57 protein-coding genes (1 of these 57 only partly in view) are annotated in these 55,023 nt (G+C 61.4%); 27 read left to right on the top strand and 30 right to left on the bottom strand.

The genetic code is table 11. From position 1 onward, the window contains the following. From EOW68_RS18740 to EOW68_RS12295, 3 genes are all read right to left on the bottom strand, one after another. Positions 1-116: the 5' portion of a hypothetical protein gene (locus EOW68_RS18740; RefSeq protein ID WP_431358905.1), read on the bottom strand. 55 nt of this gene lie to the left of the window's left edge; the window shows 116 of its 171 coding nt (coding positions 1-116); its start codon is at positions 114-116; the stop codon falls past the left edge of the window. After that, positions 113-454, bottom strand: a complete 342-nt coding sequence (locus tag EOW68_RS12300; RefSeq protein ID WP_128225466.1) for a HalOD1 output domain-containing protein — start codon at positions 452-454, stop codon at positions 113-115. The genes EOW68_RS18740 and EOW68_RS12300 overlap by 4 nt, the downstream gene beginning before the upstream one ends. A 68-nt stretch (positions 455-522) precedes the next feature. Beyond that, complete coding sequence (locus EOW68_RS12295) at positions 523-1,164, bottom strand: helix-turn-helix domain-containing protein (RefSeq protein ID WP_128225465.1); 642 nt, start codon at positions 1,162-1,164, stop codon at positions 523-525. 152 nt (positions 1,165-1,316) lie between these two features. On the opposite strand from EOW68_RS12295, the gene EOW68_RS12290 reads away from it, so the two are divergent. Together EOW68_RS12290 and EOW68_RS12285 are read left to right on the top strand one after the other, a co-directional pair. After that, a complete protein-coding gene (locus EOW68_RS12290; protein ID WP_128225464.1) occupies positions 1,317-1,973 on the top strand; it encodes a helix-turn-helix domain-containing protein in 657 nt (218 codons plus the stop codon). A gap of 103 nt (positions 1,974-2,076) precedes the next feature. After that, positions 2,077-2,379 carry a DUF5789 family protein gene (locus EOW68_RS12285; protein ID WP_128225463.1) on the top strand — a complete coding sequence of 101 codons (303 nt, stop codon included), beginning with the start codon at positions 2,077-2,079 and terminating at the stop codon, positions 2,377-2,379. A 280-nt stretch (positions 2,380-2,659) separates the two neighbouring features. Here EOW68_RS12285 and EOW68_RS12280 read toward each other — a convergent pair whose 3' ends face one another. Further along, entirely contained in the window at positions 2,660-2,926 is a 267-nt protein-coding gene (locus tag EOW68_RS12280) for a DUF7967 family protein (RefSeq protein ID WP_128225462.1), read from the bottom strand. Position 2,927: 1 nt separating this feature from the next. Further along, a complete protein-coding gene (gene prf1 / locus EOW68_RS12275) occupies positions 2,928-4,175 on the bottom strand; it encodes a peptide chain release factor aRF-1 (protein WP_128225461.1) in 1,248 nt (415 codons plus the stop codon). 165 nt (positions 4,176-4,340) lie between these two features. Between prf1 and EOW68_RS12270 the strand changes: the two genes are divergently transcribed. Continuing rightward, the gene (locus EOW68_RS12270; RefSeq protein ID WP_128225460.1) at positions 4,341-5,162 is read left to right on the top strand and encodes a MinD/ParA family ATP-binding protein; all 822 of its coding nucleotides are present in this window, start codon (positions 4,341-4,343) and stop codon (positions 5,160-5,162) included. Positions 5,163-5,186: 24 nt separating this feature from the next. Here the strand turns inward: EOW68_RS12270 and argS are convergent, their stop codons facing one another. From argS to EOW68_RS12245, 5 genes are all read right to left on the bottom strand, one after another. Next, positions 5,187-6,953: an arginine--tRNA ligase gene (argS, locus tag EOW68_RS12265; RefSeq protein WP_128225459.1), complete on the bottom strand. Its 1,767-nt coding sequence runs from the start codon at positions 6,951-6,953 to the stop codon at positions 5,187-5,189. A gap of 41 nt (positions 6,954-6,994) precedes the next feature. Beyond that, positions 6,995-7,546 carry an HTH domain-containing protein gene (locus EOW68_RS12260; RefSeq protein ID WP_128225458.1) on the bottom strand — a complete coding sequence of 184 codons (552 nt, stop codon included), beginning with the start codon at positions 7,544-7,546 and terminating at the stop codon, positions 6,995-6,997. A gap of 187 nt (positions 7,547-7,733) precedes the next feature. Further along, positions 7,734-8,156: a hypothetical protein gene (locus EOW68_RS12255; protein ID WP_128225457.1), complete on the bottom strand. Its 423-nt coding sequence runs from the start codon at positions 8,154-8,156 to the stop codon at positions 7,734-7,736. A gap of 107 nt (positions 8,157-8,263) precedes the next feature. Beyond that, on the bottom strand, positions 8,264-8,512 hold the full coding sequence (locus EOW68_RS12250; RefSeq protein ID WP_128225456.1) for a hypothetical protein: 249 nt from the start codon (positions 8,510-8,512) through the stop codon (positions 8,264-8,266). 325 nt (positions 8,513-8,837) lie between these two features. After that, positions 8,838-9,311, bottom strand: a complete 474-nt coding sequence (locus EOW68_RS12245) for an NUDIX hydrolase (protein WP_128225455.1) — start codon at positions 9,309-9,311, stop codon at positions 8,838-8,840. A gap of 31 nt (positions 9,312-9,342) precedes the next feature. On the opposite strand from EOW68_RS12245, the gene EOW68_RS18735 reads away from it, so the two are divergent. Next, positions 9,343-9,507, top strand: a complete 165-nt coding sequence (locus tag EOW68_RS18735) for a hypothetical protein (RefSeq protein WP_431358904.1) — start codon at positions 9,343-9,345, stop codon at positions 9,505-9,507. A gap of 66 nt (positions 9,508-9,573) precedes the next feature. On the opposite strand, the gene EOW68_RS12240 is transcribed toward EOW68_RS18735, so the two are convergent. The 3 genes from EOW68_RS12240 to aceA form a co-directional block, all read right to left on the bottom strand. Then, the gene (locus EOW68_RS12240; protein WP_128225454.1) at positions 9,574-9,996 is read right to left on the bottom strand and encodes a TRAM domain-containing protein; all 423 of its coding nucleotides are present in this window, start codon (positions 9,994-9,996) and stop codon (positions 9,574-9,576) included. Between the two features lie 57 nt (positions 9,997-10,053). Then, entirely contained in the window at positions 10,054-11,511 is a 1,458-nt protein-coding gene (gene proS / locus EOW68_RS12235) for a proline--tRNA ligase (RefSeq protein ID WP_128225453.1), read from the bottom strand. A 102-nt stretch (positions 11,512-11,613) separates the two neighbouring features. Continuing rightward, entirely contained in the window at positions 11,614-12,681 is a 1,068-nt protein-coding gene (gene aceA, locus EOW68_RS12230; RefSeq protein ID WP_128225452.1) for an isocitrate lyase, read from the bottom strand. 362 nt (positions 12,682-13,043) lie between these two features. On the opposite strand from aceA, the gene ilvD reads away from it, so the two are divergent. After that, positions 13,044-14,786 carry a dihydroxy-acid dehydratase gene (gene ilvD, locus EOW68_RS12225; protein ID WP_128225451.1) on the top strand — a complete coding sequence of 581 codons (1,743 nt, stop codon included), beginning with the start codon at positions 13,044-13,046 and terminating at the stop codon, positions 14,784-14,786. Positions 14,787-14,944: 158 nt separating this feature from the next. On the opposite strand, the gene EOW68_RS12220 is transcribed toward ilvD, so the two are convergent. Then, complete coding sequence (locus EOW68_RS12220; protein WP_128225450.1) at positions 14,945-15,775, bottom strand: hypothetical protein; 831 nt, start codon at positions 15,773-15,775, stop codon at positions 14,945-14,947. A gap of 189 nt (positions 15,776-15,964) precedes the next feature. Between EOW68_RS12220 and radA the strand changes: the two genes are divergently transcribed. Continuing rightward, positions 15,965-17,008, top strand: coding sequence for a DNA repair and recombination protein RadA (radA, locus tag EOW68_RS12215; RefSeq protein WP_128225449.1), 1,044 nt, complete (start codon positions 15,965-15,967; stop codon positions 17,006-17,008). Between the two features lie 432 nt (positions 17,009-17,440). Here the strand turns inward: radA and EOW68_RS12210 are convergent, their stop codons facing one another. The 3 genes from EOW68_RS12210 to EOW68_RS12200 all read right to left on the bottom strand — a co-directional run bounded on the left by EOW68_RS12210 (position 17,441) and on the right by EOW68_RS12200 (position 19,405). Continuing rightward, entirely contained in the window at positions 17,441-18,160 is a 720-nt protein-coding gene (locus EOW68_RS12210) for a queuosine precursor transporter (protein ID WP_128225448.1), read from the bottom strand. Beyond that, positions 18,150-18,368, bottom strand: a complete 219-nt coding sequence (locus tag EOW68_RS12205; RefSeq protein WP_128225447.1) for a ribbon-helix-helix domain-containing protein — start codon at positions 18,366-18,368, stop codon at positions 18,150-18,152. Before EOW68_RS12205 ends, EOW68_RS12210 begins: the two co-directional genes overlap by 11 nt. A gap of 116 nt (positions 18,369-18,484) precedes the next feature. Next, the gene (locus EOW68_RS12200) at positions 18,485-19,405 is read right to left on the bottom strand and encodes a CBS domain-containing protein (RefSeq protein WP_128225446.1); all 921 of its coding nucleotides are present in this window, start codon (positions 19,403-19,405) and stop codon (positions 18,485-18,487) included. 303 nt (positions 19,406-19,708) lie between these two features. On the opposite strand from EOW68_RS12200, the gene dapA reads away from it, so the two are divergent. Together dapA and dapB are read left to right on the top strand one after the other, a co-directional pair. Then, positions 19,709-20,617, top strand: coding sequence for a 4-hydroxy-tetrahydrodipicolinate synthase (dapA, locus tag EOW68_RS12195; protein WP_128225445.1), 909 nt, complete (start codon positions 19,709-19,711; stop codon positions 20,615-20,617). Next, positions 20,614-21,369, top strand: coding sequence for a 4-hydroxy-tetrahydrodipicolinate reductase (gene dapB, locus EOW68_RS12190; RefSeq protein WP_128225444.1), 756 nt, complete (start codon positions 20,614-20,616; stop codon positions 21,367-21,369). The genes dapA and dapB overlap by 4 nt, the downstream gene beginning before the upstream one ends. 402 nt (positions 21,370-21,771) lie before the next feature. On the opposite strand, the gene EOW68_RS12185 is transcribed toward dapB, so the two are convergent. Both EOW68_RS12185 and EOW68_RS12180 read right to left on the bottom strand, forming a co-directional pair. Further along, the gene (locus EOW68_RS12185) at positions 21,772-23,688 is read right to left on the bottom strand and encodes a beta-CASP ribonuclease aCPSF1 (protein WP_128225443.1); all 1,917 of its coding nucleotides are present in this window, start codon (positions 23,686-23,688) and stop codon (positions 21,772-21,774) included. A 239-nt stretch (positions 23,689-23,927) separates the two neighbouring features. Next, complete coding sequence (locus EOW68_RS12180; protein WP_128225442.1) at positions 23,928-25,358, bottom strand: hybrid sensor histidine kinase/response regulator; 1,431 nt, start codon at positions 25,356-25,358, stop codon at positions 23,928-23,930. 143 nt (positions 25,359-25,501) lie between these two features. Between EOW68_RS12180 and EOW68_RS12175 the strand changes: the two genes are divergently transcribed. The 3 genes from EOW68_RS12175 to EOW68_RS12165 are packed head-to-tail and all read left to right on the top strand — an operon-like array spanning position 25,502 to position 28,907. Beyond that, entirely contained in the window at positions 25,502-25,984 is a 483-nt protein-coding gene (locus EOW68_RS12175) for a DUF7984 family protein (RefSeq protein WP_128225441.1), read from the top strand. Positions 25,985-26,033: 49 nt separating this feature from the next. Next, positions 26,034-27,824, top strand: a complete 1,791-nt coding sequence (pepF, locus tag EOW68_RS12170; RefSeq protein ID WP_128225440.1) for an oligoendopeptidase F — start codon at positions 26,034-26,036, stop codon at positions 27,822-27,824. Positions 27,825-27,881: 57 nt separating this feature from the next. Continuing rightward, positions 27,882-28,907 (top strand): NADP-dependent oxidoreductase, encoded by a 1,026-nt coding sequence (locus EOW68_RS12165; protein ID WP_128225439.1) that lies wholly within the window; start codon positions 27,882-27,884, stop codon positions 28,905-28,907. A gap of 32 nt (positions 28,908-28,939) precedes the next feature. Here the strand turns inward: EOW68_RS12165 and EOW68_RS12160 are convergent, their stop codons facing one another. Then, the gene (locus EOW68_RS12160; RefSeq protein ID WP_128225438.1) at positions 28,940-29,929 is read right to left on the bottom strand and encodes a ribonucleotide-diphosphate reductase subunit beta; all 990 of its coding nucleotides are present in this window, start codon (positions 29,927-29,929) and stop codon (positions 28,940-28,942) included. Between the two features lie 3 nt (positions 29,930-29,932). Then, the gene (locus EOW68_RS12155) at positions 29,933-32,377 is read right to left on the bottom strand and encodes a ribonucleoside-diphosphate reductase subunit alpha (RefSeq protein ID WP_128225437.1); all 2,445 of its coding nucleotides are present in this window, start codon (positions 32,375-32,377) and stop codon (positions 29,933-29,935) included. A 349-nt stretch (positions 32,378-32,726) separates the two neighbouring features. Between EOW68_RS12155 and EOW68_RS12150 the strand changes: the two genes are divergently transcribed. Next, entirely contained in the window at positions 32,727-33,524 is a 798-nt protein-coding gene (locus EOW68_RS12150; protein ID WP_128225436.1) for a DUF7839 domain-containing protein, read from the top strand. A gap of 13 nt (positions 33,525-33,537) precedes the next feature. Here EOW68_RS12150 and EOW68_RS12145 read toward each other — a convergent pair whose 3' ends face one another. Next, positions 33,538-34,068 carry a GNAT family N-acetyltransferase gene (locus EOW68_RS12145; protein WP_128225435.1) on the bottom strand — a complete coding sequence of 177 codons (531 nt, stop codon included), beginning with the start codon at positions 34,066-34,068 and terminating at the stop codon, positions 33,538-33,540. Positions 34,069-34,112: 44 nt separating this feature from the next. Next, the gene (locus EOW68_RS18730; RefSeq protein WP_431358903.1) at positions 34,113-34,277 is read right to left on the bottom strand and encodes a DUF7331 family protein; all 165 of its coding nucleotides are present in this window, start codon (positions 34,275-34,277) and stop codon (positions 34,113-34,115) included. A 213-nt stretch (positions 34,278-34,490) separates the two neighbouring features. Between EOW68_RS18730 and EOW68_RS12140 the strand changes: the two genes are divergently transcribed. Continuing rightward, positions 34,491-35,489, top strand: coding sequence for an ornithine cyclodeaminase family protein (locus EOW68_RS12140; protein ID WP_128225434.1), 999 nt, complete (start codon positions 34,491-34,493; stop codon positions 35,487-35,489). A gap of 7 nt (positions 35,490-35,496) precedes the next feature. Here the strand turns inward: EOW68_RS12140 and EOW68_RS12135 are convergent, their stop codons facing one another. The 3 genes from EOW68_RS12135 to EOW68_RS12125 are packed head-to-tail and all read right to left on the bottom strand — an operon-like array spanning position 35,497 to position 37,399. Further along, a complete protein-coding gene (locus EOW68_RS12135; protein WP_128225433.1) occupies positions 35,497-35,898 on the bottom strand; it encodes a PIN domain-containing protein in 402 nt (133 codons plus the stop codon). Continuing rightward, positions 35,895-36,140 carry an antitoxin VapB family protein gene (locus EOW68_RS12130; protein WP_128225432.1) on the bottom strand — a complete coding sequence of 82 codons (246 nt, stop codon included), beginning with the start codon at positions 36,138-36,140 and terminating at the stop codon, positions 35,895-35,897. The genes EOW68_RS12135 and EOW68_RS12130 overlap by 4 nt, the downstream gene beginning before the upstream one ends. A gap of 56 nt (positions 36,141-36,196) precedes the next feature. Then, on the bottom strand, positions 36,197-37,399 hold the full coding sequence (locus EOW68_RS12125; RefSeq protein WP_128225431.1) for a presenilin family intramembrane aspartyl protease PSH: 1,203 nt from the start codon (positions 37,397-37,399) through the stop codon (positions 36,197-36,199). A gap of 306 nt (positions 37,400-37,705) precedes the next feature. Here EOW68_RS12125 and EOW68_RS12120 point away from each other — a divergent pair, with 306 nt between their 5' ends. From EOW68_RS12120 to EOW68_RS12105, 4 genes are all read left to right on the top strand, one after another. After that, on the top strand, positions 37,706-37,990 hold the full coding sequence (locus tag EOW68_RS12120) for an AbrB/MazE/SpoVT family DNA-binding domain-containing protein (protein WP_128225430.1): 285 nt from the start codon (positions 37,706-37,708) through the stop codon (positions 37,988-37,990). Continuing rightward, on the top strand, positions 37,983-38,450 hold the full coding sequence (locus EOW68_RS12115; protein ID WP_128225429.1) for a hypothetical protein: 468 nt from the start codon (positions 37,983-37,985) through the stop codon (positions 38,448-38,450). The genes EOW68_RS12120 and EOW68_RS12115 overlap by 8 nt, the downstream gene beginning before the upstream one ends. A gap of 270 nt (positions 38,451-38,720) precedes the next feature. Next, positions 38,721-40,652 (top strand): threonine--tRNA ligase, encoded by a 1,932-nt coding sequence (gene thrS, locus EOW68_RS12110; RefSeq protein WP_128225428.1) that lies wholly within the window; start codon positions 38,721-38,723, stop codon positions 40,650-40,652. 89 nt (positions 40,653-40,741) lie between these two features. Continuing rightward, complete coding sequence (locus tag EOW68_RS12105) at positions 40,742-42,322, top strand: succinic semialdehyde dehydrogenase (protein WP_128225427.1); 1,581 nt, start codon at positions 40,742-40,744, stop codon at positions 42,320-42,322. A 4-nt stretch (positions 42,323-42,326) separates the two neighbouring features. On the opposite strand, the gene EOW68_RS12100 is transcribed toward EOW68_RS12105, so the two are convergent. Beyond that, positions 42,327-43,052 carry a phosphatase PAP2 family protein gene (locus EOW68_RS12100; RefSeq protein WP_128225426.1) on the bottom strand — a complete coding sequence of 242 codons (726 nt, stop codon included), beginning with the start codon at positions 43,050-43,052 and terminating at the stop codon, positions 42,327-42,329. Positions 43,053-43,228: 176 nt separating this feature from the next. On the opposite strand from EOW68_RS12100, the gene EOW68_RS12095 reads away from it, so the two are divergent. Next, entirely contained in the window at positions 43,229-43,801 is a 573-nt protein-coding gene (locus tag EOW68_RS12095; RefSeq protein WP_128225425.1) for a DUF7978 family protein, read from the top strand. Between the two features lie 71 nt (positions 43,802-43,872). Next, positions 43,873-44,052, top strand: a complete 180-nt coding sequence (locus EOW68_RS12090) for a DUF7836 family putative zinc-binding protein (RefSeq protein WP_128225424.1) — start codon at positions 43,873-43,875, stop codon at positions 44,050-44,052. Here EOW68_RS12090 and EOW68_RS12085 read toward each other — a convergent pair. Then, positions 44,049-44,453 (bottom strand): translation initiation factor IF-2 subunit beta, encoded by a 405-nt coding sequence (locus EOW68_RS12085; protein WP_128225423.1) that lies wholly within the window; start codon positions 44,451-44,453, stop codon positions 44,049-44,051. The genes EOW68_RS12090 and EOW68_RS12085 overlap by 4 nt on opposite strands. Positions 44,454-44,614: 161 nt before the next feature. Between EOW68_RS12085 and EOW68_RS12080 the strand changes: the two genes are divergently transcribed. The 4 genes from EOW68_RS12080 (at position 44,615) to EOW68_RS12065 (ending at position 50,233) form a co-directional block, all read left to right on the top strand. Further along, entirely contained in the window at positions 44,615-45,271 is a 657-nt protein-coding gene (locus EOW68_RS12080; RefSeq protein WP_128225422.1) for a DUF7310 family coiled-coil domain-containing protein, read from the top strand. A gap of 39 nt (positions 45,272-45,310) precedes the next feature. Continuing rightward, the gene (locus tag EOW68_RS12075; protein WP_128225421.1) at positions 45,311-47,275 is read left to right on the top strand and encodes an ATPase, T2SS/T4P/T4SS family; all 1,965 of its coding nucleotides are present in this window, start codon (positions 45,311-45,313) and stop codon (positions 47,273-47,275) included. Next, positions 47,272-48,996: a type II secretion system F family protein gene (locus tag EOW68_RS12070; protein WP_128225420.1), complete on the top strand. Its 1,725-nt coding sequence runs from the start codon at positions 47,272-47,274 to the stop codon at positions 48,994-48,996. The genes EOW68_RS12075 and EOW68_RS12070 overlap by 4 nt, the downstream gene beginning before the upstream one ends. Before the next feature lie 97 nt (positions 48,997-49,093). Next, positions 49,094-50,233: a CBS domain-containing protein gene (locus tag EOW68_RS12065; RefSeq protein ID WP_128225419.1), complete on the top strand. Its 1,140-nt coding sequence runs from the start codon at positions 49,094-49,096 to the stop codon at positions 50,231-50,233. Here EOW68_RS12065 and EOW68_RS12060 read toward each other — a convergent pair. Continuing rightward, entirely contained in the window at positions 50,230-50,949 is a 720-nt protein-coding gene (locus tag EOW68_RS12060; protein ID WP_128225418.1) for a fumarylacetoacetate hydrolase family protein, read from the bottom strand. The genes EOW68_RS12065 and EOW68_RS12060 overlap by 4 nt on opposite strands. An 83-nt stretch (positions 50,950-51,032) precedes the next feature. Here EOW68_RS12060 and EOW68_RS12055 point away from each other — a divergent pair, with 83 nt between their 5' ends. The 3 genes from EOW68_RS12055 (at position 51,033) to EOW68_RS12045 (ending at position 53,993) form a co-directional block, all read left to right on the top strand. Further along, positions 51,033-52,358 carry an ATP-binding protein gene (locus EOW68_RS12055; RefSeq protein WP_128225417.1) on the top strand — a complete coding sequence of 442 codons (1,326 nt, stop codon included), beginning with the start codon at positions 51,033-51,035 and terminating at the stop codon, positions 52,356-52,358. Continuing rightward, a complete protein-coding gene (locus tag EOW68_RS12050; protein WP_128225416.1) occupies positions 52,358-53,251 on the top strand; it encodes an MBL fold metallo-hydrolase in 894 nt (297 codons plus the stop codon). The genes EOW68_RS12055 and EOW68_RS12050 overlap by 1 nt, the downstream gene beginning before the upstream one ends. 526 nt (positions 53,252-53,777) lie before the next feature. Continuing rightward, positions 53,778-53,993 carry a YgaP family membrane protein gene (locus EOW68_RS12045; protein ID WP_128225415.1) on the top strand — a complete coding sequence of 72 codons (216 nt, stop codon included), beginning with the start codon at positions 53,778-53,780 and terminating at the stop codon, positions 53,991-53,993. Positions 53,994-54,014: 21 nt separating this feature from the next. Here EOW68_RS12045 and EOW68_RS12040 read toward each other — a convergent pair whose 3' ends face one another. Then, a complete protein-coding gene (locus tag EOW68_RS12040) occupies positions 54,015-54,437 on the bottom strand; it encodes a GIY-YIG nuclease family protein (protein WP_128225414.1) in 423 nt (140 codons plus the stop codon). A gap of 51 nt (positions 54,438-54,488) precedes the next feature. Here EOW68_RS12040 and EOW68_RS12035 point away from each other — a divergent pair, with 51 nt between their 5' ends. Beyond that, positions 54,489-54,860: a universal stress protein gene (locus tag EOW68_RS12035; RefSeq protein ID WP_128225413.1), complete on the top strand. Its 372-nt coding sequence runs from the start codon at positions 54,489-54,491 to the stop codon at positions 54,858-54,860. Positions 54,861-55,023 lie beyond the last annotated feature (163 nt).

Below are 55,023 nucleotides of genomic sequence, written 5' to 3'. Positions count from 1 at the left end.
TTGCGACACTCCCAGCCACCCTGGACGTCGACGCCGTTGGAGTGGGCCTGTCGAATCAGCGCCTGGAGATCCGTATGTAACTCGTCTGCGGAAGTCGGTGCTTCGACGTCGGTCATCGCTCTTGTCCCTCCGGTCGCGGTCTGGGGTCCTGTGGCGATTGAGTAATGGAGAGGAATCCGTCGCTACGGACAGTGACAGTATATGTCTCGACCCGAAACGTAACCGACTGTTCCCCAGTTCTGGTACCACCAACGAGTCGGTCGAGTGCACCTGTATCGACACTCAGCTGGAGTGGCGTCAGTTCGTCGGGCTCGGTCCCCGTCAGCTCTGCCAGTCCCGCGACGACTGCCATGCTGGGCGTGGTTACGTCCTGGTCGAACCGTGCCTGGTACGCCTTCGATTCGATATCGCTGGTCCGCAAATCTAGCTCGGTAGTTGCAAGTGTAGCTGGCATCTATTGTGTGATTTAACTGTCTGATACGGGAGAGTGACGGCACTGATTATACAAGAGGTATTTAAGTTCTACTGGTCGACGAGCGTCGCAGCGATGAGTTTGTTATGGCCGCGTCTGAGTCGGGAGGAGAGTGACTGCTGTGTGATCCCGATCTCGTCGGCGACGTCTGCGAGCGAACACCGGCGTGGTGAATCGAAGTAGCCACACTCGTAGGCCGTGACGAGTGCCTCGCGCTGGGCGTCCGTCAGTTCGTAGCCCTCTCCCTGTACCGGGAGGAGTGCGTGAACGGCCGTGATATCGATCGAGATATCCTTGGCCTGGCAGTTGCTCCGGAAATCGCTGATATCCTCGCGGGTTTCACCCCGTACTTCGAAATGCCACCCCCGGTTCGTCCCCACGCCGGAGAGAATTGCGATGTCTTCCTCGGCGAGGGCGCGCAGGATGCCGAAATACGCCGGGTTCCACTCGGCGCGCATGAGATACTCCGACTCGATGCTGTCGATGAGTTCGAGGTTTACGACACCAACGTGGTCCTGAAATGCAGCCTCGATATCGTCTGCCTCGACCCCACGGACCCAGAAGTACGGGATGACGAACTCGTCCTGTGGAACGAGTCGCTCCAGTTCCACCCGAACCTCCGGAAGGTTCTCGAAGATACTCCCCAGTGGAAACTCCTCGACCGGGCTCGTAAACTCCATCACAGTCGCCATACCAGCTAGTCGGGTCCGAGGACAAAAATCTGGACGGGTCGTCTACCAGGCTCCGCCGACGAATCGACAGCTGACCAGCCCGGCTGCAGCCAAGCATGGTACACCATGCTATCCTATTTTATACGATTGTGCTCAATCTGAAAGCAAGAGCGATGAGCGTCATTGCGGAGTTTCAGGTTGCATCCGGTGAGTTCGAACTGGGGCGGATCCTCCATGTCGAGGGGATGTCCTCGATCGAACTCGAAAGCCTCGTCCCCATCGGTGAGGCGACCGTGCCGCTGTTCTGGATCCACAACGCGACACGGGACACCTTCGTCGAGAGTGTCCAGCAGCATCCGGCGGTCAACAACACCTCGGAGGTCGACGTCTTCGAGGATCGGACGCTGTTCACACTCGACTGGGACGCGAATCGGGACCACGTCTTCCGCGGGATCGAGGAGTACGATGGACAGCTTCTGAGTGCCGTCGGACGACCGGACACCTGGCAGTTCGAACTCCGATTTCCCGACCACGAGTCCCTGAGTGACTTTACCACACACTGTCAGAGTGAGGCGGTCTCGGTGGAGGCGACCCGGGTATATAATCCCACAAAGCCAGATGCAGGACCGTGGTACGGCCTCAGCGACCCCCAGCGAGAAGCGATCAGACTCGCCGTCGAGAGCGGCTACTACGACATCCCCAGAGGCTGTACGACACAGGAGCTGGCGGACAAACTCGGGATTTCCGACCAGGCAGTCACCGAACGACTCCGCCGTGCGATCGTCGCGCTCGTGACACACACACTCGTATCGGCCGAATCGATGGAGTAGCCAGCCCTCGTGTACCATGGAAAACAACCACACGCCTCACCACCGTATAACAACTGTAGCCGGTCCAGACACGCCGCCAGCAGTGTCGAAGGAAACACCAGCCATGAAACTCAACGAACTACAGACGTTCCTCGAAGAAGAGCTCACGTACCCGGTAGATCAGGAGTCGGTCCTCGCAGAGATCGGTTCGACCGAACTCGAAGCCCCGGACGCCGACGAGACCGAGATGGTTTCCGAGATCATCGGCGACGTCGGTCAGGAGACGTACAAGTCGGCCGAGGAACTGTTTTCGACGATCATCGGCAACGTCGGTGACGAGTACATCGGACGCAAGTTCTACGACGACCGCGGTGGTAACAGCCCGAGCGATTCGGAGCCAAAAGACGAAGCCGACATGTCCATCTGACCGAGGCGACACAGAAGACAACCAGATCCGGTATTTTTCGGCCATCGTGAGAGCGAAGTGCCCAGAGCCACAGTGATCCGAAACGAATGGGACAACGAGGAGAGGGTTGTCCCGTCGGCTGGCAGGGCTGACTTCCAGACCGGGGATGACACGGTTACTGACTGGAAGCCATCCGATAGTAGCGGTCGCTGGCTGAAAGATTCGTGGCTTGGCACAACATGTTGTTTAAATCCACCAACAAAAACTATCTCCTGATCGATCAGCAACTGCGCCAGTTCGATCAGACGGTGTCCTCTGGGTCGTGGTTCTCGGCCATCCGGGCGGCTTCCTCGGCGTAGCGCGTCCGTGTCTCTGCGTCGCGTACCTGATCGAGATCGTCCCGCGATTGCTCGCGTGCAGCAGTGATCGTCTTGCCGTACAGCATGTTGTGCGAGAGCTGTTTTTTCAGGGCGAGTGAGCCATCAGGTGTCGCGTAGACGAGTGTCACCAGATCCTCGTCCTGGCCGTAATTGCGTTCGACGAGCCAGACCTGTTCTGTTTCGGCCATCTTAGACACCGGTCGAGTACCGCAGGAGGCCGGCGACGCCACCGAAGGCGGTCAGTAGCTGATCGCCTTTCTCGAAGTCAGTCGAGATAAAGACCGTCTCGGAGCCGCGCTGGTTGGCCAGTTCGATCAGGTGGTCGATCGCGTCTTCGCGTTCACCCGCCTCGACGGTCTCGCCACACCGTGAACAGGTGTGTTCCGGTGTCTCCTCGTTGGGGTCGAGGAACTCGTACTCGTCGTGACCGTTCGGACACTCGTAGGCGACGACGTCCTTCCGGAGATCCTCGCTGATGAGCAACTGATCGACCGCACCCATCATCAGGTTCTCGCGTGTCGGGCCGAACCCGTAGGTCGCGCGTTCGCCGTCGTGGAGTTCCTCGAAGAACTCCTCCATGACCTGCTTGTCCTGGAGGACCTCGTGTTCTGCGAGTACCTCCTCGGCAGCGTCGACGAGGTCGTGCAGCCCGGATTCGTCGGTGTAGGCCACGTCGAACTTCCCGAGGACCATATCGCCGAGTTCGTGGTGCAGGTAGTCACCGTCGAGGAATTCGTCTTTCGTCGGTGAGGGACCGCCGACGAGAATGCCGTTCATGTCGTGGCGTTTCTCGACGAAGAGATCGTTCGCCATCCCGGCGACCTCCTGGTAGAAGTTGTCGATCGCTTCCAGCCGCAGGCGGGCGAATCGCTGGGCGGACTGGCCACCTTTCCGCTGTTTGCCCGGCACCAGCGAACTGGCGGATTTGACGGCCTCGACGCGTTTGCCTTTCAGCCAGCCGACGTTGGCCTCGCGGCGGTCCAGCACGATCAGGCCGAAAAGACCCTTGTCGGTGAGCATATCCGCGAGTGGCTGGGTCAGAAACTCCGAATCGCAGTGATACCGGAAGGACTGGATCGGCTGTGGGGGGCTTTCGAGGACGCGTGTGATCATCTCGGTACGGCCACCGCCGGAATCGATGGCGCCGGAGAAGATGACCATCCCGTTGTCCGGTGGGTAAACCTCGTAGTATTTCAGCCGATCTTTGATACTTTTCAGGGCGTCCTGGACGTTCGTTCGGGTGTCCTTCGATTTGATGTTACTAGCTTCTGAGTGTTCCTGGGTGACGTGTGCGACGACGTCGCTGATCTGCTTGTCGGGTGGAATGTAGATTGTGACCAGTTGCGTCCCGGAACCACGGTAGTCTTCGAGCTCCTCGATCACCTTCTGGAACTCGTATTTTTGTTTGTCCGTCTGCTCGGCCTCGGACTCGCTCATTACCACTAGTTGTCCAGTCGCGGGTAAGTAACTGTTGACCTGATTTTGGCGGGAACTGCCTGGCAGGCCCCTGCTGCCCCGTACAGGAGGGGCGGACCCGTGAAATATCTGAAAAAAGACGGATGGGTTTATATCACCCCGACTATTGATGTTACGTATTCAAACATGGCCGGATACGTCTGCACCATCGCGGGCGGCAAGGGCGGGGTTGGCAAGACGACGACAGCGATCAACATCGCGGCGGTTCTCGAGGAGAACGGCTACGAGACGGTCGTCGTCGACGCAGATCTCGGGATGGCGAATCTCGGTGATATGCTCCAGGTCGAACACGACGTGAGCATTCACGAGATTCTGGCGGGCAGCTCCTCGGTCAGTGAAGCACTCACCGAGGCACAGGGTGGGATGACGGTCATTCCGGGCGAGCAGAGTCTCGAAGCCTTCGCCGAGGCCGACCCGGCAAAACTCCGGAAAGTGATCAAGACACTCAAAAATACCTTCGACGTCGTTCTCGTCGACACGGGCGCGGGACTGAGCCACGAGACCACCGTCCCGCTGGGGCTCGCAGACGGGGTCTTGCTCGTGACGACGCCGGACGACGTCGCGGTCAACGACACGATCAAGACGGCAGACCTCGCCGACCGTGTCGACGGGATGGTCATCGGGACGCTCATCACACGCGTCACCCGGGACACGGACGTCTCGGATATCGCCGAGAAGTTCGAGATGCCACTCCTGGGTGTGATCCCGGTCGATCTCCAGGCGACCGAGGCGGAGCCGATGGTACTCAACAGCCCCGACAGCACCGCGACGGACGCCTACCGAGAGCTGACCAGGGCACTCGAACCGGTCTTTTTCGACGGCGCATCGAGCGAGGAGGTCGACCGCGTCTTCGACGAAGAGTGGTTTATCGACGACGATGACGACGAAGCGGAGACAGAGGAGCCAGAAGACGAAGGAAGCGGTGTCTTCGGTGGCCTGTTCAGCTAGTTCTGCGTCAAACGTTCGCTCGGATTACATCGAGTCCGGCGCTTCGATCCCGAGCACGTCGAGCGCGTTCCCGATCGTCTGTCGTGCTGCGACGACGAGTGCCAGCCGTGCACCCTGTTTGTCTGCCGGCGCGTCGAGCACTGGGCACTCCCGGTAGAATGCGTTGAACGCCTCGGCGAACTCCCGGGTGTAGGTCGCAACGGCGTGGGGATGGAGGTCGTCTGCGGCAGTCTCGATAACGGCCGGGAACCGGGCGATCTGGCGGAGCAGTTCCCGCTCCGACGGCGTGTCGAGTGCCCTGCTGTCGAGTTCGGTCACGGCCTGATCGGCGTTGATCCCCTCGCCGTCGGTCGCCTCCGCGAGAATCCCTGATGCGCGGGCGTGGACGTACTGGACGTAGGGCGCACTCTGGGCCTCGAAATCGAGGGCGCGCTCCCACTCGAAGGTGATCCCCTTCGTCGGCTGTTTCGAGACGATGTCGTACCGCACCGCGCCGATGCCGACCTGGTGGGCGATCCGGTCGATATCGTCCTCGGTGAGATCGTCGTCGCGGATCCGGTCGTCGAGTCGGTCTTCAACCTCCTCGCGAGCGCGTGCGATCGCCTCGTCGAGCAGATCGTCGAGATCGACACCGGTCCCCTCCCGGGTACTCATCCCGCCTTCGGGCAGTGTGACCCAGGAGTAGTGCACGGTCTGGAGGCGGTCCGTGTCGTTGCCGAGAATCTCCAGTGCCGACTTCAGCTGTCGGGCCTGGAGTTCGTGATCCTCGCCGAGGACGGTGACAGCCTCGTCGAAGTTGTCGAATTTCCACTCGTGGTGGGCGAGATCCCGGGTGGTGTACAGCGACGTCCCGTCGCCACGGACGAAGACGAGATTCTTGTCGATGTCGGGCAGATCCAGCTGCCAGGCATCCTCGTCGTAGACCGCGTACTCCGTCTCTTTCAGCCGCTCGATCACGTCGTCGGTCGAGCCGTCGCGCATGAACCGCGTCTCCTTGACGAACTCGTCGAACGTCGCGGGGAGGCGTTTGAGCGTCGCGTACATCCCGTCGAGCACTGTATCGACGACCTCGCTGACCCGTTCGTAGGCCGCTTCGTCGCCGGCTTCCAGCCCCTGCATGATCGACTGGATCTCGGCCTCGGCTGCCTCGATCTCGGCCTCGTCGGCTTCGTCTTCGAGGTAGGTGTTCGCCTTCCGGTAGTACCGGACCATCTCGTACTCGGGCGATTCTCTCTCGGGTTCGGGCAGCTCTGATTCGTCGAAGGTCTCGTACGCCCAGGTGAACGTGGCGATCTGTCGACCGGCGTCGTTGACGTAGTAGTGGCGTTCGACGTCGTAGCCGGCATAGTCGAGCAGGTTCGCGACCGCATCGCCGATGATCGGGTTGCGCGCACGGCCGACGTGGACCGGCCCCGTCGGGTTGGCGCTGGTGTGTTCGACGACGACGCTCGTCTCGCGGTCTGGGAGTGCCCCGTAGTCGTCGTCCTGACCGGTTTCGAGGACGTGTTCGAAGTACTGCTCGCTGGGCCAGAAATTCAGGTAGGGACCCTGCGTGTCGACGCGGTCGATGTACTGGCAGTCCGCTGCGTCGAAGGCGTCTGCGATCTCGGCGGCGACCTTCGGTGGCGGTGCGCCGGCCTCGCCAGCGAGTCGAAAGGCAGCGCTCGAAGCGAGGACGGCATCGATGTCGTCGGGTGGCTGCTCGATGCCGAGATCGTCAGTCGGGTAGCCGAGCCGGTCGAGTGTCGCGGCGAGTGTCTCCTCGACCGCCGCGCGCATCGCGAGGAACATACCTCCGCTATTCCGGCGGGATGTATATGAATAACGTTCCGTTACGCCAGATTTCTGACTGACTCGCCGTCTTCGAGTCGGTCCAGACAGTCGCCGACGCTGTAATGTTCGCCGTCGAGCCAGCAGGGGTAGAGTCCGACGAGGCGGTCGTCTTCCCGGACCGTCAGACAGGCGACTGGAAAGACGATCGTCCGTTCGGGTGTCGAAAATCCGAGCAGCGAATCCTGCTCGCGTTCGTCGAAAAACGGCGTGAGACGCCCACCGGCCTCGCCGATGACCTGCTGGAACTCGTCGAACAGCTCGACAACTTGCCGTTCGCCCGGGTTCTCTGTCGGTTCACTGACCCGTTTGTACCACCGCTCGACCGGTGGAGAGTCCCCGTCCCACACGTCGTCGAGGTCTGCGAACCGGCGCTGAATCCGTCGCTGGCAGCGTTCGAGTGCGCTCGACGAAGCGGGCCGGAGGTAGAGTGTGAACTCCGTGTCGGCGTACTGGTCGCGCTTGGTGGTATCCGCGGGCTGGTTGGCTGTCTCATTCCCTGCAACGGTCTTCGGCTCCTCGGCAACATCCCCATCGTCGGCCTCTTGATTCATCGCGGTCATCCGTAAGTATTACATGAAACGAATGATCAAAAGTGGGGGAGTATTGGTAAGTGTTGCCAGTATCTAGCCTAAAATAAGTACGTGTGTTTTCTTTTTATTGAAATATATGGACATTCGCAGTTATCGGTGGCAACGAAAGTGGAGAGAATTGTCACACGTAAGGAGTCGCCACAGTTCGTCAGTTCTGTGCAGTGGCTGGCACCTCCTGGCGGAGTTGGTTGAGTTCGGTCTGGCTCTCGGCGATAACCAGTGTCGTCTGCCCATCCAGGGCGTGAAACTCGTACAGTTTCGGATCGGCAATCTGCTGGAGAGCGTAGTGGGCGACCGGTAGCGCAAAGCGGTCGGCAGTCGGACCCCACAGCGAGAGTTCCGCGACCGCCTCGTGGCCTTTCAGATCGACGTAGATCTCGGCGAACTTCTCGACACAGTCGATTTCGAGAAACTCTGAAGGGGTGATTACGTCCGGATCGGGGACCGGTTCGATCGCCTCGGTCTCCGCTATTTCTACCTCTTCGTTGTCCTCGGCGTACGGTTCCAGGATCGGAATTACGTCCTCGGTTACTGTCGCATCGAGTCGTACGTGGAGATTGAATTCGGCCATTACATCTCCTACGGGCCGGGAGATTCAACTAATTTTCGAGGTCAGGTTCTCGTACGAGTAGCGTACTGGATAGGACTGATCGAGAATCTGGACATAGAGGAACGACTCTAGACAGCAAGAAAGCCCGGATAGACCAGAATAGTGTCGAAAATGTTGCTATGAACAGCAAGAAAGCCCCGAGGTTGTCGACTCCCGCGGCTCGCTGCGCTCCAGTAGGTGCTTGCGTCGCCGGGAGAGCGTTGCTCTCCCGAGCCCGCGGCAGAGCCGCGGACGCCGGGGTTCGTCGACTGGAGGACGGCTGCGCCGTCCTCCGCATTCGTGGCGGCGGAGCCGCCACCGAGCCTCGCCCCTTTCATAGTGTTTGTTGCGGTAATTTTCGTGACCACGTTACAAATATCGGTGTTTCACGCCATGTAACCGATGTCTTGTTACACGACGGCGGTAAAGACTCGCAACAAACACTATCAGTCCCACCCACTGTGGATTTCCAGGCGGGCGGGGCTGAAAGGGGCCGGTCGCTCGATGAGCGAGACGACGCAAGGACCGCAACGTAGTGAGGACCGCAGCGAGTCGCAGCCATCGAGCGACCGGGGGCTTTCTTGCTGTTCGTAGTGCTGTTCCCGGTTACTCATCTCGGGGCTTTCGTGCTGTTTCGAACCTCGGTCGAAAAGACAAGCACTACTAGCGCATCTCGACAGCCTCGATCGCGCGTTTGCCGGCTTCCTGCACGTCGTCAGCGAGCAGTTCCGCGTTCTCCTCTAACTCCGCCGCGGTGAACCACTCCCAGGCGTCGGCAGGCGCTTCTCCGGGTGCTGGCTCGATATCACGAGTCGTCGCGTGGCCGTAGTAGACGAAATCGATGTGCTGGTGACCGATCTCGCCGTCGCAGACGTTGATATCTTCGAGCAGGAAATGCTGGGGTTTCGGGATCGAGGTAGCAGTGGTCGAATCGAGATCGCCACGAGGTGCGACCAGCTCCACGCCGAGGCCGATCTCCTCGCGTGTTTCCCGCGTTGCGGCCTCGTGTGGGAGTTCGTCACGATCGATGTGCCCGCCCGGCGGGAGCCACATATCGAGTTTCTCGTGTTCGTGCAATACGACAGCACCGTCGTTGACGACGTAGACCGTCGCGACGAAATGGCGAGTCGTCTCCATACCGCCCTGTTGGCCAGCGGTTGCTTGTACATTGTGTCTCGGTGCCAGGCTACTGGAGTTTGTCGAGCGGTGGGCAACGAACCGGGACTGCGCCGCCGTTGCACTCGCCTCTCCACTCGCGAGGGAGGGCGTCCACCAGTACTACGAAGATCGGAGCGACGAAAAGTGGGGCGACGTCATCGAAAACGAGCTGTGAGAGCAGATAAACCGCTCGCACTCCGGGCGTCGGCTGGACCGCAAAAGTCGAGCGTCGGTGGCCCAGCTACGTCGGTGGCTCGTCGACGAGTCGAGCGAAGGCGACGTTCTCTTTGACCTGTTCGATCTCGATGGTCGGCTCGTCGCCGGGCGTCGCGCCGGGGACGATCACGACGTAGCCGCGTTCGACTTTGGCGATGCCATCCCCCTGATCGCCGACAGATTCGATCGAGACGGTCCGAACCTCCCCCTCGTCGACCGGCGGTTCGGGTAACCCCTGGTCCGTGTACGACTCCTCCGATTGCGCGGAGGATTGCTCGGTGTCCGGGGAGTTGCCGCCGTGTGGGAGCACAGCGATCCGGTAGGTGCCGCCGGGTGTGGCCACGTCGTGTTCGACCTCTGATTCCGGTACTTCGATATAATATCGGTCATCGTCCTCTTCGACAGTAGCAGTGAACAGACTCTGCAAAGAGTCGGGAATCTCGACCATATAGCGTGTGCAATCAGGAGGGGTACGAATATATAATCCCGGGGTCAGCGCTCTCGGTCAGTACGTCTTCGCGAAGTAGGCCGTCTCCTCGGCGTTCTCACCACAGATAGCACACTCGTCGTGGACCGGCACCTCGTCGCGATCCAGCGGTACCATCGCGATCTCGGCGGCGATGGCCTCCTTGATCGGTTCCTCGCACTCCTCGTCACCGCACCAGCCACACTTGACGTAGCCGCCGTGCTGGCCGAGCGTCCCGAGAATCTCCTCGCGGCTCTCGGCCTCGCGGGTCGCCCCATCGAGGGTCTCCTCGGCACTCGCGTACAGCTTCGCGAAGACGGTGTCGAGATGGTCCTCGACGGTCGATGCGATTCCTTCGCCGTCGATGGTCTCGGATTCGCCGTCGGGTCGGTGGACGAGCGTCGCCGACGCCTCCTCGACCTCGTTGGGACCGATCTCGATCCGCAGCGGGACACCCTTGAGTTCCCACTCGTTGTACTTGAAGCCGGGATTGCGGTTCTCCCGGTCGTCGAGGTGGACGCGAACGCCCGCCTCGTCGAGGGCCTCGGTGATTTCCTCGGCGTAGGATACCACTTCCTCCTGGGTGTCCTCCTGCCAGATCGGGACGACGACGACCTGTTCCGGGGCGAGCGTCGGCGGCAGGACCAGCCCCTGGTCGTCGCTGTGGGTCATGATCAGCGCGCCGATCGCTCGCCACGATAGCCCCCAGGAGGTGGTGTGTGCCGTCTGCTCCGCTTCGTTCTCGTCGGCGTAGGTGATGTCGAACGCCTCCGCGAAGGAGGTGCCGAGATAGTGCGACGTCCCACCCTGGACACTCTTGCCGTCGGGCATCAGTGCCTCGACGGTCGTCGTCGTGTGCGCGCCGGGGAACTTGTCGTGTTCGGGCTTGCGACCGACCAGCGGCGGGATTGCGAGCACGTCCTCGTAGACACGCTTGTACTGATCGAGTCGCGTCATGGTCTCGTCCCAGGCCTCGTCCTGGTCCGCGTGGGCCGTGTGGCCTTCCTGCCAGAGGAACTCCTTGGTTCGGAAGAACGGTTTCGTCTCCGTCGCCTCCCACCGAACGACCGAACACCACTGGTTCAAGCGCAGCGGAAGATCCCGGTGCGAGCGGATCCACTGGGCCATGAAGGGGGCGATGATCGACTCGCTGGTCGGCCGGACCGCGAGTCGCTCTTCGAGTTCGTCGTAGCCGCCGTGGGTCACCCACGCAACTTCGGGGTCGAACCCCTCGACGATATCTTTCTCGCGTTCGAGATAGCTCTCGGGGATAAAGAGTGGGAAGTAGCTGTTCTGGACGCCCGTCTGCTTGAACCAGCCGTCGAGATAGGACTGGATGCGCTCCCAGATAGCGTACCCGCGCGGGCGCGTGACGATGAACCCACCCATCGGCGCGTAGTCGGCGAGTTTCGCCTTCTGAACCACTTCCGCGTACCACTCCCCGGTACTGTGTTCTTTGGACTCGGTGATGCCGAGTTCCTGGTCGTCGTCGCTCATACGCGTACTGTCTGCCGGGGAGTAATAAACGTGCTCTGGTTGTGGTTCACAGTCACGTGGATAAAAACAGACGTCAAAAGAACGGAGCCGAGAGAACCGTCGTTAGTCGTCGTCGCTGGTGATGACTGCGTCCTCTTCCTCGTCGCTGAAGCCGGCCGACTCCTCCTGGCGTGATTTGGCCTCGGGGTCGTACTGGGCTTCGATGTTCTGGAACCGCGGCACGAAGGAGAGTTCGTGGTGGCTCTCCGTCGGGTGTCCCAGGTAGCGGTCTTCCAGATCGAACTGGGCCTCCTCGGCGTTGTTCGCGATGTTCTGCATATCCTCGTAGACGGCGTGTGCGCCACTGTGCAGCGCGTACAGCGTGATGAACTGGTATTTGTAGCCCAGGTCGCCCAGTTCCTGGAAGGTCAGTGGGTCGTCCTCCTCGCTCCAGGCGAAGGAACTGGAGTAGTTGAACGCCAGTTTCACGTCGGGGTGCGTTTCGTGGAGTGTCTCGGCGTAGTTGACAGCGTCCTCGCGGGACGGGTCCGGCATCTCCGGCCAGACCAGATCCACACCGCAGTCGGCGTAGAGCCGGCCGCGTTCGAGATGTTCCTCCCAGTCACCGTTCGCAGAGCCGTAGGCGTCGGTCCGGGCGATGATTACCGTGTCCTCGTCCTGTTTGGCATCGACCGCAGCGGAGAAGCGAGCTTCGGCGTCCTCGCGTGAGATAATCTGTTTGCCGGCGATGTGGCCACAGCGTTTCGGCGTCGTCTGGTCCTCGATGTGGACCGCAGCGACACCTGCTTTCTCGTACTCCCGGACTGCACGCCGGACGTTGTGGATGCCACCGTAGCCGGTGTCACAGTCGGCGATCACGGGCAGTTCCGTGGCTTCGACGATGCGTTTGGCGTTCTCGACCATCTCGCGCATGTCGACCATCTCCAGATCCGGGAAGCCGAACTGGCCCAGCACCGTGGAGTAGCCCGACATGTACGCCGCGTCGAGACCGGCCATCTCGGCCAGTCGTGCGTCCAGCGCGTGGTAGATGCCAGGGGCGAATACATAATCCTGGTTGTTCAGCATATCGCGGAGTTCCCGGGCAGACTCGTTGTCGACATCCCGGATATACGGCTCTGTGCTTTTGACTCGTGAGGCAACTTCGTCGGTTCCGTCGTCGTCCTGTGTCATAGTTGGTAGTCTGGAGTCACGCTCGGGGCGCGAATCTCCTGGCAACTACGAGGAGAATGCCGGGGTAAAAAAATGTTATGAAAGATCATGATAATCTAACACTGAAATATCCATATTTCCTTAATGACCCGGGTACTGTTAAATTGAGAGAGGTTCACAACCCCGACACGTGTTGTCATGACACTCGTTTACTCGGGTGAAAAATAATATTTCTGTCATTAACTCTGGTGCCCTCGTATCCAGGTTTCGAAACAGTTGCAGCCAGTGACAACCAATTCGTTTACGTTGTTTTCGGCCTGGCAGAAATACCACTGCGAGCGGTCGAAGCAATTTCTTAAGTTCACCGGGGACAACCTCGAAACATGAGCAAGCAGGAACACGCCGACGAGGAGGAGCGGTTTCAGTACGAGAAGGATCCGGACCTTCCGAGCAACGAGGTGACGCAGGGAGCAGATCGTGCCCCGCACCGGGCGATGTTTCGCGCGATGGGGTACGACGACGAGGATCTCTCTTCGCCGATGGTCGGCATCGCCAATCCGGCCGCGGACATCACACCGTGTAACGTCCACCTCGACGACGTGGCCCAGTCGGCCTACGACGCCATCGACGAGACAGCGGGGATGCCCATCGAGTTCGGGACGATCACAATCTCCGACGCGATCTCGATGGGGACGGAAGGGATGCGCGCGTCGCTAATCTCCCGGGAGATCATCGCCGACTCCGTCGAACTGGTCGCCTTCGGCGAGCGCATGGACGGCCTCGTGACGATCGGTGGCTGTGACAAGAACATGCCGGGGATGATGATGGCCTCGATCCGGACGGATCTGCCGAGTGTCTTCCTCTACGGGGGGTCGATCATGCCCGGCGAACACGACGGCCGCGAGATCACGATCCAGAACGTCTTCGAGGGTGTCGGCGCAGTCGCCCAGGGTGAGATGAGCGAGGACGAACTCGAAGAGATCGAACACCAGGCCTGTCCCGGTGCGGGCTCCTGCGGCGGGATGTTCACCGCCAACACGATGGCCTCGATCAGCGAGGCGCTCGGCTTCGCCCCACTTGGCAGTGCCTCCCCGCCAGCAGAGGACGAGTCGCGCTACGAGGAAGCCGAACGTGCGGGCGAACTCGTCATCGACGCGATCGAAAACGGCCGGAAACCATCTGATTTCCTCACGCTGGAATCCTTCGAGAACGCGATCGCGCTACAGGTTTCCATCGGTGGCTCGACCAACGCCGTGCTCCACCTGCTCGCACTCGCCGCGGAGGCGGGCATCGATCTGGATATCGAGACGTTCAACGAGATCAGCGCGCGCACGCCGAAGATCGCGGATCTCCAGCCCGGCGGCCAGCGCGTGATGAACGATCTCCACGAGGTCGGCGGCGTGCCAGTAATCCTCAAGGCGCTGCTCGACGCGGATCTCCTCCACGGCGACGCGCTCACCGTCACGGGCAACACGATCGCCGAGGAGATCGAGCGGATCGATCCACCAACGATCGAAGAACTCGACGAGGACTACCTCTACACAGTCGACGACCCGATCCACGAGCGCGGTGCGATCCGTATCCTGACGGGGAATCTCGCCCCCGACGGCGCAGTGATCAAGATCACCGGCGAGGATCACCTCCACCACGAGGGCCCGGTTCGGATCTTCGAACGCGAGGAAGATGCGATGGAGTACGTCCAGGACGGGAACGTCGAGAGCGGCGACGTGATCGGGATCAGGAACGAGGGGCCACAGGGCGGGCCCGGTATGCGTGAGATGCTCGGTGTCACCTCCGCCGTCGCCGGGCAGGGCCACGCCGAGGACGTTGCTCTCTTTACGGACGGTCGCTTTTCGGGTGCGACGCGTGGGTTCTCCATCGGCCACGTCGCACCGGAGGCGTACGTGGGCGGCCCCATCGCTGCACTCGAAGACGGCGACACGATCACGATCGATATCGACAACCACGAGCTGTCGGTCGATCTCACCGACGAGGAGATCGACGAGCGACTCGAAGAGTACGATCCGGAGCCAGCCTACGCCAACGGCGTGCTGGCGAAGTACGTCCGGGACTTCGGCTCGGCAGCGAACGGCGCTGTCACGAATCCCGGCGTGAAGTGGGATTAGAAGAGAGCATCCGCGCCGTAGGCGCGGTTCCCTGAACGCGAACAAAGTGAGTGTTCAGCTTTTTCATCGACGTTTTTCGAGGAGCGGTCGCCGCAGGCGACCCGACGCTGAAAAAGGTCGGCTGTCACGAACCCTGGCGTGAAGTGAGACTAGCCACCTTAGAGCACCCCACCACCTCGAAGCAAGAGAACCGAGGACACCGCGAGCAGTGAAACCGACAGCGCACCGTACTTTATCATCTGGCCCCGGAGATCGGCACCGAGTCCATCGAATCCCGTATCCGAGATAGCAAGCGGCGTCTCCTCGGTACCGCGGATCACGGGTTCGCCCTGATCTATCTGGACCTCCCCGCGGACGGCGAGTGTATCCCCCTCGGAGATCGCCTTCGATTCGAAGTAGTGCCTGCTCGGATCCGCGTCCGCGACATCCTCGTCGACGAGTCCGTCTGTCTCGTCGAACGTCCGTTCCGAGACGTGGTCAGTCAGGTGGATGGACGGCGACGCCCAGGTGCGATTGGACAGCGGAGTCGACGTCTGGACCCCCTCCAGCGACAGCTCCGAGAGCGCAGCACTGTCGTGGGTCTCGGCGAGCCAGCCCGGGTCGACGGTGATCTGCTGACGTCCATCGTCGATCCGGAATGTTCCCGACTCGATACCGGAGGCGAACGTCTGCATCTTCCGTTCCAGGCTGCGATTTTCGAAATCGATCGTGTAATCGTTGCCACTCTCCGGATACTTCCCGCGCCAGACGAGCGCGGCGAGCGGTGTGTCGACAGTGGTGAGGTCCATCCCGGCGGTGTCGACTGGCTCGTCGACGATGACCTCCCCCTCTACCGCTGCCGTTTCGCCGTCGACCATCCCCGTAGAGCTGTACGAATCAGTGCCCGAGAGTGACCGAGAGAGCAGCCCGGCAGACAGAGCGCGGTACCCGTACCACAGTGCAACGACGAGAACGACGCTGCCGAGAAAGATCTCCGTCGGTTCGACCATACCGCTCCTACCACCTGTGGATCTATAACCGGCGATGGACTGTCTCCAGTTCAGAGAACTACCGTGACTTCGCATCCTCAGTGATGAACCTCCGGGCCGTGGTCAACAACGGACCCGTGCTGTCCCTCAGTTTTACTTTCACTGCACTGTTAACGGGGGTTTATGTACCATCGGGCATAATCGCCGTCTATGGCATCACCAGATCTCGAAAACCTCTCCGGCGTCGGGCCGGCGACAGCAGAGAAGCTCAAAGAGAACGGATTCGACGATTTCCAGGGGATTGCAGTGGCGAGCCCGGGCGAACTCTCGAACACGGCGGATATCGGCGAGTCGAGTGCTGCGGATATTATTCAGGCTGCGCGTGAGGCCGCAGATATCGGTGGTTTCGAAAGCGGCGCGACAGTACTGGAGCGACGCGAAAAGATCGGCAAACTCACCTGGGGCGTCGACGAGGTCGACGAACTGCTCGGCGGCGGTGTCGAGACCCAGTCGATCACTGAAGTGTACGGCGAGTTCGGCGCTGGCAAATCCCAGGTCACCCACCAGCTCGCGGTCAACGTCCAGCTGCCGGCCGAACACGGCGGACTGGAAGGCAGCGCGATCTTCGTCGACTCCGAGGACACGTTCCGTCCGGAGCGAATCGACGACATGGTTCGTGGCCTGCCCGACGAGAAAATCGAGGCGACGATGGAGTTCCACGACATCGTCGAGGAGGGCGAGGCCGACGCGAGCGACGAGGAACTGCTCACCCAGCTGACGGAGTCGGTACTCGACAAGATCCACGTTGCGAAGGCGTTCAACTCAAACCACCAGATCCTGCTGGCCGAGAAGGCCCAGGAGATCGCAAGCGAGAGCCAGGACGAGGAGTTCCCCGTCCGACTGCTCTGTGTCGACTCGCTGACCGCTCACTTCCGTGCGGAGTACGTCGGTCGTGGCAAGCTCGCGGAGCGACAGCAGAAACTCAACAAACACCTCCACGATCTGATGCGCGTCGGCGACCTGAACAACACCGCCGTCCTCGTCACCAACCAGGTCGCGTCGAACCCCGACTCCTTCTTCGGCGATCCGACCCAGCCGATCGGTGGGAACATCCTCGGCCACACCTCCACGTTCCGGATGTATCTCCGCAAGTCGAAAAACGACAAGCGGATCGTCCGCCTGGTCGACGCGCCGAACCTCGCCGACGGCGAGGCCGTAATGCGTGTCACGGGCGACGGACTCGTTCCTGAGTAACGACTAGGAGAGTCTTCTTTTTGAAGATCTCAAAAGCCGCCGTATACAGCAAGAAAGCCCCGGTCAGCTAAGCTCCCGCGACTCGCTGTCTCAGAAAATCGAAGATTTTCAGGATGACGAAAGACGCACTGCGTCTTTCGAACCACGCGCGTTCCCGCTGGTCGCGTGCTTGCGTCGTCGGGGTTCGCTTAGCTGACCGCCCCTTTCAGTCCCGCCCGATGTGACTTTCCAGACTGGGCGGGACTGATAGTGATTATTGCGGTAATTTTCAGCACGGCAGCGAAACCGAGGCTGTTTCGGCCCTCCTAGACCAGTTCTATCTGAACTTGGCGGTACAGACTCGCAATAATCACTATGAAAGGGGCCGGGGGCTTTCTTGCTGTTCAAAATCGAACTAATTCGAGCTCAATGAAACACGAGAATGAAAAGCACTCAATCAGCAGCAGGGTCCGGCGTCGCAAGCAGTCCACGGGACCGAACGAAGCCGACGACGAGGTAGACGAAGGGCGTGTCGAGTCCGACGATCAGGAGTTTGAACACGTACTGGCCGACGATCAGCGCGAGGACGTCGTTCAGCGCGAGTCCCTGGAAGATGAAGAAAGCGATCGTGATGAAAATCACCGTATCGATGAGCTGGCTAGAGGCCGTCGAGGCAACGTTTCGCAGCCAGAGCGAATCACCGTCAGTCGCCTCGCGAATCCGGTGGAAGACGAACACGTCCCAGTTCTGGCTGACGATGTAGGCGAACAGACTCCCGACGACGATACCGGTACTGGCTCCGAGCGTTTCCGCGAACGGTTCCTGTGCGACCGGGGAGAACTCGTACGTCGGCGCGGCGATCGACAGCCAGACCAGCCCGAGCAGGACGAAGTTCATCGCGAAGGCGACGTTGACGAGATACTGCGCGGCACGCTTGCCGTATAGCTCCGCATAACAGTCCGAAGCGAAGAAGGTCAGCGCGTACGCGAAGACTGCGGCGGGGACCGTGATGAGATTCCCCGTCAGCGGCAGGCTGAATGGAATATCGATAGCGATAACTTTCGAAGCGGTGACCTGGGCCGTGATCAGCGCGGTCACGAACAGCGCAACCAGGGAGAGTTGTGGGAGCGCGAGTACCGACTGACCGTGGGCCGGTCGGGAGTCAGTTGCCATCGTCTTCCTCCGTGGTCCCGGCATCGACCGCCTGGCCGTGCTGGTCGAGTCGGCCCTGGCGGGCGTCGATCTCGTCTAACAGATCCAGCGTCTTCCGGATCGACGCGCGGACGGCCTCGCTTCGGTTGACGAACTTTCCGCCGTCGCCGACGTGTTCGTCGAGATCATCGAGCAGTTCCTGTGGGACTTCGACGCTTATCTTTGGCATTGTGTAATCACCGTCGGCACACCTCGGGTCGCGAGTATGCACCCAGGATTCGTATACGAATACTCGAATGATCGCACAGTAAAATCCTATCGAATCGGGCCGGAGAGTGCCGACGGTCAGGCGACAGCTTCGGCCTCGGTTCGATCCGTTTCGATCGCCTCGTCGATGAGAACAGTCGCCTCTCCTTCGACGACGAGTTCGTCCCCGGCGTGGACGTCCGTCGTGAGTTCGTACTTGTCCTCGCCGAAGGTGCCGACGATCTCGCAGGTTGCGGTGACCCGGTCGCCGATATCGACCGGGGCGTGGAAGGACAGATCCTGCGAGAGGTAGATCGTCAGCCCCGGGAGGCGTGCCAGCGCGGCGCTGATGATGCCGCTGACGAGCGTCCCGTGGGCGATCCGCCGTCCGAAACGCGTCTGCTCGGCGTAGCCCTCGTCCAGGTGGAGTCGGTTCGTATCGCCGCTGGCGGCTGCGAACGCCCGGACGTCCTGTTCGCTGATCGACTTCGTGAACTCGACGCGGTCGCCGACGTTCAGGTGGTCGTCGGCGAGACCGACAGACTCGAACTCCCAGTCGGATTGCTCGTAAACCGTATCGGACTGGACCCTGGACGAGCGTGTCACTTCCTTGGACTCGTCGAGTTCCTGCCGGTGGAACACCTGCGGGACGTACCGGAGGATGTCGTCGGAACTGACGAGTCCGACAGGTTCGTCGTCTTCGACGACAACCAGCCGGGCGATATCGTGCTCGCGCATGCGTTCCACAGCCTCGGTGACGGACGCGTCGGGGGTGGTCGTCACGACTGGCGACGACATCAAGCTGTGGAGCAGGCGTTCACCCGGATCACTCACCTCGCCGAGCATCTGGATCATATCGTCGCCTGTCACGATACCGACGACAGCGCCATCGTCGACGACGACGAGCGAACCGATGTCGTTCTCGTAACAACGTGTGGCAGCCTCGCTGAGAGTGGTATCTCTGCTCGCAGTGACGACTGGCCGACTCATGAGTTCGTGGATGCGAATCGGGACTGGCATCGGACGATAGTTGTGCTTCAGTGACAATAGACCTGTGGCAGGAGGCCGGTCAGCTCGGGAGCCAGCCCGAAGACAAAAAGGCTAAGTTCCCGCTGCCAGGAGATATAGATATGCGACACACCAGTATCCAGGCCGGGACCGTACGGGCGGCTGGTGTGTTCTTTTCTAAGAAGCGCACGCGATGAGCAGACTCGCGGCGGAGGTGGCGTCTCCGTCCCGGGTCATCGCAGGCAGGCGTGAACCGACGAGTTCAGGACCGGAGACGACAGACAGCGAACGATCACCGACACGACCACACAACACATGACAGATTCAGACACCTTCGCCGGCGTCTATCCGGCGATGTGCACACCGTTTCACGAGGACGACAGTATCGACTTCCAGACACTCCGCGAGGACGCCCAGCGACTCGAATCGGCTGGCGTCGACGGACTGGTGCCGATGGGTTCGACCGGCGAATCCGCGACAGTCAGCCACGACGAACACATCGAGGTTATCGAGGCCGTCGTCGACGCAGTCGACGTTCCGGTCATCGGCGGCAGCGGCTCGAACAACACCGACGAGGCGCTGGATCTTTCCCAGCGTGCAGCCGACGCGGGCGCTGACGCACTCCTTCTCATCTCGCCGTACTACAACAAACCCGAACAGCGCGGCCTGATCACCCACTACGAGACGATCGCCGACGCGGTCGATATTCCACAGATCGTCTACAACGTCCCCTCGCGGACTGGCAAAAATATCGAAGCCGATACTGTCGCCGAGCTGGCGGCTCACGAGAATATTCAGGGGTTCAAAGCCGCCAGCGGTGACCTCAACCAGGTCAGCGAGATCGTCGAGAAAACCCGCGACGAGGAGTTCGACGTGCTCTCGGGCAACGACGGCGAGACGCTCCCGATCCTCTCGGTCGGCGGGACGGGCTGTATCAGCGTCGCCGCGAACGTCGAACCCCGACGGATGAGCGACATGGTATGGGATGCCCTCGAAGGCGAATACGAGGCTGCCCGCGAACGGCACCACGAACTCGGGCCACTGTTCCGTGCGCTGTTCTGGGAGACCAACCCGATCCCGGTCAAAGCCGCGATGGAGATCCGCGGCTACGGCCCGGGAAGACTGCGCTCGCCGCTGTCGGAGATCACCCTGGCAAACCGCGAGCGACTCGAAGCACTGCTGGCGGAGTACGACGAGCCAGTCGAGTTTGAGGATGACCGATGACACACGTAGGAATTAATGGCATCGCCGGCCGGATGGGTCAGACAATCTTCGAAACCGCCCAGGAGCGCGACGATGTAACCGTCACTTTCGGGCTCGACGTCGACGACGCTGACCGCTCGGTTCCGGTCTACAGTCCGGACGAGACCGAGACAGCGCTGGCCGAGCACGATCCAGCAGTGGTGATCGACTTCACCGTGCCCGAAGCGACGACCACGCTCGCGCAGGCATGTGCAGACGCGGGCGTCGGACTGGTCGTCGGGACGACAGGCTTCGAGGAGGATGGTTTTGCAGTGCTGTCGGAGACCAGCGCGGAGGTGCCGCTACTGAAGGCAACGAACTTCTCGCGGGGCATTCAGGCGCTGCTGCGGTCGCTCGGCCCGGCACTCGAAGCGCTCTCGACGTACGACGTCGAGGTGATGGAGACCCATCACAACGCCAAGCGGGATGCACCTAGCGGAACAGCCAAAACGATTCTGGAGGAGATCGGCGAGTACCGCGATTTCGAGACAGTTCCGGGGCGAGAGGGAATCCAGCCTCGCACCGAGGACGAGGTCGGGATGCTCGTCCGCCGCGCTGGTGATATCCGCGGCGAGCACGAGATTACGATCGCGGGGAACGACGAAGTGTTGACGCTCCAGCACCGAGCAGAGGATCGGGCTGTCTTCGCTGCCGGGGCACTCGATGCGGCGGTGTGGCTGGCTGGGCGCGGGGCTGGCCGCTACGAGTTCGGCGACGTGATCGACGATTCCTAGATAGATCTCGAGTTTTTGCTGTTTTTTATCGCAGGAGCGTTAGCCGCGAGTAGGACGCGGAGTGTCGCCGTAATTGTGAACAGCAAGAAAGCCCCCACTCGTTCGACCATCCGGGGCTCGCTGCGCTCCTCGCTACGCTGCGGTGCTTACGTCGCCCGGGATGGATCGAACGAGTGGCCCCTTTCAGTCCCACCCGCGTAGACTGGCTGGCCGTGGAATAGGGTGGGACTGAAAGGGGCGGTCAGCTAAGCGAACCCCGACGACGTAAGCACTGGAACGAACGGAGTGAGTGAAGCGCGCAGCGAGTCGCGGGAGCTTAGCTGATCGGGGCTTTCTTGCTGTTCATGACTATACTGCCAGAACAGATATCGAAAATAAACCTAAAGAATCGACTCGAACCAACTAGATAAACCGGAACGTCTCCAGATTCTTCGGCGCGAAGGTCCGCATGTTGTAGTCGTGGTACAGCGCGGAGGAGAGATCCTGCGTCGAGGATTCGTCACCGTGGACACAGAGCACCTTCTCCGGCCGCGGATTCATCGTCTTGACGAAGTTTTCCAGCCCCTGCCTGTCGGCGTGACCGGAGAAGCCATCGACCACCTCGACGCCCATCTTCAGCGTGAGCGTATCCCGTCCGCGACCGTTGCCGACCGGGATCTCCTCCCAGCCATTCTGGATCCGGCGGCCGAGCGTCCCCTGTGCCTGGTAGCCGACGAAGACCAGATTCGAGTTCGGATCGGCACCGAGGTGTTCGAGCCAGGAGAGGATCGGCCCGCCTTCCATCATCCCCGACGTCGAGAGGATGATCGACGGACCCTCGTCGGCGACGTCCTGGCGTTCCTCCTCACCGGCGTCGATGTGGTTGAACTGCTCGGCGAGGAACGGGTTCGAGTCGTCGTGGAAGATCCGCTCGCGCAGATCGTCACGCAGATACTCGGGATAGGTCGTGTGGATCGCCGTCGCCTCCCAGATCATCCCGTCGAGGTGAACCGGCACTTCGGGGATCTTCCCCTCGCGCATCGCCTCCTCCAGAACGAGCATGATCTCCTGGGATCGACCGACTGCGAAGGCGGGGATCAACACCTTCCCGTCCTGTTCGATGGTGTCTTTGATCGTCTGGATGAGCTTTCGCTCGGAGTCTTCCTGGTCCGTCTGGTAGTCGTTGCGGCCGCCGTAGGTCGATTCGAGCACCAGCGTCTCGACGCGTGGGAACTCGTTGACCGCACCGTTGAACAGTCGCGTATCGTCGTAGTGAATATCGCCAGAGAATGCGACGTTGTAGAGCCCGTCACCGATGTGGAAGTGGGCAATCGAGGAGCCGAGAATGTGGCCGGCGTTGTGTAAGGTGAGCTTGATATCCGGCGAGATGTCGGTCACGTCGCCGTACTCCAGCGGAATCGTGTGTTTGACCGCCTCACGAACCATCTCCGACTCGTACGGCGGCGTGCGACCCTCCTTTGCGGCGACGTCCAGATAATCCAGCGTCAGCAATCCCATCAGATCGCGTGTCGGTTCCGTCGTGTAGATCGGTCCGTCGTAGCCGTATTTGAACAGCAGCGGGATCAGCGCGGAGTGATCGAGGTGAGCGTGGGTCAACACGACCGCATCGATCGAACTCGCCCCTGCACCGAGCGCTTCGGGGACCTGGAGGTAGGGAACCTCGTCGGGAGAACCGGGTTTGTCGCCACAGTCGACGAGGATACGGGTTTCCGGCGTCGAAATAATGAAGGCCGCACGGCCGACCTCGCGACAGCAACCGAGCGTCGTGATCCGGACCCACTCGTCGTCGGACATCTCCTCGCGGTGGATCTGCCTGCCGATCCGTTCGAGGATATCCCGGCGCTCGTTGCGCTCCTGTTTGAGGAAGTTCCGGACGTTCTTTACCGTCGACGATTCGATCGGTGGCGTCCGGACGACCTCCGGTGTCCAGCCGACCTCCTGGGTGATCTCCCGGAGCGTCGCACCGTGGCGACCGATGACCATCCCCGGCTTCTCGGCCTCGATGACGACCTCGCCGGTGTCGATATGGAAATCAAGATCCGTTACGCCCGCTTCCTCGGGAACGACGTCCATAACCTGCTGGCGGGCGTCGTCGGGTTTCGAGAGAACCGCAGGATCGGGGCGAACCGTGATCCGTTTGCGGAGTTTCGAGGCCAGCTGTCTGACCAGATCACCGTCACGGGCGAACCGTTTCGGATCGCGCGTGTAGATGACCAGCTCCGGACCCTCGTAGGTTACCTCGGTAATTGTTACGTCGCTCGGTACTTCCCGTTCTATCGTCGCTTCTATTTCCTCGAGTTGTTTGTCTACAGTGCTCATATATCAGAACCGTCTGCCGGGCCGGCGACTGGGAACGCCACTCGTGTGGACTGTTCGCTGCCGATAGCCGGACTAGACATTGTCGAACTGGTAGGTATTGCTGCAGGGTATCCGGACGTGCGTCCGGAGAACCATTCCGTGCGTGGACTTTGTCGGTGCTAATTATAAAAATCTTCGCAAAATTGCACGTTCCACCGCTCTGGCGGCCCTGGAGTCACTAATCCGACGGGGCGCTGCAGTCACCAGCGCGAGTCCGATTCGGCGAGCTGTAACTCGACGACGAAGGCCGCACCACCGAGATGGCTATCTTCGACCCAGACGTCGCCGCCGTACTGGCTGACGATCGTATGGACGAGATACAGCCCGATTCCCGAGCCGGAGCTGTCGGCCCCCTGTTCGCCCTTGCCGAAGATTTCCGCACGCTGATTCTCCGGTATTCCCGGTCCGTTGTCGGCGATGACGACACGTACGCTCTCCTCGTCGATGTCGACCGAGATGCGGACCTCGGGCTGGTCGCTGTCGTTGTGCTGGACGGCGTTGTTCAGCAGATTCCGGAACACCGAGGAGAGCATCTCGTTTGCTCGAACCTGCACGTCCGGAATCTCGTGGTTGAGCGCGAACGTCGCCTCGCCGTAGGACTGTTTGCGCTTGTCCAGTTCGTCCGTCAGCAGCCGCCGGAGCGACACTGGCTCCGTCGAGACACCCGCCTCCCCGCTGACGATCCTGACGAACTCCTGTGCAGTTTCGGTGAGTTCGTTGATGTGTTCACTCGCATCGTGGATCTTGGCGACGTACTCCTGGCCAGTGTCGTCGACGTGGTCGCCGAGCATCTCCGACCACATGTAGACGAGGTTGATGTCGTTGCGGATGTCGTGGCGGACGAACCGGTTGATCAGTTCGAGCTGTTCGGTGGTCTCTTCGAGTTGTCGTTCGCGCTCGACGCGGTCGGTGACGTCGCGGGCGATCACCTGGTAGGTGCCGCCGTCGTCGCGGCTATCGGCCGGCACGACGATCGTATCGTAGTGGCTGCCGTCGTGGTCGCTCTGGAACTGCACGCGCTCACCCGTGGCGAGGGCCTCGCTACCAGCGGTTCGCCACTGGCTTGCGATTTCGGCCGGGAGTACGTCCGCGACAGTCTGTCCGATCATCTCACTCGGGGAGAGCCCGAACGTCGCCGCGACCGTCTCGTTTGCCGCGAGGATCGTCCCCTCGTGGTCGACCTGTGCGATGTTTTCGGGCATGCTGTCGATGACGGTCTCGTACTCCTGGCGTGTCTTGCGGTGTGAGACGACGTTCTCGATCCGGTTCGCGACCACCGTGAAACCGTCTTGCTGTGAGACGTCGCCTTTCCGAATGTAGTCGTCGACACCCATCGTGATCGCCTCGGTGACGATCTCGTCGTCGGTCCGACTCGTCAGTAGGATGAACGGGAGCTCACTTCCGGAGTCGGACAGCTGCTGGTAGAGATCCAGCCCATCCATCTCGGGCATGTCGTAGTCGCTGACGATACAGTCGAACGACCCCGTTTCGAGCGTTGCGAGTGCCTCGTCTGCGCTGGTTGCTTTGACTGTCTGGATACCGTGTTCGGTTTCGAGTTGATCGGCAGTCAGTGATGCAAAGAAATCGCTATCGTCGACAACGAGTGTTCTGATCGTTTCGATGTACTCCATATCTATCACCTGCCCCAACTGCGACGCCGTTGTGACTCACTGTAGTGGACTGGACGATATTAATCCCATCCCAAAAACTGATCGGATCGTTGACCTGTCCGACGACCCAAAGCGATAGGATGGTCCCAGCCCGGGTATCCAGCATGAAGCTCACATACGAGCAGGTGGTCGCCGAACACGAGTGGATCCGCGGGCGGGACGATCGGATCGTCGGGCTCGTCAACGACGTCCGGGACGATCTCGGCGACCTGTTCGAGACCGACGTCGATCACGTCACCGGCGACCAGTACCGCGACGCAGTCGATACGGTGTTTGCAGACGGGGATCTGGCGATCAACGTCGCGGCGATCACCGCACTCCTGCGCGACCTCGACGTCGAGGGCGATTATCCCGGCTTCGTCGTGGACGAACTGCTCGGCCGGGAACTCGCGGGAATGATCGCCGGCGGACAGCCCCTGCGGCTGCTCGGCGAGGCGACCTTCCACTACGCGGACGTGCACGTCCACGAGGGCACCGGCGCGGGCACCGACGATCTGGACGCCGCACTCGCAGCCGGCTTCCAGACGCGACTCCCCGGCTGGGACTGGACGGCGTCCCCGAGCCCATTCACCATTGATACCGAGTGACACGCCCACAGGAGCCAGCTTTACGTTCGAACGACTCCTACGAGGGACAATGAGTTCTGTACCCGAGCGAAGCGATCTCGAAAAGCGGTACAAGTGGGATCTCCAGTCACTGTTCCAGACGGACGAGGAGTGGCAGACAGCCTACGAGGACGTCGAAGCTGCACTCGACGATCTCCGCGAGTACGAGGGGAAGACGACCGAGGACGCCGAGACACTGCTCTCGCTTCTCGAACGGTACGAGGAGGTGATGCGTGAGGTGGCGAACGTCTCCGCGTACGCACGGATGCGCCGCGACGAGGACACACGAGACGGCGAGCGCCAGGCGATGGCGACGCGCGCACAGTCGCTCTCATCGGAGGCCAGCAGCGCGACGAGTTTCATCGAACCCGAACTGCAGGAACTCGACGGCGAGGATATCGAGGGGCTGATGAACACCGAACCGGAACTGCGGGCGTACAACCACTTCTTCGACGATATTCTCCGGATGAAGCCACACACCCGGTCGGCGGAGATCGAGAACCTGCTCGCCGAACTCGGCGAGATCACTGGCGCGGCGGGCGAGGTCTACAACATGCTCGCCAACGCCGACATGGAGTTCCCCGCCGTCGAGAAACCCGACGGCGAGGCCACGGAGATCACGCTCAACAACTTCACCACGCTCCAGGAGCACCCGAACCGGGAGTTCAGACAGGAGGTCTACGAGAAGTTCTACGACGAGTGGGAGACGGTGCGCAACAGCGTCGGGACAGCGTATCGCAACAGCGTCAAAAAGGACGAGAAACTCGCCAGAGCTCGGAACTACGAGACCGCCCGTAAAGCTGCCCTCGACGGCCCGAACATCCCGACGGAGGTGTACGACAATCTCGTGGGGACGGTCAGGGGCAACCTCGACAAACTCCACCGCCACGCCGATCTGAAACGCAAAGCGGCCGGTGGCGACGAACTCCAGATGTGGGATCTGTACATCCCCCTCGTCGAGGGCGAGAGTCCCGAAGTGACCTACGAAGACGCTTGCGAGTACGTGACCGACGCCGTCGCACCGCTTGGAGAGGAGTACCAGTCCAGACTCGCGGAGGGGCTGGACTCGCGGTGGGTCGACGTCTACGAGACCCCCGGCAAGCAGTCCGGTGCCTACAGTGGCGGCACCTACGACTCACAGCCGTACATCCTGATGAACTACCAGGACGACGTCTCCTCGATGTACACGCTGGCTCACGAACTCGGCCACTCGATGCACTCCGAACTGGCCAGCGAGAGCCAGCCCTACGTCTACGCCGACTACACGATCTTCATCGCAGAGATCGCCTCGACGGTCAACGAGACGCTGCTGACACACCACCTGCTCGATACCGTCGAGGACGAACGCCTGCGCCGGCACATCCTCAACCAGTATCTCGAACGGTTCCGGTCGACGCTGTACCGCCAGACGATGTTCGCCGAGTTCGAACAGCGCACCCACGAACTCTCCGAGGCCGGTGAGCCGCTGACCGCGGACCGCCTCGACGACCTCTACAGCGAACTCAAAGGCGAGTACTACGAACCGGGCGTCATCGACGACCGGATCGCCCGCGAGTGGATGCGCATCCCACACTTCTACCGGGCCTTCTACGTCTTCCAGTATTCGACCGGGATCAGCGCAGCCGTCGCACTCGTCGAAGCGATCCGTGAGGAAGGCGAACCCGCAGCAGAACGGTACCGGGAGTTCCTCCGGAGTGGCTCACACGGCTACCCGCTGGAGCTCCTCGACGAGGCTGGCGTCGACATGACCGAAAGCGAACCGATCGAGCAGGCCCTGGACGTCTACGGCCAGTATCTCGACGAGTACGAGAACCTGAGCTGATCGACGACAATCCGGACCCTTTCCCGGGAGGCGGCCGACCGAACAAACGAGAGACGAATGACAGAGACAAACAGAGTGTTCACGCTCGCACAGCGCCCGACTGGCAAACCCGACGACGAGACGTTCGAACTGATCGAAGAAACAACACCGACACCAGGAGACGGAGAAGTACTCCTCCGCACACTGTATCTCTCGGTCGACCCCTACATGCGCGGTCGGATGTCCGCCGCGGAATCGTATGCCGAGCCGTGGGCGGTCGGCGAGCCGCTGCGGGGCGGTGTCGTCGCCGAGGTCGTCGAATCGAACAGCGACGAACTGGCTGCCGGGGACATCGTCACCGGCGAACTCCAGTGGGCCGAGTACGCGGTCGCAGATCCTGCTGAACTCCGGCAGATCGATCCGAAGCAGGCACCGATCTCGACGGCACTCGGCGTCCTCGGCATGACGGGGATCACGGCCTACTTCGGAACCCGGGAGGTCGCCGAACCCGAGGAAGGTGAGACGTTCGTCGTGACGGGTGCAGGCGGGGCCGTCGGCTCGGTCGCCGGGCAGATCGCAAAGATCGACGGTGCCCGCGTCGTCGGCTTCGCGGGCTCCGACGAGAAAGTCGAGTTCATCGAGGACGAACTCGGCTTCGATGTGGGTATCAACTACAAGGAGACAGACGACTACGAGGCCGCGCTGGCGGAGGCAGCACCCGACGGCGTCGATGCCTACTTCGACAACGTCGGCGGGCCGATCACCGACGCCGTCTTTACGCAGTTGAACGTCCACGCCCGGGTCGCCGTCTGTGGGCAGATTTCGCTGTACAACGCCACCGAACAGCCGGTGGGGCCGCGCAAGCTGCCGACGCTGATCACCAAACGGGCACGCGTCGAGGGGTTTCTCGTCAGCGATTTCCAGCCACGGTGGGGGGAAGCGATCGAACAGCTCGCCGGCTGGCTCGACGACGGCTCGCTCCAGTACCGCGAAACCGTCACCGAGGGACTCGAAAACGCACCCGATGCCTTTCTCGGCCTGTTCGAGGGTGCGAATCTCGGCAAACAGCTCGTGAAAGTCGGGGAGCCCGAACGTCGCGAGTAGCGGCGTGTGCGAGGCGGGTCACCAGGGTTCGGTCACCACTCCAGTGAGCCGCCACTCTGGTACTCGGTGACCTGCGTCTCGAAGAAGTTCTTCTCCTTGTTGAGATCTGTCTGTTCGCTCAGCCACGGGAACGGGTTCTCGGAGCCGAACTGTTCGGGGACGCCGAGCTGCCCGAGCCGGCGGTCGGCGATGTATTCGACGTACTGGGCGAACTGCTCGGCGCTCATCCCGAGGACGTCGTCGGGACAGGCCTCGCGGGCGTAGATCTGTTCGAGTTCGACGGCCTCCGTGATCAACTCGACGACCTCGCTCTCGAACGCGTCCGTCCAGACGCCGGGTGTCTCCGTCCGGATCTGATCGATGAGGTCGACCCCGAACCCGACGTGCAGGGATTCGTCGCGCATGATGTACTCGAACTGCTGGCCAGTACCGACCATCTTGTTCTGGCGTTTCAGGCCGAGCATCATCGCGAAGCCAGCGTAGAAGAAGATCCCCTCCATGACGATATAGAAACCGACGAGGTCACGGAGGAGCTCCCGAACGTCGGCCGTCGACTCGATCGTGAACCCGTCGTCGTCGAGCACCTGTGTGAGCTCCACGACGAACTCGTCTTTCTGTTCGATCGCAGGCACCCGGTCGTACATGCCGTACATATACTCCGGGTCGAATCCGAGCGAGTCACAGCAGTAGATGAACGTGTCCGTGTGGATCGCCTCCTCGTAGGCCTGTCGGAGGAGATACTGGCGACACTCGGGGGCGGTGACGTACTCGTACAGCGCGAGAACGATGTTGTTCGCGGTCAGTGACTCCGCCGTCGAGAAGAAGCCGAGATTCCACTCGACGAGCTGTCGCTCGGAGTCGGTGAGGGCATCGCCCTCCCACTGGGAGACGTCGTCCTGCATCGGGATCTCTTCGGGCACCCAGTTGTTGTTGACACCCGCCTCGTAGTACTCGCGGGCCCAGTCGTACTCGATCGGGAGAATCTTGTTCGGATCGTGTTGATTGGTGTTGAGGATTGGCATGGGTTACTGACAGGTGTCACAGGTCGGATCTTCGACGGTCGCGAGGTCACCGTCGGTCGTGTCGGTGTCGCTAGCTGGCTCACTGCCGCGCTCGCTGCCGTCGCCCGGTTCGTCGCGGTGCTGTGTCTTCCCGTACTCGTCCATCTCCAGTGTGGATTTCTCGATCTGTGAGGCACCCAGTGTTCGGAGGTAGTAGGTCGTCTTCAGGCCGAGTTCCCAGGCCGTCGTGTAGACGTCGTCGAGCAGGGAGCCGTCGGTCGACGGGAAGAAGACGTTGTGCGAGACCGACTGGTCGATCCACGTCTGGCGGGCGGCGGTGAGTCGCAGCTGGTGGCGCGGATCGATCTCGAAGGCACTCCGGTACAGTTCCTGGAGATCGTCCGGAATCCGGTCGATCTCCTGGATCGAGCCGTCGTGGTACTTGATCTGGTCGACCATCTCCTCGTCCCAGAGCCCGCGGTCGTCGAGCGCGGCGACGAGGTGGTCGTTGACGATCGTGAAATCACCGCTCATGTTCGATTTCACGTAGAGGTTCGAGTACACCGGCTCGATCGACGGTGTCGTCCCGTTGATCGTCGAGATAGTCGCCGTCGGGGCGATCGCCATCGTGTTCGAGTTGCGCATCCCGTGGTCGCTGATCCGCTCGCGGAGTCGATCCCAGTCGAGCTGTTCGGACCGGTCGGTCGGGATCTCCCGACCACGCTCCTCGGCGAGCAGATCGACAGTATCCTGTGGGAGCAGGCCACGATCCCACTTCGATCCCTCGTAGGAGGGGTAGGCTCCACGTTCGGCCGCGAGCGAACAGGAGCCAGCAATTGCGTGGTAGGAGACGAACTCCTGCCAGCGGTTGGCCGTCTCGATGGCTTCCGCCGAGCCCATCGGAACACCGACCTGCATGAGTGCCTCGTGAAAGCCCATCGTTCCGAGTCCGACCGGTCGGTGTCGCATATTGCTGTGTTCGGCCTCCTCGGTCGGATAGAAGCAGAGATCGACCACGTTGTCGAGCATCCGCATCGCGGTCTCGATCGTCTCCGCCAGATACGCCCGGTCGAGTTCGCCGTCCCGGACGTGGGTTGCGAGGTTGACGCTGCCGAGATTGCAGACGGCGTGTTCCTCCCCGCTCGTGTTCAGCGTGATCTCCGTACAGAGATTCGAGGAGTTGACGACACCGGCGTGGTCCTGTGGGCTGCGGATGTTGCAGGGGTCTTTGAACGTCACCCACGGGTGACCGGTCTCGAACAGGCGGGTGAGCAGTTGCCGCCAGAGATCGGCCGCGTCGACGGTCTCGTACTGCCGGAGCTCACCGTCTGCGGCCGCCTGTTCGTACTCCTCGTATCGCGTCTCGAACTCCTCGCCGTAACAGCTGTGCAGTTCTGGCACCTCGTCGGGCGAAAACAGCGTCCACTGTTCGTCGGCCGCGACGCGTTTCATGAACAGGTCGGGGATCCACGCCGCAGTGTTCATATCCGGCGTCCGGCGGCGTTCGTCGCCCGTATTGCGTTTGAGATCCAGGAAGGCGGGGAAATCCAGATGCCAGCATTCGAGGTAGGCACAGGCAGCACCGCGCCGTTTCCCGGAGCGGTTGATCGCCGCCGTCACGTCGTTGCTGATCCGGAGGAAGGGGACGATTCCGGTCGACTCCACACCTGTCGACTCGATGAGTGCGCCTGCTGCTCGGAGGTTGGTCCAGTCGTTGCCGAGCCCACCGCTGTACTTCGAGAGCTGGGCGTGGTGTTTGTACGCGTCGAAGATAGCCGCCAGATCGTCCTGCACGCTGGTGAGATAACACGAGGAGAGCTGTGGGTGCGTCGTCCCGCTGTGAAACAGCGTCGGTGTCGACGGCGTGAACTCCAGTTTCGAGAGGACGCCGTAGAACTCGATGGCGCGTCGCTGTGGGGACTCCGCTTCGAGTGCGAGCCCCATCGCCACGCGCATCCAGAACGCCTGTGGCAGTTCCAGGGGCTCGTCGTCGTTCGTGTGGACGAAATACCGCTGTGTGAGCGTCTCCATCGCCATGTACTCGAAGTGGCTGTCGCGTTCGAGTGTCAGCGCGTCTGCGAGCCCGGAGAGGTCGTATGTCGACACCAACTGGTCGTCGAACAGTCCGGCCTCGACCCCGTGCTCGATGTTCGCGGCGAACGTCGCCCGATAGCGGTCCGCACGTTCCTCGCCGGTGAGATCCTCGCCGACGACCGCCCGGTAGTACTGCTGGTGGAACACCTCGGCTGCCAGCCGTTTGTACGCGGGATTTCGCTCGATGCGTGCGGTCACAACCTGGAGTATCCCGTCGTAGATCTCGTCCAGGCTGGCGTCGGCATAGAGCGCCCGGCTTGCTTCGGTCTGTAACTGCTCGACTGTCGCGGTGTCGATCGGTTCCTCGATGCCGTCCGTGGCACGGTCCAGTACGGTCCGAATCTGCTCGTCGAGTTGTGTCGTCGTCTGACTCATGTGTTCTCTCTCGGCCACCGAGTCCCCGACTGGCCGGCGTTGTCACTACCTGGCTACTGCGATCGGTTTCGGCCGGGAGACTCGTCTGACCGCAGTTCTGTGGTCTTGCTCGGTCGGTAAAAGTTTTTCCAATATAGTTGTACTAATACAACTTAGGCTTCAAAGCGGCAGCCACAGCTGCGGTCGATATCGGTATCCCGGCAGCCGACACAATCGAAGTAGGAAAGTTATAAATCACAGTTGTATTAGCCCAAGTAGAATTATATTCAATTCCGACAGTCGCCGGCTGTCGGCAATCCAGCGCGAAATAGAGCAAACTTACTTTAGTTTTCAGCACTGACTTCGGACAATGGCGGACAGCGAGGAGTTCGGCGTACTCCAGAGCAAGCGAACGGCGACCACATATCAGATTCTCGTCGAGATCGCGAAACGACAGCCGGCGGTCAACCAGCAGGAGATCGCCGACGCGGTCGGGATCACAGCCCAGGCTGTCAGTGACTATCTGCAGGATCTCGTCGAGCAAGCGTACGTCAACAAGCACGGGCGGGGCCGGTACGAGGTCACGAAGGAGGGCGTCGACTGGCTGATCTCACAGACCGACGACCTCCGGCATTTCGTCGATCACGTCTCCGAGGACGTGATCGGCGAGGTCGAGACCGAGACAGCGATCGCGACGACGGAGATTCAGGAAGGCGAGACCGTCTCGATGACCATGCAGGAGGGGGTCCTGCGAGCGATGGCCGGGGACACCGGTGGTGCAACGGCGGTTGCGGTCACCGACGCGGAACCCGGACAGGACGTAGGTATCACGAACTTCGAGGGTGTCGTCGACTACGAACTGGGGACTGTCGCGATCGTCTCGGTCCCACAGGTGGACAACGGGGGGAGCCGGTCGGTCGACCCCGACCGTGTCGTCGAGATTGCCACCGACAACGACCTGGTGGCGGTCGCCGGCGCGGAGGCGCTGGCCCTGGCCGACACTGCGGGGTTCGATCCGGACATCCGGTTCGGGAGCGCTGCCGCAGTTCAGGAGGCCGCGACGAAGGGCCTCGACATCCTGTTGCTCGCGTCGGCCGACGTGCTGTCGAGACACACCGACAAACTCAGAGAACAGAACGTGAGCTACGAAGTCGTCGAGATATCCTGACGCCGCTGGAAGATCAGTCCCCGGACGGCTCCGGTACGACTGCAGGCGACTCCCCGTCGGCGTGGCGTCGACAGACCGCTTCGTGAGGTGCCGGAAGCTCGCGGTCTTCGAAGACAGTAAACCCCTCCCTGTAGCGATCCGTCTCTCGGTCGTCGGGCCGGTATCGCATGAGCACCTCTGCAATCCCGGTTTCCTCACCTGTAAAGACGAACCCCGCGCGGTAACAGGCCTCGTAGGCGATCGGATTGTTCGCGGCGATCAGTACCTCGTCGTAGCTCGCCGTGAGCCTCACCGCAGTAAACCGGAGCAATCGTGGCCCGATCCCCTCACCGCGTCGGTCCTCGCGGACGGTGACATATCGGAGTCGGACAGCGCTCGAATCGGAGTGATCCTCGCTGAAAGAGATCGCACCGACAACCGAGTCATCCTCGCGAGCCACAGCCTTCGGGCCCGACATGACGAACTTGCCAGCGTATGCGAACTGCTCGTGGTCGAGTGAGAGTGCTGGCCCGGCGGAACCGTCGCCGAGCAGTTCGAAGTTCATACCGAAAAATTCGGCCGTATCCTAACCAATCTAACGACACCCAGTCACTGCATCTCGTCAGCAGCGACAGCTACTGTCGACTGGAGCCAGGCCTGGTGGTTCTCCCGATCGTAGATGACAAACTCTTCGTCACCAATGTTGAGTTCTGCGTACCGGTCTCGCTCGTCGACAGCGTCTGATTCAGTATTGTTGGGTGCGTTCTTGCTCATATCTGACTGGACGGGTCGTTTCCTCCCTCCATCTCACGGTAGCACAGATCAGTATTAAAGCCCTTCTTCCCGGTTATCACAACTAAAAATAACCTCAATAGACAGGAGATAGAGTAGTTCTGTCATTTTCATCGATGAGATCGATCGGGAGAATCCGGGCACGGGGCTGTGGTGACCAGTACGGCTTTGGGGGAGCCAGTGTAAACCAGTCACATGGCAGCTGTTCGATTTCTCACGAGCGACGATATCGCGGAGCTCGCAAGTCCAGCCGAGTACGTCAGCGCAGTTCGAAACGGCTATCGGGAGCGCGGGAACGGTGCGCCCGCGGAGCCGCGTACGCGACTCGACAGCGCCGACCCACCGGGGTTTCTGACCGGTTACTTCGCTATCCTTCCGGAGATGGGAGCGATGGGCGGGTACACGTACGCGGCGGGCTTTGGCCACCGGGACGCACAGTTCGTCCTCCCGCTGTTCGACGCCGAGAGCGGAGAACTGCTCGCCATCCTCGACGGCGCGAGCATGAACCCCTCGAAGACGGGCGCGACCGGCGGCGTCGGTGTCGACGAACTCGCGCGGTCGGACGCAACCGAGGTTGGACTGGTCGGGAGCGGCACACAGGCACGCGGGCAACTGCTCGCGACAGCGACAGTCCGCAATCTCGACCACGTGGCAGTGTACTCACCCACAGAATCCAATCGGGAGGAGTTCGCAGTCCGGATGGATAGCCACCTAGACGTGAACGTCGACGCGGTCGACTCCAGTGAGGCCGCCGTTTCGGGTGCAGATATCGTCATCACGGCGACGACAGCGAGCGAACCGGTGTTCGACAGCGAACACCTCGATCCGGGAACACATATCACGGCGATGGGCCAGTACCACCCCGAGAAGCACGAAATCGACGCGGAGACGGTCGCGCGTGCGAAGTACGTCCCCGATTTACGCGCCCGGATCGAATCCGATGCCGGTGCCTACCGCAACGCACTCGAAACGGGGGCCATCGAGGAGGGCCACGTCCACGGCGAACTCGGCGAGGTCGTCGCTAACGAGGTCCCCGGTCGGGAGACAGACGAGGAGATCACGCTGTTCGACAGCGGCGGGACTGCGATCGAGACGGTAGCCGCGGCGAAGTTGCTCTACGACCGGGCCGTCGACCAGAATCTCGGGAAAATGATCGAGTTCTCACCGGCGAGCGAGGCATTTCCCGGGCGATAATCGACGATCACGACCAGTCGACAACCCGCAGACCATCGACACTGCGGAAATCCTCTAAATCAGCAGTTACGACTGGTTCATTGTAGACGAGCCCTGTCGCAGCGACTGTGGCATCTGCAACCCCGAGGTTCGGTTTCGTGTCACTGACGAGGTGTTGACCCTGTAACGTACCTGCTCTCCGAGCAATATTGTCGTCGACGTCGACAACAGGCAGATTTCCGACCAGTTGCTCGTATTTTTCCACGTTCCGATTCGGCCTGTCGCCAGCCCCAACAGAAACGTATAATTCAGACAATACAACGGCGGGGAGTCGTTGCGGGACTCCGGCGAGTTCGTATTCTCTTGCGAGTTTCGCGGCGTCCGTATTATTCTCAGCAAGTGCGATAAGATAGGAAGTATCGAGAATCATTCAGCATCGAGATCCAATTCATCAGCCAACGTCTTGGTCTCTCTGTGGTCGATATCCTCCAGCTCGGCAAGCATCTCTCGGTGTGTGTTTGCTTCTTCCGAATCCATCCATCCGCCCCACTCTGCCAGTGACCAGTCCGAAGTCAACCGGTCGATAACATCACTAAACGACTCGTCATCGCGCTTCTTATCTTTGAGTTTCGCGTATACGTCCTCGTCAAGACGAACCTGTTTCGTCCCCATATGTAAACGTCGTTGACAGAGAACAAAGAGTTTGTCGCTGGTATCGAAAAGCAGTATCAAAGAAAGCTGCTCAATCCGAGCGCCTCCATCAGTGAGAGTCCACTGACGAGTGCGCCGATGAGGTAGCCGGCGATCGTACCGCCGTTGAGCAGTGGGAGTCCGGCGTGGGCCCGACCCTGGTGGACCAGCCAGAGCAAGACGACCAGTCCGGCCATCGTCCCGACCATCGCGGTCAGAGCCGGCAGTGTCGCCGAGACGCCGAGCACCGAGAGTGTCGGTCCGGACTCGACGAAGAAGGCGGCACTCGTGACCAGGACTGTCGGAATGACAGCATCCCCGAGTCCGATATAGAGTGCGTCGCGCTCGCCGTCGATGTCCTGGAGTGTCTCGTGGACGTCGTCGTCGAGTTCCTCGACCTCGTCTTCGTCGAGTTCGATCCCTTCGAGCCACTCCCGATCGAGATTCCGGACCCCATCGGGACCGAGTTCGTTCAGCGTCGACGCATCGAGTTTAGCGTCCGGGTCGGCGAGTTCGTCGGGGTTCGGGTAATCGTCGCTCGGTGTCGCCTCGTCACTGTCGTCGCTGGCTACCGCCTCACCCTCGTCGGCGGGATCCTCGTCTGGAACCGTGTCTGGTTTGTCACTTTCGAGGAAGCTGTAGGAAAGCGAGAGCGGGACGACGAAGAGGACGGGGACGCGCATATCCATCACGCCGGAGGCGAGCGTGAGCATGTGCTCGGTGCCGTAGACGCTGATTGCGTCGTAGACTGCGAGGACGGAGAGCAACACGAGTGCGGGGAGAATACCGAAGTTGATCCCGAACAGTGCCGACGCACCGATCCCCATGAGAACACCCGCCGCATCGATCACGTACCACTCCGGATAGACGAACAGGGCCACACCGAGGGCGAGTGCGCCGGCCCACGCGAGGACGTTGATCGACGAACCCGCTATCGAGACCGAGACGAGGGCGGGGACGAGGGCCTGGAAGACGAAAAGCGCGATGTAGGCCCCGGCGAAGATAATGATCAGCCGCAGGATTTCGTCACCGCCGTATTTGAGTGCGACCAGCATGAGCCCCGTCGCGACCAGGATAGCAGCGAGATAGACGATACTCAGGCTGGGATCGCTCGTGTTCTCGACTTCCTGTAACCCCTCCTGTTCGAAGGGGCCGACAAGTGCGAGTGCACCCAGTTGGATGAACAGAAAGATGAGGACGATGGCGCCACTCGCCAGCAGTTCCCGACGGCGATGATCCATACGGGGAGATTGGCTGTCCCGGGTTTCAGGATTTCGGAACTAGGAGTACGGTGTGTCTGGTGTTTTGTAGCTGTTGGTGGAACTGGTGTGCTGTGGACTGTGAACAGCAAGAAAGCCCCGGCTGGCTCGCAGAGTGAGACGACGTAAGCACGCGACCGTAGGGAGCGCGCACAGCGAGTCGCAGCCTGCGAGCGGACGGGGGCTTTCTTGCTGTTTAAAATATTGGCTCTATTGAAAGTAGGAGACAGCCTGGGGATCCAGCGATTCCGACCGAACAATTATATTTTTCCCACTCTAAGTGGGAACATGGTCAAGGTAGATTCAAAAGGACGCATCGTCCTCCCACAGGAGCTTCGAGAGCGACTCGGGATTACTCCCGGGACAGAAGTAGAGATTCGCGAAGAAGACGGGAAAGCAGTCGTGGAACCTGAAGACGATCCTGAAGAGATCATCGCACGCATGGAGCAACTCGTTACGGAGACAGCCGCCAGACGCGAGGAGACGACTCCGCGACGTGACAGAGTTGAGCCGATCGCCCAGAAGCACAGAGATGCTGTCCGGAGGGGGGCGGAGAGAACCAGCAATGAGTGAGGCCAGTGAGCCGTATCTGTTCGATGTCGGAGTGATCGCTCTCGCACACACGAACGCACCAGTTCGTGATGCCGCCCTCTCGTACGTCCGAGAGGCCATCGCTGGCGAGATTGATGCCATTGTCCCATATCCTGCGCTGTTTGGGGCGCACACCATCCTGACAACGTACTACGGACGCTCGAACGCAGATGCGTCCCGGCTTCTGCACAATTTCATGGATGCGAAGCGAATCCACTGGTACGACGGAATGTCTGAAGATGTCGTGGCTGACGGGTTTTCGAGAGCGAGCGACGCAAATGTAGGTGGCTGGGATGGGTACTACGCCCAAGTAGCGATCGAGGAAGGGGCGAACACTGTCTTGACGATCGATGACGGCTTCGAGCGATTCGATGCGTTCCATACCGAGGTCATTCTCTCACCCGAGGAATTCGACCAATTGAATCGGTTTCTTGAAGCTTGATTTATCAGCCCAAATTCGTCAATCCCACCGCTGTGCACCATTTTCAATAGAGCAAAAATATTCCCAGTCGTTCCACCAACGACTCCACCAGAACAACAGACTAACGAGAAGACCCCGCCCACACATAGGAGCGCAATCTTTTTGCTTGCCGCTAGGGTATCTCCGGATACGATGGTAGGTGTCCGTTTTACAGGCCGGTCGACATGACAGACACCTACCGGCTATGATCGCGGCTGTCGCGGGCAGCCGTCTTTTATCGCCCATTTACCCATGTCACAACATATCACGGCCGTCCTGCCGGACGGCTCGGAGCTCGAAGTGGAGCATCGTGCAACGGTCGAAGACGTCGCATACGAGATCGGCCCCGGACTCGGTAGCGATACCGTTGCCGGGGTCGTCGACGGCGAACTCGTCGACAAAGCAACGGAGCTGACCGATGACTGCGAAATCGAGATCGTCACCGAGGACAGCGACGAGTACCTGCAGGTCTTGCGCCACACAGCTGCGCACGTCTTCGCCCAGGCGCTCCAGCGACTCTACCCCGAAGCCAAACTCGCCATCGGCCCGCCGACGGACGACGGCTTCTACTACGACATCACCGGGCCCGATATCGACGAGGACGATCTCGAAGAGATCGAAGCGGAGATGGTCGATATCGTCGAATCCGACTACGAACTCGACCGGGTCGTTCGCTCGCGGGAGGAGGCGTTCGAGATCTACGAAGAGAACCCCTACAAACAGGATATTCTCGACACCGAGGCTGCCGACGAGGAAGAAGTCTCTTTCTACGTCCAGGACGACTGGCAAGATCTCTGTGAAGGGCCACACGTCGAATCAACTGGCAAGATCGGCGCGGTCGATCTGCTAGAGATCTCTGCCTCCTACTGGCGGGGCGACGAGGACAACGACACCCTCACCCGCGTCTACGGCACCGCCTTCGAGAGCGAGGCCGATCTAGAGGCCTTTCTCGAACGCCGCGAGGAGGCGAAAGAACGCGACCACCGCAAGATCGGTCAGGAGATGGATCTCTTCTCGGTGCCCGCCCACTCGCCTGGCTGTGCACACTTCCACCCGCCGGGGATGACCATCCGTCGCGAACTCGAAGATTTCATCCGGTCGAAAAACGACGATCTCGGCTACGACGAGGTGTTCACGCCCGAACTCAACAAGGCCGAACTCTGGAAACCAACGGGTCACTACGACGCGTTCAAAGAAGAAGGAGAGATGTTCGCCTGGGAACAGGACGACACCGAGTACGGCCTGAAGCCGATGAACTGCGCGAACCACGCCCACATCTACAGCGAGGGTCAGTACTCCTACCGTGACCTCCCCGTTCGGTTCTCGGAGTTCGGGACCATCTACCGCAACGAGCAGTCCGGTGAACTCTCGGGCCTTCTCCGCGTGCGCGGGCTCACGCAGGACGATGGCCACGCCTTCATCCGCCGGGACCAGATCGAGGAGGAGATCACCAGCGCCCTCGAAGTGATCGAGGAGATCTACGATCTGTTCGGTCTGGAAGTGCTGTACAAACTGGAGACGAAAGGCGACGACGCGATGGGCTCGGACGAGATCTGGGAAGAAGCGACCGACTCGCTCCGGGATGCGATGGACTCACTCGGCCTGGAGTACGAGATCGAATCCGGCGAGGCTGCCTTCTACGGCCCGAAGATCGGCCTCGACGCTCGGGACGCATTAGGCCGCGAGTGGACGATCGGAACGGTACAGCTGGATTTCAACATCCCCGAGAAGCTCGGCCTCACCTACGTCGGCGAGGACAACGAGGATCACCGGCCGGTGATGGTCCACCGCGCCCTGCTCGGCAGTTTCGAGCGCTTTATGGGTGTGATCATCGAGCACTTCAACGGCAACTTCCCGACGTGGCTCGCACCCGAGCAGGTCCGGATCCTCCCAGTGTCGGACGACAACATCCCCTACGCGAAACAGCTCCAGCACCGGTATCTCGACGACTTCCGCGTCGAGATAGAGGATCGGTCGTGGACGGTCGGCAAGAAGATCCAGCAGGCCCACGACGACCGTGTTCCCTACATGCTGATCATCGGTGACGACGAGGAAGAAAGCGAGACAGTCTCGGTGCGGGATCGGTTCGAGAACCAGGAGAAAGACATCCCCGTCGAGGAGTTCCGCGCCCACCTCGAAGACGAAGTCGAAGACAAACGCGTCGAACCCGACTTTCTGGAGTGAACACAACCGGGAACAAATCACCACCGACTGCGCTCTCATCACGTGAGTACTGCCCCGGTTGTTTTCTTGGTCTGGGTCCAAGATAGGGTATGACTCAGACCAGCGGCGCATACGAGCAGAGTCGGCTGACACCCGATCGCCTGGCGAGACTCGCCACGCGTGTCGAGACGGGCGGTGATCGCCCGTCGATCCCGGTTCAGACCCCAATAACGGACACGGAGATCGGAACGATACCTGCCTGTTCGGACGACGATATCGTCGCTGCGGTCGACCGTGCCCGTCAGGCACAGTCGGCGTGGGCGGAGACACCGGTCGAGTCCAGAGCCGAGATCATCGAACGGTTCGGCGACCTCGTCGACGAGCACCGCGACAATCTGCTCGATATCGTCCAGCTCGAAACTGGAAAGGTCCGCCAGCATGCCCTCGAAGAGGTAGTCGATATCCCGGCGACCTGTTCGTACTACGCCTCGAACGGGCCTGCAGAACTCACCGACAGCGGCCGAGCCGCACCGATCCCACTGCTCACCTCGGCGTCTGTCACCTACGATCCCGTCGGTGTCGTCGGCGTGATCTCGCCGTGGAACTATCCACTGACGCTCTCGCTGACCGATGCGATCCCGGCGTTGCTCGCCGGTAACGCCGTCGTCTGCAAACCCGACGAACGGACACCGTTTATCGCGCTGGCACTCGGCGAACTGCTGGAGGAAGCCGGGCTGCCCGACGGACTCTTCCAGATTGTCACTGGCGAGGGAGCAGCCGTCGGCCCGGCTCTCATCGACAACGTCGACTATCTTGTCTTCACCGGCGGGACAGAAACGGGCCGAACCGTCGCCGAACGGGCGGGTCGAAACCTGATCGGCTGTTCGCTCGAACTCGGCGGCAAGAATCCGATGGTCGTCCTCGACGATGCCGACGTCGAGACGGCTGCCCGCGGTGCTGTCACGGGTGCCTTCACGAACGCCGGACAGCTCTGTCTCGCACCCGAACGAATCTACGTCGACGAAGACCGGTACGACGCCTTTCTCGACGCCGTCGTCAGCGCGACAGAGAATCTCACCCTCGGCCACAGCTTCGACTACGGCCCCGACATTGGCTCACTGATCAGCGGCGATCATCTCGACTCCGTCCGGGAACACGTCGACAGCGCAGTCGAGGGTGGTGCAACAGTAGCCACGGGCGGCCGTGCCCGACCGGATGTCGGCCCCAACTTCTACGAGCCGACGATTCTGACCGATGTCAGCCCGGACTCGCGGATCATCTGCGAGGAGACCTTCGGTCCGGTCGTCTCCGTTGTACCGGTGTCGGATGCCGAGGAAGCGATCGAGCGAGCAAACGACACGGAGTACGGGCTCAACGGGAGCGTCTGGACGAGCGATCGGGACCGCGGTCGGGCCATCGCCCGCGAGATCGACTGCGGCACCGTCTGTGTCAACGATCCCTACGCAGTCGGCTGGGCTGCCATCGACGCACCGATGGGCGGGATGGGTGACTCCGGACTGGGTCGCCGGCACGGTCCGGAGGGAATTCACCGCTTCGTCGAATCAAAAACGATCGCGACCTCGCGAATCGGTCCGCTCGATACACCGCCGAGTGTCCCTCACAGTGTGACTGCGCGGGCGCTTACCGGGCTTGCAGCCGTTCAGCGACGCCTCAGTCGGTTGATTCGGTGACGGGTCAGCCGGTCGGCTGGATCTCCCACGGCGAAACCGAGCGCAGCAGGTGCCAGCCGACGAACACTGCGACTGTGCCACCGAGCAGCAGTACCGACTCCCCGGTTGCCCTGCTGGTGAGGAGATAGAAGATGATGAACGGGAATGCGACCGCGTACGCGATCTGAACGCGGTACGCTGGGGCCAGCTTTCGGGGGAGAACGAGGACGGCTGCGACGAACGCCGACCCGAGCGCGACACCCGCGACGACATCGGCCAGATAGTGGACAGCGAGGACGACCCGCGTCGTGGCGACCAGTGCGACCACGCCCACGGCGACGGCAAACCGCTTGCGGCGTGTGCCGATCGTGAGGATACTCGCCAGACCGAGGTAGACGACGGTTGCACCCGTCGCGTGCCCGCTCGGAAAGCCGTAGCTACTGGCTGTCGCGGTCAGCTCCAGGAGACCCTCCACGACAGGATGGAGGCCAGCGGTGTCGAGTGGCGACAGCTCCGGTCGCGGGGCGGCAAAGAGGTGTTTCAGTCCGCGGTAGCAGCCGATCGCGCCGGCGGAGACGCCGAGCAGGGCGACGATATCCTGTCTGTTCGTTTCGCCACGAACGAAGAGGGCGACGATGAGGACGAGCAGGAACCAGGCGTCGCCGAGCTGGGTCAGCAGGCCGGCGATCGCGACCGCCCACGCCGGGAGCAGCTCCTGGAGGAGTTCGACCTCACCGATCGCTCGGGACATCCCGCCACCCCCGTCGTGGACGCGCCATGGCTGTCCGTAGCTGATCGGTGTACAAAAGTGGCGAGGTACAGATCCAGCCGAGAGTCCCTAAAGTTGTTACCTGATACGTACGAATACACGAAGAATGGGTAGCCTACAAGGAAGGCACTTGCGCGCCAGGCCCCGAGGTGCATCGTATGTCGACAAATTCGAGTGAGGACAGGATGCTGTCGTTTGCCGTCGGTGCGGTCGGCGGTGCTGTCGCGTGGCTGCTGGGGTACGCGCTGACCTATCTACTCGCCGCACCGGAGATCGAGGAGTCGCCGATTCAGGAGATTATCGAAGTGGTTCAGGGCGAGCCGGCGACCTACGAACTCGTCGGCTGGACGTTTTACAACGCCCACTTCGTCGATACCGTCTTCCAGGGGATTCCCGTCTTCGGTGATGTCACCCGGAACTTCATCGGTGGGGATGGCTTCTCGGAGTTGCTGTATCTCATCCCAGTCGGGTTGCTGGTCACGACTGGCCTCGCAATCGGACGTGCACAGGATGCACGCGAACTCTCGGAGGGAGTAGTTGCGGGGATGACGATCGTTCCGGGCTATCTGTTGCTCTCGGCTATCGGTGTCGTGTTATTCGAGATCGGGATGGAAGGCGTAAGCGGCGCACCTGCTCTCCTGCCAGCGATCGTACTTGCAGGGATCGTCTACCCGGTTGTCTTCGGCGGGATCGGTGGCGTGCTGGCAGCAGTGACGACCGGCGGATCGTGAACTGATCTCGATCGAAGCCCCGCGATAGCAGAAACCTTTTTTGACCCTGGGTACGTGTGAGAAAGACACACATGGAAGAAGCGAATGTTCGACTGGTCTGTCCGGAGTGTAGCAAAAGCTGGCAGACACATCCAAACGAGTTACCGGGAAGTACGGAGAACTTTCACTGTCCAAACTGCCGGGCGACCCGTCGGACATCGGAGTTTATGCGGACAGAACACGACCTGCGCACGCTCAAGCAGCTACGTTAATTCGAGGTCGGCGAGCGGGCACCGCAAGCGGTACAGTGGAGTACCTCCGCACCCTGTTCGCGTTCGATTTCTGTGTCGGGGAGTCCACACTCGGAGCAGATAACGTAGAGATCGGTGTACGTATCGATCGCTTCCTGCATCCGGCGTGTGTCGAACTCGCCGGTGAATCGGGCACGCTGGCTCTCGTCGATGTGGGCACTCGTTCCGAGTTCGTCCTGCAAGAATTTCAGGAGATGATCCGGCTCGCGGCCGAGATCGCTGCAGATCGTCTGGAAGTTTTCGAAGACCGTCGCGTGGCCCTCCTGGCGGACTTCCGGGTCCGAAACCTCGAACCGCGTCGATTCGGCGTTGATATCGGGTGTCTCTTCCATACCCCGATCGAGCATATCATCGTAGTCCATACCCGCTGTTACCTGCGAGTACGTTAAAATGCCGCGTTCGACGGCTAGCATTTAATCGAGTTGCAAATAGAGATGTTGCTGTTCGTAGAGCCAAATCAAACCTCAGTTGTAACCACCACTGCTCCCGAGGGTTCAAATACGAACACGGGACCATCGCGCGTATGGACGACGCGTTACGGGAACGAGTCGACGCACTCGAACGGGCAGTGACCGACGGCGACTGTGACCTCACGGCACTCACAGACGAAGCAGAGGCGGTAGAACGGCTCGAAACAGTCGAAATGCAACTCGACGAACTCGAAGACAGAGTTGCAGAACTCGAAGCCGCCACACAGGCACTCCGTGGCTACGCCGGCAACATCCGGTCTGTCAACCGTGATGTCGAACAGCGTGCCGACGCAGCACTGGCGAAAGCCAGAGAAGTAGAAGACGCCCTCGACGATAGCGGGGATCCTCACGGCGGGGCAGAACCACCGTCTCAAACAGCCACAGCAGAAACGGCCGGACCGACAGCGACCACATCGGCAGATTGCGGGACTCATCGAACACCACCCAGCCAGCAAACCGACGGCAGACAGCGGTGTGCGGCCTGTGGGCAACTCCACGACGAACCGGATCAGTTCACCGCCAGTGGAACCGACACACCGGCTGGCCACCAGCGGCAGTCGAACGGGCAGTCGATCGATACTGGGACCGATCGAGCAGATTCAGATTCCCACGCAGAGGCTCGGTCAGCAGCCACCGATGCGACCGAAAACGAACTCCCCGAAACGGCCGAGGAAACCGGCACTCTCCAGCGTGTCCGGGAGATGCTCTGAGGTGAACGTTTAAGTAGGAGAGTGGGACCAGCACGGAGCATGACCCTGCGCACTCGCCTGCCGGCCACGCTGCAGTCGATCCTCGGTGACGACAACCCCGACGGCACTGACTGTGGCTGTGAGCCGGCATTCGACGACGAGACACTCACCGTGGACGCCAGCGACTGCCCCCACGACGGCCGGCTCGAAGACAGCTCCGCCTGTCGAAAGACGATCATCTCCACACTCACACAACGAGACGTCGACGCGGTTCACACCGAGACAGCAGGACTCGTCCGGGCCTACGAGGACGACGCCGCAGCACTGCTGGTCGCAGCCGGCCGTTTCGTCGAGGAGGTGCGGTTTCGTGACGAGCGTCTCGCAGCCCGCACACTCGAAGATCCACTCGCAGCCTGCCGGGAGGCGACCGGTCGCGCCGATGCCGTCGCCGACATCGCCGCGACGACTGGGCTCGCAGAGCTGGCCGCTCGCGCTGACGGGTACGAGACCGCACTCGCACCCGCTGTCGGTCCGACGGTGAGCCGCTGGCGGGTCGATCTGACGCCACCGGCGGACGGACACCTACGCGACGTTCGGGAACTCGACACCGGCGCGACTGTTCGGGAGTACGAGCCAACGACAGGCGTAACTCGCTACTATCTCTCCCCAGCCGAACAGGAGTTCTCGTCGACAGCACTCGACGCACTCGCCAGTGCGTACGCTCGCCTCGCGAGTGGCGAATTCGACGGCGGTGACCGTGCACCGGCCCGTGCCGTCAGAGCAGTCGCCAGCGAGCGAGACCCGGATCTCCCCGTCGAGCAGATCGCCGACGTGTTGCGGAAACACGCCCGCGGCTTCGGCCTGCTGGAGGACCTGTTCGCCGATCCGACAGTCTCCGACGTGTTCGTCACCGCACCCGCAGCGACGAACCAGCTCCGGCTCACCGCCAATGGCGAGAGCTACCGCACGAACGTTCGGCTGACGGGAGCCGGCACTGCCGCGCTGGCCTCGCGCTTTCGCCGCGAGAGCGGGCGAGCGTTCTCGCGGGCAGATCCGACACTCGACGCCACGGCGGAGATCGCCGACCGGCGGATCCGCGTCGCCGGTGTCACCGAGCCACCGAGTTCCGGGACGGCCTTTGCCTTCCGGGCACAGGATCGGGAGGTGTGGACGCTGCCCGCGCTGGTCGGCAACGGGACGATGACCGCCGAGGCCGGGGCAGTGCTCTCACTTGCAGTCGAACGCGGCCGGTCGATCCTGCTCGCTGGCCCCCGCGGTGCCGGGAAGACGACACTGCTCGGTGCCCTGCTCTGGGAACTCCCACCTGCAGTCAGGACGGTCGTTATCGAGGATACACCCGAACTCCCGGTCGAACCGCTGCAGGAACACCACCGCGACGTACAGCAGTTACTCACGAGTACGGACGACAGCGAGTTGACGCCCGCGGAGGCACTCCGAACAGCACTTCGACTCGGCGACGGCGCCATCGCTGTCGGGGAGGTCCGTGGGGAGGAAGCGGCCGTCCTCTACGAGGCGATGCGTGTCGGTGCGAACAGCGAGGCAGTGCTTGGAACGATCCACGGTGACGGCGGATCGGCAGTCCACGAGCGTGTCGTCGAGGATCTGGGCGTCTCACCCTCCTCGTTCGGTGTCACAGATCTGATCGTCACAGGCGAGATTACGGCGGCTGGACAGCGCCGTATTCGGACGATCGAGGAGGTCGTCGGTGGTGCGCAGCCAGCATTCGAGGTGCTGTTCGAACGGACCGAAGACGGCCTCGAAGCGACCGGCAAGATCGATAGAGGAAACAGCCGTCTCGTCGCTTCGCTCGCGACGCCCGAGCAGTCCTACACAGACGTCCGGAAGCAACTGGCGGCCAGAAAACGGCTACTGGACGGGCTGGCTGCACACGGGAGGACAGGGCCCGATGCGGTCACCGTCGCACGGGAGACACAATCTGCAGCAAACGGTGGTAAACAAACAGCGGAGCAAGCGCCGGGGACAGTACCCGGAACAGAGCAATGACCGCTGGGACGTGGTACCAGCCGCTCCTGCAGGGGCTGGAATCGCTCGCGAGGTTGTATCCGGAGGATGTCGACCCGGGCGAAGACCTTCGACTCGCCCTCGACTTTCTCGACTGGCCGATCACTGCGGCTGACGTCGTTCGTGCAGGATACGTCCTCGGCGCCATCGTCGGAATGCTCTGTGTAGCACCAGCAGTTCTCGTACCCTCGAAGTTCCGGGTTGTCGTGTTTCTCGCGGCAGTCTCGCTCGGATTGCTCACGACACACACCGTCCACACTGGACCGAAGCTGTGGGCAACCGCCCGGCGAACGCGGGCGCTCGGTGCCACGCCGGATCTCGTCGCCCGGACAGTGTTGAGTATGCGCCTCTCACCGACACCCGAACGCGCAGCGGTCTTCACCGCACGCACAGGCGAGGGGCGACTTGCGAACAGTCTCGAAAAACACGTCCGCCAGACCAGACACACGGCCCGCTCGGGGCTCGCTGCCTTCGGCGACGCGTGGGCAGATCTGTTCCCGGCGCTCCGACGCTCGGTCGCGCTCGTGACCGCAGCCGGGAACGCAGCCGAACACGACCGCGGACGGTTGCTCGACCAGGCGCTGACGGTCGTCATGGACGGAACCCGCGACCAGATGCAGTCCTTCGGTGCGCAGGTCCGCACACCGGCAACTGCGCTGTATGCCTTCGGCGTACTGCTCCCGACAGCGCTGGTCGCCTTGCTCCCTGCCGCCGGCGCGGCCGGGGTCGGCGTCACACCGCTTTCGGTCGTCGTCCTCTACAACGTCGTCCTGCCCGGCATCCTCGTCGGGGCGGGGATATGGCTGCTCGCCCGTCGTCCGGTCGCCTTTCCGCCGCCGGACGTGACCACCGAACAGACGGGTGTCACGGACTGGCGACGGCTCGCGCTGGCTGTCGGTGCGTTCGGCACAGTCGCGGGGTGGCTCATCGGCACCAGCATCCTCCCCTCCTGGGGCCCGCCGATCCTCGCCGTCGGGCTCGGAGCTGGGCTGTGGCTCTGGCTGCGGTATCGCCCGATCGTCAGCGTCTACGGCCGGATCAGGGATGTCGAGGAGTCGCTGCCGGATGCGTTGAGTCTCGTCGGCCGCCGGGTCGCGAACGGCCGCGCTGTCGAGACGGCGATCGATCAGGCCGCAGACGAACTCGACGGCGAGGCTGGCGAGATGCTCGCCGACGGCGCGACCCGGCAGCGACAGCTCCAGATCGGCGTCCACGAGGCCTTTCTCGGCCGGCACGGCGCACTCGAACAGCTACCGAGTCCCCGGGTGCGCGGCAGTATCGCACTGCTCGCACTCGCCGCACGGGAAGGACGGCCGGCCGGTAGCGCCCTGCTCTCACTGGCCGAGCACGTCGAGGATCTCCAGACGATCGAACAGGAGGCCCGTCACAGCCTCGCACACGTCTGTCGAACACTCCAGTCGACCGGGATGGTGTTCGCGCCGATGGTCGCCGGCTCGACGGTTGCCCTCGCAGAGGGGATCGGCGGCCAGACACTGCTCGGCGGGAGTGGGCAGTCGCTCGTCTGGCTGGGCGGGCCGGTCGGCGTCTACGTCCTGTTTCTCGCGGCCTTTCTGACGGCGCTGGCAACAGGATTGACCAGGGGGCTAGATCAGTCGCTCGTGGGGTATCGTGCTGGGCGTGCACTCGTGTGTGCCGGAATTACATACACGGTCTCGTATCTGCTCGTCGGAATCCTCATCTGAGGCGTCGCGAAGAGAGCACGATCGAATGTTCTCACACGATGAGAGCCGAAACCAACTTTGATTATGCCACGCATCGAAGCGGGAAGTGGGAATTACGATGGATATTGCTGACATAGCCACCACAGATTACGCCGAGATAGACGCCGACGAACGGCTCGGAAAGGTACGGTCGGTTTTCGAGCACGACAGGCCCAAAGGAATCGTCGTCACGGAAGACGGCGAGTACACCGGGATCATAAACGAGAAGCAGTTGCTGCAGTCCCACATCCAGGATGACACGAAAGTTCGCGGGATGGTTCGCTCCGCACCCAAGGTGGACCGAACTGACGGCGTCCGGGAGGTGGCACGGATGCTCGTCGAAAGCGGAGCCAAAATCGCGCCCGTCTACGAGGGTGAAAACCTCTGGGGCGCCATCACCGAAGAAGCGATCCTCGAAGCAGTGCTGGAGAATCTCGATACACTCTCTGTTGGCGACATATACACCGAAGACGTCGTCACAGTTACCGACGACACGCCGGTCGGTCGCTGTATCAATCTCCTCCGGGAGCACGGTGTCTCCCGGCTGCCGATCCTCGACGACGGCGATCTCACGGGAATGGTGACGACCCACGATATCGCCGACTTCGCCGTCCGCGATATGGAACGACAGCAGAAAGGCGACCGCTCCGGCGACATCGACCGCGTTCTCGATATCCCGGCCTACGATATCATGTCGAGTCCGGTCGCGACCACGACGACGGAGGAAAGCGTCAAAACAGCCGTCGAACGGATGCTCGACAACGACTACGCCGGACTCGTCGTGACGCCGACCGACAACGACTCGAAAGTCGCCGGGATCATCACGAAAACGGACGTCCTCCGGGCGCTGACCTACACCGAAGAGGATCACATGGACGTGCAGATCACGAACATCAAGCTGCTGGATACACTCTCCCGGGAGGAGATCCGCGAGCGTATCCAGAGCACGGCCGACAAGTACCAGAAGATGCAGGTCCAGCACGCCCACGTCCGCTTTCACAAACACAAGGAGACGCTCCGCGGGACGCCGCTGATCCAGTGCCAGATCCGACTGCGGACCAACAAGGGACAGGTCGCAGGCAGCGGCGAGGGGTACGGCGCTGACAACAGCTTCGGCGTTGCACTCGACAAACTCGAACGCCGCGTGCTCGAACTGAAAGGTGTGCGTGCTGACGAGGAGTACCGCGGCCAGTTGCTCCGGAAACTCGGCGACCTCTAGGACCGGACCGTATTTTCGAGCCGACCGATCCCCTCGTAGTAGATCTCGATCTTGTCACCCGGTTCGACGAGTCCGGGGTTCGCCGGACTACCGAAAGAGATCACGTCACCAGCTTTGAACGTGTACCGTTTCGAGAGGTAGCTGATCGTCTCGTAGGGATCGAAGATCATCAGCTCTGTCGACGCCTCCTGTCGTTTCTCGCCAGCGATGTGCGTCTCCATCTCGATCGACCGCGGGTCGAGTTCCGTCTCGATCACCGGGCCCAGAGGTGCGGAGCCGTCGAAGGCCTTGCGTGCGGTCCGGACGGGCTGATCCAGCGCATCGAGATCGTTGAGGATCGTCCAGCCGCGGAGCACGTTTTCGATGTCCTCCTCGCCATCGAGATCAGTACACTCCTCGTCTATGACAGCCGCGAGTTCACCAGCGTAGGTCAGTTCGTCCGTCCACTCGGGGTACTCGATGGGCTGGTCGGGCGGGTGGAGTGAGACGGCCGGCTTGATGAACCAGTCGGGGTTGTCGGGAACGTCGTAGTCCATCTGGTCGAGCGTCTCCACGAAGTTTCGCCCGACGCAGTAGAACGTGCCCGGCTCGCAGGGTGGGAGAAGTTCGGCCTCGTCTCCGAGTTCGTACTGCTCGCCCTCGTCTGTCGTTACTGTACCATCCTCGTACGTGCCTCGAACAGTTCCGTCGTCAGTCTCGATCCGTGCGAGTTTCATCGGCTGTCTTTCGGCCGCAGGTACTTACAACGTTACGGACGGTTCGAGTCACTTATCCGGTTCGCGGTGTAACCTTTGTGAGAATGAAAGATCCGGAGCTTGCTGTCGTTGAATTCGTTCTGACGACTTCTGTGTACAACGAAGCCGAGAAGTTCGATGCCGACGATCTGCCGGCAGCGTACCGTGGCCCGTTCTGGAGTGATGGACAGATCGAACGCCCGCTCTCACCGACAGTCGGCGGCGCGCGGGAGGCGACTGGCGTCGAGCGACCCTGGGAACTGGTCGCCGAGTTGATGTTTACCGACCACGACGAGTTCTCGGGGACGCTCTCCTTTACCGACCGCGAGATGGCCGAACAGTGGTATCTCGACCGTGCCGACGACGAACAGCTCGAGTACAACCCCGTGCTCACCGACTACTTCGCCGACGAACGCGAGGTCGACTACGAACTCGCCCGTGAACGGAACACGCCCGCCCGGGCGGATCGGGAGTTCATCGACTCCCTGCTCGAAGAGTACTTCGACGAGGACGAAGAAGAGGAGATGCTCGACCTCGTCGACGTCCGCGCACCCGAGGAGATCGAACAGAAACTCGACGACATCGTCCTCACGGGCGAACAGGAAGGCGAGATCCAGAAGATCGTCAAGGCGATCGAACACCGCGAGTATCTCGCCAGCATCGGTCTGCGCGAGATCGGGAAACTGCTGTTCGTCGGCCCACCGGGAACGGGGAAAACCTCCGTCGCACGGGCGCTCGCGAGCAAACTCGGCCTCCCCTTCGTCGAGGTGAAGCTGTCGATGATCACCAGCCAGTATCTCGGCGAAACCGCGAAAAACGTCGAGAAAACCTTCGAGGTCGCGAAACGACTCTCGCCGTGTATCCTCTTCATCGACGAGTTCGACTTCGTCGCCAAGACCCGGTCGAGTGACGAACACGCCGCGATCAAGCGAGCAGTCAACACGCTGCTGAAAAGCATCGACGAGGTCTCGCTGATCCAGGACGAGGTGTTGCTCATCGGCGCGACGAACCACCCGGATCAGCTGGATGCGGCGGCCTGGCGGCGCTTCGACGAGATCGTCAACTTCCCGAAACCCGACTCCGGAATGCGGGCGGACATCCTCACGATCGTCACACGCGAGATGGATATCATCGATTTCGAACCCACGGAACTCGCCGATCTCACCGAGGGGCTGACCGGCAGCGACCTCCGGATGGTGCTCCGGGAGGCCGTCCTCGAAGCGCTGACTGAAGAGCGGACGACGCTCACCCAGCAGGATCTGATCGACGCCGTCGAGGACTTCGAGGAGCGGGATACCCTGAAGAACATGGACATGATCGAGGGCGACCACGACGCGCTCGTCGCTGGCGGCGGCTTCGACAACGACAGCCACGACCACAACCACGACTGATGGAGGTGACGCTTCTCGGGACGGGGGATACGACCGGCACGCCGACTGTCGCCTGTGACTGCGAGACCTGCCAGACGGCACGGGAGCCTGGTGAAAAGCTCCGTGAGCGAGCACGCGAGCAGGGCGCGACGATCACCGCGTCGGGCGGAATCGAGCGAACGCGGTTTTCGGTCCACGTCCGCAACGAGCGAACCGACGAGTCGCTTCTGATCGATTTCAGTCCGGACTTTCGACAGCAGTTCCTCCGGGAAGATGTTCCCGTGCCCGATGCAGGGATTATCAGCCACATCCACTTCGATCACATCGATGGCCTGGGCAACTGTTTCCGGCTGGTCGACGATCTCGACATCTACGCTGCAGACGAAACTGATCCAGAGACCGGAAAGAGCGTCGCCGAAAGCGTCGCGAGCGATTACCACTACCTCAGACAGATCACGGTCCAGCCACAGACACCCTTCGAGCCGTTCGAGACCTGTGGGTTCGAGGTGACGCTCGTCCCGGTCGAACACCCGCCGCTGGTCTGTTATGGGCTCGCAGTCGAGGACCCCGAGACGGGGGCGAAGCTTTCGCTCTCCGGTGATACGAACTACGACGTTCCCGAACAGTCCCGGGAGGTACTCGCCGATCCGGATCTCTTCCTGGCCGATGGGATCGTCCCGGCCCGGCTCTGTGAGATGCATCACAAGGGTGGCGATCACCACGACGAGGATGGTGTCCCCCGCACATTCGGGACGAAACATATGACCCGCGAGGGGGCGCTGTCGCTCGCCGAGGATCTCGACGCGAAGCAAACCCGTCTCGTCCACATTGCCCACTACTACGACGCCGACGAAGCTTTCGAGCAGCCGCTCGCGCTGGATGGCGAGCAGTACCAGTTGCCGTCGGAGGATTAATACTGCCGGCTGTAAATCCGTAAAGATATGCGCCACCCCGGGGTGGCGCAATTCTTCAGTTTCTTACAGCCGGCAGTATAAGGAGAGATTGAACTGTCCGGCTTAGTTTCGAAGGACACACCGAGAGTACGAACAGCAAGAAAGCCCCGGTCAGCTAAGCTCCCCGGTCGCGTGCTTGTGTCACCGGGGGAGCAAGCTCTCCCGGTGAGGCGCTGGACGAAGGCGGCCCCGCAAGCACCGCAGTGAAACGAGGAGCGCAGCGCGGGTCCCCCGAGTTCAGCGCCGCGGGGCTTTCTTGTTGGTCACAGCGATCTTCTCGGTACAACTTTCTTCACTCAGATCAGACTCATCTCCTCATAGTGATTATTGCGGTAATTTTCAGCACGGCAGCGAAACCGAGGCTGTTTCGGCCCTCCTAGACCAGTTCTATCTGAACTTCGCGGTACAGACTCGCAATAATCACTATCAGACATCACCGATTGCAGGTTACTCAACTTTCAAATACGAATCGCACAAAAAATAGCGTATGGAAGTCGAACAGAACGTCGGCGGCACAGACCGTATCGTGCGCGCAGTCCTCGCAACGATACTCGCAGTCGTTGCGATCCTTGCCCTCCGGAAGGGGAAGCGGTCGGCAGGCGTGCTGGCAACGCTCGGCGCGATCGGTTTCGGAATCAACGCCGTAACCTGCTTCTGTGGGCTGAACGAGACGCTCGGCATCGACACGACGGCCGAAGAGTAACGGGCGCACCGACGGCACCGGCTACCCGATTTTTTCGTGGGCTGATTCGACAGCCACGATCATCTCCTCCCGTGCTGGTTTGAAGAACAGATGGGAGTTACAGCGACAGTCAGAACAGCCGAATGCCGGGACACCGTCGTCACCGAGTTCGCGAGCCACTGGACACTCGCCGTCGACAGCCGCCGTCGTCACGACGGTATCGAGTCGCGTCTCTGGATGCCCGAGCAGATAGTCGATATGCCAGTGTCGGGTGTCCCGGTCACCGGCAGCGAGTTCACGGTGGCGGTCGATCCGCGAGAATCCTCCCGACCCCAGCGCACTTCCGACGTAGGCGTACCAGCCAGCATCGAAGGTGATCCGTCCGAGCGCACCGACCTCGATGTCGGCGGGTTCGGGGAGTTCGATCACCAGCGTGTAGGTGCCACCGGCCGCGTCCGTGCTCATCGGCTGGCGCTAACAGTCAGTCGTATATATAAGCCGTGACTGCAAGGGAGCATGAGACGCGTACTCGTCGCCACCGCATCGGTCCACACCACGGCAGCAGCCTGTGACTATCTCGACGGCCGACTCGACAGCGACGACACCGTCGTCGTACTCACGGTCGAAGACGACGCTGTTGCGGGCAGAGATGCCGGCGATGCGGCGAACGTCGCCAGAACGCGCCTGTTCGAACCCACGATCGAAACGATCACCCGCGAAGGAGTGCCTGCGACGGAGATCCAGGCGGTCGCCGAGCAGGACGAGATCGACGAGATCCTCCTCGGGCAGGTCAGGGGTGATCCCGACGTTGCTGGCGATGCCCCCGGCTCGACAGTCCGACAGCTCCTCTCGGAGACCGACCGCCCGGTCGTCGTGCTCCCAGTGTAGGAGAGCGTCGGTCCGACACCGAGTATTAAGATCAACGTACGTGTTTACTCCGAGGACTCAACGGCCGGCACAGCCTGATCTCGTGAAAGCATCTCGTTGTTTTGGGCGACTCGCTTGAGTTCGTCGTAGGGATTGCGTCCCTGCTGGCGCCACGTCGCCAGCA

It is taken from the genome of Halovenus amylolytica (assembly GCA_004015825.1).
In the GTDB taxonomy this organism is placed as follows: Archaea; Halobacteriota; Halobacteria; order Halobacteriales; family Haloarculaceae; genus Halovenus; species Halovenus amylolytica.
Note: the sequence above shows the minus strand (reverse complement) of the source record. Positions and strands in the feature narration are given on the sequence as shown.

What these genes read in the sequence shown, in the direction of transcription:
- EOW68_RS12300 (WP_128225466.1), bottom strand. Translation starts at nt 454, where the DNA reads ATGCCAGCTACACTTGCAACTACCGAGCTAGATTTGCGGACCAGCGAT.
- EOW68_RS12295 (WP_128225465.1), bottom strand. Translation starts at nt 1,164, where the DNA reads ATGGCGACTGTGATGGAGTTTACGAGCCCGGTCGAGGAGTTTCCACTG.
- EOW68_RS12290 (WP_128225464.1), top strand. Translation starts at nt 1,317, where the DNA reads ATGAGCGTCATTGCGGAGTTTCAGGTTGCATCCGGTGAGTTCGAACTG.
- EOW68_RS12285 (WP_128225463.1), top strand. Translation starts at nt 2,077, where the DNA reads ATGAAACTCAACGAACTACAGACGTTCCTCGAAGAAGAGCTCACGTAC.
- EOW68_RS12280 (WP_128225462.1), bottom strand. Translation starts at nt 2,926, where the DNA reads ATGGCCGAAACAGAACAGGTCTGGCTCGTCGAACGCAATTACGGCCAG.
- prf1 (WP_128225461.1), bottom strand. Translation starts at nt 4,175, where the DNA reads ATGAGCGAGTCCGAGGCCGAGCAGACGGACAAACAAAAATACGAGTTC.
- EOW68_RS12270 (WP_128225460.1), top strand. Translation starts at nt 4,341, where the DNA reads ATGGCCGGATACGTCTGCACCATCGCGGGCGGCAAGGGCGGGGTTGGC.
- argS (WP_128225459.1), bottom strand. Translation starts at nt 6,953, where the DNA reads ATGTTCCTCGCGATGCGCGCGGCGGTCGAGGAGACACTCGCCGCGACA.
- EOW68_RS12260 (WP_128225458.1), bottom strand. Translation starts at nt 7,546, where the DNA reads ATGAATCAAGAGGCCGACGATGGGGATGTTGCCGAGGAGCCGAAGACC.
- EOW68_RS12255 (WP_128225457.1), bottom strand. Translation starts at nt 8,156, where the DNA reads ATGGCCGAATTCAATCTCCACGTACGACTCGATGCGACAGTAACCGAG.
- EOW68_RS12250 (WP_128225456.1), bottom strand. Translation starts at nt 8,512, where the DNA reads ATGAAAGGGGCGAGGCTCGGTGGCGGCTCCGCCGCCACGAATGCGGAG.
- EOW68_RS12245 (WP_128225455.1), bottom strand. Translation starts at nt 9,311, where the DNA reads ATGGAGACGACTCGCCATTTCGTCGCGACGGTCTACGTCGTCAACGAC.
- EOW68_RS12240 (WP_128225454.1), bottom strand. Translation starts at nt 9,996, where the DNA reads ATGGTCGAGATTCCCGACTCTTTGCAGAGTCTGTTCACTGCTACTGTC.
- proS (WP_128225453.1), bottom strand. Translation starts at nt 11,511, where the DNA reads ATGAGCGACGACGACCAGGAACTCGGCATCACCGAGTCCAAAGAACAC.
- aceA (WP_128225452.1), bottom strand. Translation starts at nt 12,681, where the DNA reads ATGACACAGGACGACGACGGAACCGACGAAGTTGCCTCACGAGTCAAA.
- ilvD (WP_128225451.1), top strand. Translation starts at nt 13,044, where the DNA reads ATGAGCAAGCAGGAACACGCCGACGAGGAGGAGCGGTTTCAGTACGAG.
- EOW68_RS12220 (WP_128225450.1), bottom strand. Translation starts at nt 15,775, where the DNA reads ATGGTCGAACCGACGGAGATCTTTCTCGGCAGCGTCGTTCTCGTCGTT.
- radA (WP_128225449.1), top strand. Translation starts at nt 15,965, where the DNA reads ATGGCATCACCAGATCTCGAAAACCTCTCCGGCGTCGGGCCGGCGACA.
- EOW68_RS12210 (WP_128225448.1), bottom strand. Translation starts at nt 18,160, where the DNA reads ATGGCAACTGACTCCCGACCGGCCCACGGTCAGTCGGTACTCGCGCTC.
- EOW68_RS12205 (WP_128225447.1), bottom strand. Translation starts at nt 18,368, where the DNA reads ATGCCAAAGATAAGCGTCGAAGTCCCACAGGAACTGCTCGATGATCTC.
- EOW68_RS12200 (WP_128225446.1), bottom strand. Translation starts at nt 19,405, where the DNA reads ATGCCAGTCCCGATTCGCATCCACGAACTCATGAGTCGGCCAGTCGTC.
- dapA (WP_128225445.1), top strand. Translation starts at nt 19,709, where the DNA reads ATGACAGATTCAGACACCTTCGCCGGCGTCTATCCGGCGATGTGCACA.
- dapB (WP_128225444.1), top strand. Translation starts at nt 20,614, where the DNA reads ATGACACACGTAGGAATTAATGGCATCGCCGGCCGGATGGGTCAGACA.
- EOW68_RS12185 (WP_128225443.1), bottom strand. Translation starts at nt 23,688, where the DNA reads ATGAGCACTGTAGACAAACAACTCGAGGAAATAGAAGCGACGATAGAA.
- EOW68_RS12180 (WP_128225442.1), bottom strand. Translation starts at nt 25,358, where the DNA reads ATGGAGTACATCGAAACGATCAGAACACTCGTTGTCGACGATAGCGAT.
- EOW68_RS12175 (WP_128225441.1), top strand. Translation starts at nt 25,502, where the DNA reads ATGAAGCTCACATACGAGCAGGTGGTCGCCGAACACGAGTGGATCCGC.
- pepF (WP_128225440.1), top strand. Translation starts at nt 26,034, where the DNA reads ATGAGTTCTGTACCCGAGCGAAGCGATCTCGAAAAGCGGTACAAGTGG.
- EOW68_RS12165 (WP_128225439.1), top strand. Translation starts at nt 27,882, where the DNA reads ATGACAGAGACAAACAGAGTGTTCACGCTCGCACAGCGCCCGACTGGC.
- EOW68_RS12160 (WP_128225438.1), bottom strand. Translation starts at nt 29,929, where the DNA reads ATGCCAATCCTCAACACCAATCAACACGATCCGAACAAGATTCTCCCG.
- EOW68_RS12155 (WP_128225437.1), bottom strand. Translation starts at nt 32,377, where the DNA reads ATGAGTCAGACGACGACACAACTCGACGAGCAGATTCGGACCGTACTG.
- EOW68_RS12150 (WP_128225436.1), top strand. Translation starts at nt 32,727, where the DNA reads ATGGCGGACAGCGAGGAGTTCGGCGTACTCCAGAGCAAGCGAACGGCG.
- EOW68_RS12145 (WP_128225435.1), bottom strand. Translation starts at nt 34,068, where the DNA reads ATGAACTTCGAACTGCTCGGCGACGGTTCCGCCGGGCCAGCACTCTCA.
- EOW68_RS18730 (WP_431358903.1), bottom strand. Translation starts at nt 34,277, where the DNA reads ATGAGCAAGAACGCACCCAACAATACTGAATCAGACGCTGTCGACGAG.
- EOW68_RS12140 (WP_128225434.1), top strand. Translation starts at nt 34,491, where the DNA reads ATGGCAGCTGTTCGATTTCTCACGAGCGACGATATCGCGGAGCTCGCA.
- EOW68_RS12135 (WP_128225433.1), bottom strand. Translation starts at nt 35,898, where the DNA reads ATGATTCTCGATACTTCCTATCTTATCGCACTTGCTGAGAATAATACG.
- EOW68_RS12130 (WP_128225432.1), bottom strand. Translation starts at nt 36,140, where the DNA reads ATGGGGACGAAACAGGTTCGTCTTGACGAGGACGTATACGCGAAACTC.
- EOW68_RS12125 (WP_128225431.1), bottom strand. Translation starts at nt 37,399, where the DNA reads ATGGATCATCGCCGTCGGGAACTGCTGGCGAGTGGCGCCATCGTCCTC.
- EOW68_RS12120 (WP_128225430.1), top strand. Translation starts at nt 37,706, where the DNA reads ATGGTCAAGGTAGATTCAAAAGGACGCATCGTCCTCCCACAGGAGCTT.
- EOW68_RS12115 (WP_128225429.1), top strand. Translation starts at nt 37,983, where the DNA reads ATGAGTGAGGCCAGTGAGCCGTATCTGTTCGATGTCGGAGTGATCGCT.
- thrS (WP_128225428.1), top strand. Translation starts at nt 38,721, where the DNA reads ATGTCACAACATATCACGGCCGTCCTGCCGGACGGCTCGGAGCTCGAA.
- EOW68_RS12105 (WP_128225427.1), top strand. Translation starts at nt 40,742, where the DNA reads ATGACTCAGACCAGCGGCGCATACGAGCAGAGTCGGCTGACACCCGAT.
- EOW68_RS12100 (WP_128225426.1), bottom strand. Translation starts at nt 43,052, where the DNA reads ATGTCCCGAGCGATCGGTGAGGTCGAACTCCTCCAGGAGCTGCTCCCG.
- EOW68_RS12095 (WP_128225425.1), top strand. Translation starts at nt 43,229, where the DNA reads ATGTCGACAAATTCGAGTGAGGACAGGATGCTGTCGTTTGCCGTCGGT.
- EOW68_RS12090 (WP_128225424.1), top strand. Translation starts at nt 43,873, where the DNA reads ATGGAAGAAGCGAATGTTCGACTGGTCTGTCCGGAGTGTAGCAAAAGC.
- EOW68_RS12085 (WP_128225423.1), bottom strand. Translation starts at nt 44,453, where the DNA reads ATGGACTACGATGATATGCTCGATCGGGGTATGGAAGAGACACCCGAT.
- EOW68_RS12080 (WP_128225422.1), top strand. Translation starts at nt 44,615, where the DNA reads ATGGACGACGCGTTACGGGAACGAGTCGACGCACTCGAACGGGCAGTG.
- EOW68_RS12075 (WP_128225421.1), top strand. Translation starts at nt 45,311, where the DNA reads ATGACCCTGCGCACTCGCCTGCCGGCCACGCTGCAGTCGATCCTCGGT.
- EOW68_RS12070 (WP_128225420.1), top strand. Translation starts at nt 47,272, where the DNA reads ATGACCGCTGGGACGTGGTACCAGCCGCTCCTGCAGGGGCTGGAATCG.
- EOW68_RS12065 (WP_128225419.1), top strand. Translation starts at nt 49,094, where the DNA reads ATGGATATTGCTGACATAGCCACCACAGATTACGCCGAGATAGACGCC.
- EOW68_RS12060 (WP_128225418.1), bottom strand. Translation starts at nt 50,949, where the DNA reads ATGAAACTCGCACGGATCGAGACTGACGACGGAACTGTTCGAGGCACG.
- EOW68_RS12055 (WP_128225417.1), top strand. Translation starts at nt 51,033, where the DNA reads ATGAAAGATCCGGAGCTTGCTGTCGTTGAATTCGTTCTGACGACTTCT.
- EOW68_RS12050 (WP_128225416.1), top strand. Translation starts at nt 52,358, where the DNA reads ATGGAGGTGACGCTTCTCGGGACGGGGGATACGACCGGCACGCCGACT.
- EOW68_RS12045 (WP_128225415.1), top strand. Translation starts at nt 53,778, where the DNA reads ATGGAAGTCGAACAGAACGTCGGCGGCACAGACCGTATCGTGCGCGCA.
- EOW68_RS12040 (WP_128225414.1), bottom strand. Translation starts at nt 54,437, where the DNA reads ATGAGCACGGACGCGGCCGGTGGCACCTACACGCTGGTGATCGAACTC.
- EOW68_RS12035 (WP_128225413.1), top strand. Translation starts at nt 54,489, where the DNA reads ATGAGACGCGTACTCGTCGCCACCGCATCGGTCCACACCACGGCAGCA.